Source organism: Streptomyces sp. ISL-96 (genome assembly GCF_018614035.1).
Lineage (GTDB): Bacteria > Actinomycetota > Actinomycetes > Streptomycetales > Streptomycetaceae > Streptomyces.
The window spans coordinates 7,261-57,627 of record NZ_JAGGPA010000024.1 but is presented as its reverse complement, the minus strand read 5'-3'; the positions used below and the strand labels follow the sequence as shown (position 1 = coordinate 57,627).

Annotated in this window: 51 protein-coding genes and 2 pseudogenes; 26 read left to right on the top strand and 27 right to left on the bottom strand. The window is 69.9% G+C overall.

Annotation, left to right across the window (positions count from 1 at the left end; genetic code table 11):
* Positions 1–294: 294 nt before the first annotated feature.
* On the bottom strand, positions 295–936 hold the full coding sequence (locus tag J7E96_RS16540; RefSeq protein ID WP_215132176.1) for a DNA-3-methyladenine glycosylase: 642 nt from the start codon (positions 934–936) through the stop codon (positions 295–297).
* A gap of 154 nt (positions 937–1,090) precedes the next feature.
* Here J7E96_RS16540 and J7E96_RS16535 point away from each other — a divergent pair, with 154 nt between their 5' ends.
* The 3 genes from J7E96_RS16535 (at position 1,091) to J7E96_RS16525 (ending at position 3,108) form a co-directional block, all read left to right on the top strand.
* On the top strand, positions 1,091–1,873 hold the full coding sequence (locus tag J7E96_RS16535; RefSeq protein WP_215132174.1) for a sporulation protein: 783 nt from the start codon (positions 1,091–1,093) through the stop codon (positions 1,871–1,873).
* Positions 1,874–1,922: 49 nt separating this feature from the next.
* Positions 1,923–2,459: a YbhB/YbcL family Raf kinase inhibitor-like protein gene (locus tag J7E96_RS16530; RefSeq protein ID WP_215132172.1), complete on the top strand. Its 537-nt coding sequence runs from the start codon at positions 1,923–1,925 to the stop codon at positions 2,457–2,459.
* Positions 2,460–2,604: 145 nt separating this feature from the next.
* Positions 2,605–3,108: an HNH endonuclease gene (locus J7E96_RS16525; RefSeq protein ID WP_215132170.1), complete on the top strand. Its 504-nt coding sequence runs from the start codon at positions 2,605–2,607 to the stop codon at positions 3,106–3,108.
* Positions 3,109–3,156: 48 nt separating this feature from the next.
* Here the strand turns inward: J7E96_RS16525 and J7E96_RS16520 are convergent, their stop codons facing one another.
* From J7E96_RS16520 to J7E96_RS16505, 4 genes are all read right to left on the bottom strand, one after another.
* Positions 3,157–3,924 (bottom strand): sulfite exporter TauE/SafE family protein, encoded by a 768-nt coding sequence (locus J7E96_RS16520; RefSeq protein ID WP_215132168.1) that lies wholly within the window; start codon positions 3,922–3,924, stop codon positions 3,157–3,159.
* A gap of 67 nt (positions 3,925–3,991) precedes the next feature.
* On the bottom strand, positions 3,992–4,921 hold the full coding sequence (locus tag J7E96_RS16515) for an SPFH domain-containing protein (RefSeq protein WP_215132166.1): 930 nt from the start codon (positions 4,919–4,921) through the stop codon (positions 3,992–3,994).
* A gap of 120 nt (positions 4,922–5,041) precedes the next feature.
* Positions 5,042–5,470 carry an NfeD family protein gene (locus J7E96_RS16510; protein ID WP_215132164.1) on the bottom strand — a complete coding sequence of 143 codons (429 nt, stop codon included), beginning with the start codon at positions 5,468–5,470 and terminating at the stop codon, positions 5,042–5,044.
* Between the two features lie 70 nt (positions 5,471–5,540).
* Positions 5,541–6,338 (bottom strand): ABC transporter ATP-binding protein, encoded by a 798-nt coding sequence (locus J7E96_RS16505; RefSeq protein WP_215132162.1) that lies wholly within the window; start codon positions 6,336–6,338, stop codon positions 5,541–5,543.
* Between the two features lie 124 nt (positions 6,339–6,462).
* Here J7E96_RS16505 and J7E96_RS16500 point away from each other — a divergent pair, with 124 nt between their 5' ends.
* Entirely contained in the window at positions 6,463–7,248 is a 786-nt protein-coding gene (locus J7E96_RS16500; RefSeq protein WP_215132159.1) for a hypothetical protein, read from the top strand.
* A gap of 84 nt (positions 7,249–7,332) precedes the next feature.
* Here J7E96_RS16500 and J7E96_RS16495 read toward each other — a convergent pair whose 3' ends face one another.
* From J7E96_RS16495 to J7E96_RS16485, 3 genes are all read right to left on the bottom strand, one after another.
* Complete coding sequence (locus J7E96_RS16495) at positions 7,333–7,581, bottom strand: chaplin (RefSeq protein WP_215132157.1); 249 nt, start codon at positions 7,579–7,581, stop codon at positions 7,333–7,335.
* A 137-nt stretch (positions 7,582–7,718) separates the two neighbouring features.
* On the bottom strand, positions 7,719–8,384 hold the full coding sequence (locus J7E96_RS16490) for a response regulator transcription factor (RefSeq protein ID WP_308295991.1): 666 nt from the start codon (positions 8,382–8,384) through the stop codon (positions 7,719–7,721).
* Positions 8,377–9,561 (bottom strand): GAF domain-containing sensor histidine kinase, encoded by a 1,185-nt coding sequence (locus J7E96_RS16485; protein ID WP_215132154.1) that lies wholly within the window; start codon positions 9,559–9,561, stop codon positions 8,377–8,379. Before J7E96_RS16485 ends, J7E96_RS16490 begins: the two co-directional genes overlap by 8 nt.
* A 189-nt stretch (positions 9,562–9,750) precedes the next feature.
* On the opposite strand from J7E96_RS16485, the gene J7E96_RS16480 reads away from it, so the two are divergent.
* The 3 genes from J7E96_RS16480 to J7E96_RS16470 all read left to right on the top strand — a co-directional run bounded on the left by J7E96_RS16480 (position 9,751) and on the right by J7E96_RS16470 (position 12,710).
* Positions 9,751–10,491, top strand: a complete 741-nt coding sequence (locus J7E96_RS16480) for an SDR family oxidoreductase (RefSeq protein WP_215132152.1) — start codon at positions 9,751–9,753, stop codon at positions 10,489–10,491.
* Complete coding sequence (locus J7E96_RS16475) at positions 10,488–11,681, top strand: S-adenosylmethionine:tRNA ribosyltransferase-isomerase (protein WP_215132150.1); 1,194 nt, start codon at positions 10,488–10,490, stop codon at positions 11,679–11,681. Before J7E96_RS16480 ends, J7E96_RS16475 begins: the two co-directional genes overlap by 4 nt.
* 282 nt (positions 11,682–11,963) lie before the next feature.
* A complete protein-coding gene (locus J7E96_RS16470) occupies positions 11,964–12,710 on the top strand; it encodes a transglycosylase SLT domain-containing protein (protein ID WP_215132148.1) in 747 nt (248 codons plus the stop codon).
* A gap of 70 nt (positions 12,711–12,780) precedes the next feature.
* Here the strand turns inward: J7E96_RS16470 and J7E96_RS16465 are convergent, their stop codons facing one another.
* Entirely contained in the window at positions 12,781–15,336 is a 2,556-nt protein-coding gene (locus tag J7E96_RS16465; protein WP_215132147.1) for an FHA domain-containing protein, read from the bottom strand.
* Between the two features lie 382 nt (positions 15,337–15,718).
* Here J7E96_RS16465 and J7E96_RS38830 point away from each other — a divergent pair.
* The 4 genes and pseudogenes from J7E96_RS38830 to serB form a co-directional block, all read left to right on the top strand.
* Positions 15,719–15,847, top strand: a pseudogene (locus J7E96_RS38830) (hypothetical protein); the annotation flags it as partial.
* A 92-nt stretch (positions 15,848–15,939) separates the two neighbouring features.
* Complete coding sequence (locus J7E96_RS38825) at positions 15,940–16,353, top strand: streptophobe family protein (RefSeq protein ID WP_374196688.1); 414 nt, start codon at positions 15,940–15,942, stop codon at positions 16,351–16,353.
* 37 nt (positions 16,354–16,390) lie between these two features.
* Positions 16,391–16,525 (top strand): annotated as a pseudogene (locus tag J7E96_RS38820) (hypothetical protein); the annotation flags it as partial.
* Between the two features lie 486 nt (positions 16,526–17,011).
* On the top strand, positions 17,012–18,238 hold the full coding sequence (serB, locus tag J7E96_RS16455) for a phosphoserine phosphatase SerB (RefSeq protein WP_215132146.1): 1,227 nt from the start codon (positions 17,012–17,014) through the stop codon (positions 18,236–18,238).
* Positions 18,239–18,286: 48 nt separating this feature from the next.
* Here the strand turns inward: serB and J7E96_RS16450 are convergent, their stop codons facing one another.
* From J7E96_RS16450 to J7E96_RS16440, 4 genes are all read right to left on the bottom strand, one after another.
* Positions 18,287–18,805, bottom strand: a complete 519-nt coding sequence (locus tag J7E96_RS16450) for a histidine phosphatase family protein (protein ID WP_215132144.1) — start codon at positions 18,803–18,805, stop codon at positions 18,287–18,289.
* A gap of 93 nt (positions 18,806–18,898) precedes the next feature.
* Complete coding sequence (locus J7E96_RS16445) at positions 18,899–19,111, bottom strand: hypothetical protein (RefSeq protein ID WP_215132142.1); 213 nt, start codon at positions 19,109–19,111, stop codon at positions 18,899–18,901.
* A 164-nt stretch (positions 19,112–19,275) separates the two neighbouring features.
* Positions 19,276–19,392: an SGM_5486 family transporter-associated protein gene (locus J7E96_RS37435; protein WP_251060054.1), complete on the bottom strand. Its 117-nt coding sequence runs from the start codon at positions 19,390–19,392 to the stop codon at positions 19,276–19,278.
* 42 nt (positions 19,393–19,434) lie between these two features.
* Complete coding sequence (locus J7E96_RS16440; protein WP_215132140.1) at positions 19,435–20,718, bottom strand: CynX/NimT family MFS transporter; 1,284 nt, start codon at positions 20,716–20,718, stop codon at positions 19,435–19,437.
* A 75-nt stretch (positions 20,719–20,793) separates the two neighbouring features.
* On the opposite strand from J7E96_RS16440, the gene J7E96_RS16435 reads away from it, so the two are divergent.
* Positions 20,794–21,468 (top strand): FadR/GntR family transcriptional regulator, encoded by a 675-nt coding sequence (locus tag J7E96_RS16435; protein ID WP_215132137.1) that lies wholly within the window; start codon positions 20,794–20,796, stop codon positions 21,466–21,468.
* A gap of 34 nt (positions 21,469–21,502) precedes the next feature.
* Here the strand turns inward: J7E96_RS16435 and J7E96_RS16430 are convergent, their stop codons facing one another.
* Positions 21,503–21,871 (bottom strand): hypothetical protein, encoded by a 369-nt coding sequence (locus tag J7E96_RS16430; protein ID WP_215132135.1) that lies wholly within the window; start codon positions 21,869–21,871, stop codon positions 21,503–21,505.
* Positions 21,872–21,986: 115 nt separating this feature from the next.
* Here J7E96_RS16430 and J7E96_RS16425 point away from each other — a divergent pair, with 115 nt between their 5' ends.
* Entirely contained in the window at positions 21,987–22,322 is a 336-nt protein-coding gene (locus tag J7E96_RS16425) for a hypothetical protein (protein WP_215132133.1), read from the top strand.
* A gap of 17 nt (positions 22,323–22,339) precedes the next feature.
* On the opposite strand, the gene fabI is transcribed toward J7E96_RS16425, so the two are convergent.
* Both fabI and fabG read right to left on the bottom strand, forming a co-directional pair.
* Positions 22,340–23,107: an enoyl-ACP reductase FabI gene (gene fabI, locus J7E96_RS16420; protein WP_215132131.1), complete on the bottom strand. Its 768-nt coding sequence runs from the start codon at positions 23,105–23,107 to the stop codon at positions 22,340–22,342.
* Positions 23,108–23,111: 4 nt separating this feature from the next.
* A complete protein-coding gene (fabG, locus tag J7E96_RS16415; RefSeq protein ID WP_215132129.1) occupies positions 23,112–23,831 on the bottom strand; it encodes a 3-oxoacyl-[acyl-carrier-protein] reductase in 720 nt (239 codons plus the stop codon).
* A gap of 183 nt (positions 23,832–24,014) precedes the next feature.
* On the opposite strand from fabG, the gene J7E96_RS16410 reads away from it, so the two are divergent.
* From J7E96_RS16410 to tyrS, 3 genes are read left to right on the top strand one after another with little or no spacing between them, the layout of a single operon-like run.
* Positions 24,015–25,538, top strand: a complete 1,524-nt coding sequence (locus tag J7E96_RS16410) for a TldD/PmbA family protein (protein ID WP_215132127.1) — start codon at positions 24,015–24,017, stop codon at positions 25,536–25,538.
* Positions 25,535–26,926, top strand: a complete 1,392-nt coding sequence (locus J7E96_RS16405; RefSeq protein ID WP_215132125.1) for a metallopeptidase TldD-related protein — start codon at positions 25,535–25,537, stop codon at positions 26,924–26,926. Before J7E96_RS16410 ends, J7E96_RS16405 begins: the two co-directional genes overlap by 4 nt.
* 52 nt (positions 26,927–26,978) lie before the next feature.
* Positions 26,979–28,247, top strand: a complete 1,269-nt coding sequence (gene tyrS, locus J7E96_RS16400; RefSeq protein WP_215132123.1) for a tyrosine--tRNA ligase — start codon at positions 26,979–26,981, stop codon at positions 28,245–28,247.
* A 107-nt stretch (positions 28,248–28,354) separates the two neighbouring features.
* On the opposite strand, the gene J7E96_RS16395 is transcribed toward tyrS, so the two are convergent.
* Positions 28,355–28,633 (bottom strand): GlsB/YeaQ/YmgE family stress response membrane protein, encoded by a 279-nt coding sequence (locus J7E96_RS16395; RefSeq protein WP_215132121.1) that lies wholly within the window; start codon positions 28,631–28,633, stop codon positions 28,355–28,357.
* Positions 28,634–28,845: 212 nt separating this feature from the next.
* Between J7E96_RS16395 and J7E96_RS16390 the strand changes: the two genes are divergently transcribed.
* Together J7E96_RS16390 and J7E96_RS16385 are read left to right on the top strand one after the other, a co-directional pair.
* On the top strand, positions 28,846–29,220 hold the full coding sequence (locus tag J7E96_RS16390) for a DUF3099 domain-containing protein (RefSeq protein WP_215132119.1): 375 nt from the start codon (positions 28,846–28,848) through the stop codon (positions 29,218–29,220).
* 184 nt (positions 29,221–29,404) lie between these two features.
* Positions 29,405–29,665: a hypothetical protein gene (locus tag J7E96_RS16385; protein WP_215132116.1), complete on the top strand. Its 261-nt coding sequence runs from the start codon at positions 29,405–29,407 to the stop codon at positions 29,663–29,665.
* An 8-nt stretch (positions 29,666–29,673) separates the two neighbouring features.
* On the opposite strand, the gene moaA is transcribed toward J7E96_RS16385, so the two are convergent.
* The 3 genes from moaA to J7E96_RS16370 all read right to left on the bottom strand — a co-directional run bounded on the left by moaA (position 29,674) and on the right by J7E96_RS16370 (position 32,854).
* Positions 29,674–30,663 (bottom strand): GTP 3',8-cyclase MoaA, encoded by a 990-nt coding sequence (gene moaA / locus J7E96_RS16380; RefSeq protein WP_215132114.1) that lies wholly within the window; start codon positions 30,661–30,663, stop codon positions 29,674–29,676.
* Positions 30,664–30,845: 182 nt separating this feature from the next.
* On the bottom strand, positions 30,846–32,489 hold the full coding sequence (locus J7E96_RS16375) for a cation acetate symporter (RefSeq protein WP_215132112.1): 1,644 nt from the start codon (positions 32,487–32,489) through the stop codon (positions 30,846–30,848).
* Positions 32,486–32,854, bottom strand: coding sequence for a DUF485 domain-containing protein (locus J7E96_RS16370; protein ID WP_215132110.1), 369 nt, complete (start codon positions 32,852–32,854; stop codon positions 32,486–32,488). The genes J7E96_RS16375 and J7E96_RS16370 overlap by 4 nt, the downstream gene beginning before the upstream one ends.
* Positions 32,855–33,105: 251 nt before the next feature.
* On the opposite strand from J7E96_RS16370, the gene J7E96_RS16365 reads away from it, so the two are divergent.
* Positions 33,106–34,638: a S8 family serine peptidase gene (locus J7E96_RS16365; RefSeq protein ID WP_215132108.1), complete on the top strand. Its 1,533-nt coding sequence runs from the start codon at positions 33,106–33,108 to the stop codon at positions 34,636–34,638.
* A 234-nt stretch (positions 34,639–34,872) separates the two neighbouring features.
* Here J7E96_RS16365 and J7E96_RS16360 read toward each other — a convergent pair whose 3' ends face one another.
* Both J7E96_RS16360 and J7E96_RS16355 read right to left on the bottom strand, forming a co-directional pair.
* Entirely contained in the window at positions 34,873–35,565 is a 693-nt protein-coding gene (locus tag J7E96_RS16360; protein WP_215132106.1) for a lysoplasmalogenase, read from the bottom strand.
* Positions 35,562–36,452 (bottom strand): sterol desaturase family protein, encoded by an 891-nt coding sequence (locus J7E96_RS16355; protein ID WP_215132104.1) that lies wholly within the window; start codon positions 36,450–36,452, stop codon positions 35,562–35,564. Before J7E96_RS16355 ends, J7E96_RS16360 begins: the two co-directional genes overlap by 4 nt.
* A gap of 141 nt (positions 36,453–36,593) precedes the next feature.
* Here J7E96_RS16355 and J7E96_RS16350 point away from each other — a divergent pair, with 141 nt between their 5' ends.
* A complete protein-coding gene (locus J7E96_RS16350) occupies positions 36,594–39,683 on the top strand; it encodes an NACHT domain-containing NTPase (protein ID WP_215132103.1) in 3,090 nt (1,029 codons plus the stop codon).
* Here J7E96_RS16350 and J7E96_RS16345 read toward each other — a convergent pair.
* From J7E96_RS16345 to J7E96_RS16325, 5 genes are read right to left on the bottom strand one after another with little or no spacing between them, the layout of a single operon-like run.
* The gene (locus tag J7E96_RS16345) at positions 39,680–40,399 is read right to left on the bottom strand and encodes a VIT family protein (protein ID WP_215132100.1); all 720 of its coding nucleotides are present in this window, start codon (positions 40,397–40,399) and stop codon (positions 39,680–39,682) included. The genes J7E96_RS16350 and J7E96_RS16345 overlap by 4 nt on opposite strands.
* A gap of 25 nt (positions 40,400–40,424) precedes the next feature.
* The gene (locus J7E96_RS16340) at positions 40,425–41,654 is read right to left on the bottom strand and encodes an amidohydrolase family protein (protein ID WP_215132098.1); all 1,230 of its coding nucleotides are present in this window, start codon (positions 41,652–41,654) and stop codon (positions 40,425–40,427) included.
* Positions 41,651–42,934, bottom strand: a complete 1,284-nt coding sequence (locus tag J7E96_RS16335; RefSeq protein ID WP_215132096.1) for an amidohydrolase family protein — start codon at positions 42,932–42,934, stop codon at positions 41,651–41,653. Before J7E96_RS16335 ends, J7E96_RS16340 begins: the two co-directional genes overlap by 4 nt.
* Positions 42,935–42,953: 19 nt before the next feature.
* A complete protein-coding gene (locus J7E96_RS16330; protein ID WP_215132094.1) occupies positions 42,954–43,838 on the bottom strand; it encodes an SDR family NAD(P)-dependent oxidoreductase in 885 nt (294 codons plus the stop codon).
* Positions 43,838–44,638 (bottom strand): acetoacetate decarboxylase family protein, encoded by an 801-nt coding sequence (locus tag J7E96_RS16325; protein WP_215132092.1) that lies wholly within the window; start codon positions 44,636–44,638, stop codon positions 43,838–43,840. Before J7E96_RS16325 ends, J7E96_RS16330 begins: the two co-directional genes overlap by 1 nt.
* A 119-nt stretch (positions 44,639–44,757) precedes the next feature.
* Between J7E96_RS16325 and J7E96_RS16320 the strand changes: the two genes are divergently transcribed.
* The 6 genes from J7E96_RS16320 (at position 44,758) to J7E96_RS16295 (ending at position 50,208) form a co-directional block, all read left to right on the top strand.
* Positions 44,758–45,399, top strand: a complete 642-nt coding sequence (locus J7E96_RS16320; RefSeq protein ID WP_215132090.1) for a TetR/AcrR family transcriptional regulator — start codon at positions 44,758–44,760, stop codon at positions 45,397–45,399.
* Between the two features lie 2 nt (positions 45,400–45,401).
* Positions 45,402–46,397, top strand: coding sequence for a DEDDh family exonuclease (locus J7E96_RS16315; protein WP_251069993.1), 996 nt, complete (start codon positions 45,402–45,404; stop codon positions 46,395–46,397).
* Positions 46,398–46,459: 62 nt separating this feature from the next.
* Positions 46,460–46,693 carry a hypothetical protein gene (locus J7E96_RS16310; protein ID WP_215132086.1) on the top strand — a complete coding sequence of 78 codons (234 nt, stop codon included), beginning with the start codon at positions 46,460–46,462 and terminating at the stop codon, positions 46,691–46,693.
* A gap of 87 nt (positions 46,694–46,780) precedes the next feature.
* Complete coding sequence (locus J7E96_RS16305; RefSeq protein ID WP_215132084.1) at positions 46,781–47,578, top strand: SURF1 family protein; 798 nt, start codon at positions 46,781–46,783, stop codon at positions 47,576–47,578.
* A 79-nt stretch (positions 47,579–47,657) separates the two neighbouring features.
* Positions 47,658–49,463: a glycoside hydrolase family 15 protein gene (locus J7E96_RS16300; protein WP_215132082.1), complete on the top strand. Its 1,806-nt coding sequence runs from the start codon at positions 47,658–47,660 to the stop codon at positions 49,461–49,463.
* Entirely contained in the window at positions 49,453–50,208 is a 756-nt protein-coding gene (locus J7E96_RS16295; RefSeq protein ID WP_215132080.1) for an SDR family oxidoreductase, read from the top strand. The genes J7E96_RS16300 and J7E96_RS16295 overlap by 11 nt, the downstream gene beginning before the upstream one ends.
* The last annotated feature ends 159 nt before the right edge of the window (positions 50,209–50,367 follow it).

Genomic DNA, 50,367 nt, shown 5'->3' with positions numbered 1-50,367 from the left:
TTTCCGACTCTATCAGACTCTCTCGTGTCCGATTCCCCGTCGGCGGGGCCGCTTTCAGGTTTCCGCTTTCGCGTTTCCCTTTCGGCGTGGTCACTACTTTAGCGGATTCCCCTTGCGGCTCATAATCGGGCCGGTGAGTCGGAATTCGGGCATGCCGAAATCGAACCCGTCAGGGAAGTCGTAGGTAGTGGTTTGGCCGCTTCGGGGTCCGCCTCGGTCGGCTCGAAAGCCCGTACCGACAGCAGTGCCCGTCTCAAGCGGCTCGGGCCACATTAGGCGTCCGCCTGGGCCACGTCAAGTTCGTCGGCGGCGTGGCGTGTGGGCCCTGAAAGGGCTCACTGTCGGATCTCCTTCGATCCAGAATCGCCAGGGGTGGTCCGCGCCTTTGCCGCCCACCCCGGTGCGTGGACCGTTCCGAACCAGGTCAGCAGGGGCTGGGGTGCCGTGCAGTACGGAGAGAGGGGACTCGGGGCCGGCGCAGAGGTCGGTGCCGTCCAGGGTGCGGTCGATGGCGAGTCCGGTGGCGAGACGGGCCGGGCCTTTGGCCAGTTCCTTGTCGCTCCGGGCCGAGAGTCGTCGCTTGCGCACCAGATCCTGGCCGCGCGTCACCTCTCCTCCTCGCAGGAGGACGCCGCTCGCGGTGTGCTCCTGGCCGCAGACCAGGTTGAGGCTGAACCACATGCCATAGATGAAGTAGACGTACGCATGACCGGGTGGGCCGAACATTGACGCGTTGCGCTGGGTCTTTCCGCGGTAGGCGTGCGATCCCGGGTCGCCCGGTCCGTCGTAGGCCTCGACCTCGGTGATGCGGAGCTCGATCGGGCCGTCGTCGGTCAGTCGTACGAGGGTGCGCCCCAGTAGGTCGGGGGCGACCTCCAGTACGGGGCGGTCGAAGAACGTCCTGGGGAGCGGCGTACGGTCGGGGTCCGTGATCATGCCCTCCGAGCGTAGTGGAAGTCGCACGTTCGGTTAGGTGGCCTTGAGGCGCACGCTTTGCCAGGGTGAGGGCCACGGAACCGGTCGTGGCGCTTCCGCGTTTGTACTGGTCAGAGTCAGAGTCAGAGTCAGAACCAAAGATCTGGGAGAAGTCATGGGCTTCAAGAAGTTGCTTGCGAGCTTGGGTGCCGGTGGCGCGTCGGTGGAGACGGTGCTGACCGAGGCGAACGTCGTGCCTGGTGGTGTGGTGCAGGGCGAGGTGCGTATCCAGGGCGGTTCGGTCGATCAGCAGATCGAGGGGCTCTCCGTCGGTCTGCAGGCGCGCGTGGAGGTCGAGGGCGGCGACCAGGAGGTCAAGCAGGACATCGAGTTCACGAAGCAGCGGCTCGGTGGCGCCTTCGAGGTCAAGGCCGGCGCCGTGCATGTCGTGCCCTTCGGGCTGGAGATTCCCTGGGAGACCCCGGTCACCAGCATCGCCGGTCAGCAGCTGCACGGGATGAACATCGGGGTGACGACCGAGCTGGAGATCGCCCGGGCCGTCGACTCGGGTGATCTGGACCCGATCAACGTGCACCCGCTGCCGGCGCAGCAGGCGATCCTGGACGCCTTCGCGCAGCTGGGCTTCCGCTTCAAGAGCGCGGACATGGAGCGCGGTCACATCCGGGGGACGCGTCAGCGGCTGCCCTTCTACCAGGAGATCGAGTTCCAGCCGCCGCAGCAGTACCGCGGGCTGAACCAGGTCGAGCTGACCTTCGTCGCGGACGACCGCGAGATGGATGTCGTCCTGGAGATGGACAAGAAGCCGGGGCTGTTCAGTGAGAGCAGCGACTCCTACCGGGCCTTCAAGGTCGGGCTGAACGACTTCCAGGGAACCGACTGGGTCGCCTACCTCAACCAGTGGCTTGCGCAGGTCGGCGGTCAGCGCAACTGGCTCTAGGCTCGGGGGCCGTCAGGTAGCAGCAACAGTTCACATCGGAGGTCCAGACGTGTCCGAGGCAAAGAGCCCGCCGCTTCCCCATGACTTCCATCCGCCCGTGCCCTCGTTCACCGTGGTGAGTGAGGATGTCGCGGATGGGGCGGTGTTGAAGGACGCCCAGGTGTACGCGGCCGGCAATACGTCGCCCCACTTGCGGTGGGAGGGGTTTCCCGCCGGGACGAAGAGCTTTGCCGTGACGTGTTTCGATCCCGACGCGCCTACCGGCAGCGGGTTCTGGCACTGGACCGTGTTCGACATTCCGGCGTCGGTGACGGAGCTGCCGGCCGGAGCGGGCAGCGGGAAGTTCGAGGGGCTGCCGCCGGGCGCCGTTCAGGTCCGTAACGACTACGGGTCGAAGGACTTCGGCGGGGCGGCGCCGCCGGCCGGCGAGCGGCACCGCTATGTGTTCACCGTCTACGCGGTGGACACGGAGAAGCTCGGTCCTGACGCCGACGCCTCCCCCGCCGCTGTGGGATTCAACCTCCGGTTCCACACGCTCGGGCGTGCGCAGCTGGTCGCCGAATACGAGGCTCCCGCGGTGAGTTGAGCGTTCACTTTCTGTTTGCCCGTCCCTGGTCTTGGAAGAGATCAGGGACGGGCATCTTTTTTATTGCGTTGTCCATCTCGGTGTGCCCGGTCAGAGTTGATCCAAGTCCGCCATGAGGTGGGCCGGCGCAGGGAGGGTGGGCGGGATGCGGGACACGCTGGTACTGAACGCGAGCTTCGAGCCGCTGTCTACGGTGACACTGAACCGGGCGGTGGTGCTTGTCCTGACGGACAAGGCCGTCGTCGAACAGGCCCACCCCGGTCTGCGGATGCGTGCGGCCGCCGTGGAGCTTCCGGTGCCGCAGGTGATCAGGCTGTGCCGTTATGTCCGGGTGCCCTTCCGAAGACAGGCACCGTGGTCGCGGCGCGGTGTGCTGATACGGGACCAGCACCGGTGCGCGTACTGCGGGCGGCGGGCCACCACCGTCGACCACGTGGTGCCGAGGGCTCAGGGCGGCGGGGACGGCTGGCTGAATACGGTGGCGTCCTGCGCGGAGGACAACCACCGTAAAGCGGACCGTACGCCGGACGAGGCGGGGATGCCGCTGCTGCGCACGCCGTTCGTACCCTCGCCCGCCGACGCGATGCTGCTGGCGCTGGGGGCGGATGAGCGGTCGGCGCTGCCGGAGTGGCTGGCGCAGTCCGCGTAGCGATCAGTAAAGGCCCGCCTTCGTTGTTCGGGGGCGGGCTTCTGTGGGTCAGCGCAGCAGGAGCTGGACGATCGCTACCGTGCCTACGGCCACGATCAGTGCGCGCAGGGCGGGCGCGGGCAGGCGGCGGCCGATCTTGGCGCCGAGCTGGCCGCCGAGGGTGGAGCCGACCGCGATGAGGGCCACGGCGGTCCAGTCGAATTCCGCGGCGAAGAGGAAGAAGGTCGCGGCGATGGTGTTGACGACGGCGGCGAGGACGTTCTTGGTGGCGTTCAGGCGTTGCAGGGTGTCGGTGAGCAGCATGCCCATCAGGGCGACGTAGATGATTCCCTGGGCCGCGGTGAAGTAGCCGCCGTACACGCTGGCGAGGAGGAGGCCGGTGATGAGGAGCGGGCCGCCGTCGGCGTCGGTGCGGGTGCCGTTGCGTTCACGGCGGCGCTGCACGGCCTTGGTGATACGGGGTTGCAGGATCACCAGGACAAGGGCGAGGCCGACCAGGACCGGCACGATCGTTTCGAAGGCGGTCGGTGGGAGTGCGAGGAGCAGTACGGCCCCGCAGAGGCCTCCGACGGCGCCGGCCGCGCTCAGGCGCAGGATGCGGCGGCGCTGGCCGGTGAGTTCCTTGCGGTAGCCGATGGCGCCGCTGATGGAGCCGGGGATCAGGCCGAGGGCGTTGGAGACGGTCGCGGTGACCGGCGGCAGGCCGGTGGCGAGCAGGACCGGGAAGGTGATGAGGGTTCCGGAACCGACGATGGTGTTGATGGTCCCGGCGCCCACGCCCGCGGCGAAAACGGCGAGCATCTCCCAGATGGTCACGGTGTGTCCCTGCTCCTGTGCATGATCGGTGCTTGGTGCACCGATCATGCACGACCGCAGGCCCGCGTCAGTCGATGGGGGGGTCCTGGCGGCGTTCCTGGCCGGTGCTGAAGCCGGGGGCCCCGCCGGGGAAGTTGCCGAAGGCGCCGCTGAGGCCCTTGAGTGCGTCGCCGATCTCGCTCGGCACGATCCAGAGCTTGTTGGCGTCGCCCTCGGCGATCTTCGGGAGCATCTGGAGGTACTGGTACGCGAGGAGCTTCTGGTCGGCGTCGCCGGCGTGGATGGACTCGAAGACCGTACGGATGGCCTGGGCCTCGCCCTCGGCGCGCAGTGCGGATGCCTTGGCCTCACCCTCGGCGCGCAGGATCGCGGACTGCTTCTCACCTTCCGCGGTGAGGATCGCGGACTGCCTGATGCCCTCGGCGGTGAGGATCGCGGCGCGCTTGTCGCGGTCGGCGCGCATCTGCTTCTCCATCGAGTCCTGGATGGAGGTGGGCGGCTCGATCGCCTTGAGCTCGACGCGGTTGACGCGGATGCCCCACTTGCCGGTGGCCTCGTCGAGGACACCGCGCAGCGCCGCGTTGATCTCCTCGCGGGAGGTCAGGGTCCGCTCCAGGTCCATGCCACCGATGATGTTGCGCAGCGTGGTGACGGTGAGCTGCTCGATCGCCTGGATGTAACTGGCGACTTCGTACGTCGCGGCGCGGGCGTCGGTGACCTGGTAGTAGATGACGGTGTCGATGTTGACGACCAGGTTGTCCTGGGTGATCACCGGCTGGGGCGGGAAGGGCACGACCTGTTCGCGGAGGTCGATCCGGTTGCGGATCGAGTCGATGAACGGGACGACGATGTTCAAACCGGCGTTGAGGGTGCGCGTGTAGCGGCCGAAGCGTTCAACGATGGCGGCGCTGGCCTGCGGGATGACCTGGATCGTCTTGATCAGGGCGATGAATACCAGCACCACCAGAATGATCAGGACGATGATGACGGATGACATCGCGTTTCCCGTGCCCTTCGTGTTGTGCTTCTCGGGAGAGACTGAGATCTGATGATCAATCTTCCCAGAACGCCGGTCGGTGTGCGGGGTGTTCGGCTTACCTGGCCGGGTTGCGTCGGGCTACATCACTACCGCTGTCGCTCCGTCGATCTCGACTACGTCGACCTGCTGGCCGGGTTCGAAGCTCTGGCTCGCGTCGAGGGACCGCGCGGACCACACCTCGCCCGCGAGTTTGATCCGGCCGCCGCTGCCGTCGACCCGTTCCAGTACCACCGCCTGACGGCCCCTTAGCGCGTCTATGCCGGTGCGGTGTTCGGGCCGGTCGGAGCGGTGGCGGGCCGCTATCGGGCGTACAACCGCGATGAGCGCGACCGAGACCGCGGCGAAGACCAGTACCTGGGCGACGATTCCGCCGCCCAGGCCCGCTGTTACGGCGCCGGCGACCGCGCCCGCCGACAGCATTCCCAACTCGGGCATCGCGGTCACCACGAGCGGAATTCCCAGCCCGACAGCGCCGATCAGCCACCACACCCATGCGTCGATGTCCACATGGTCATGGTAGGTGCGGGGAGTCTTCGCGGACAGGGCGCGGACGTGGTGCGGGCGTTGCCGCGGGATGTCAGGCGAGTGGCAGGCCCTGCGCCGTCCAGCGGTCGGACCTGCGCTCGACGACGAGCGGGAGGCCGAAGCACAGGGAGAGGTTGCGGGAGGTCAGTTCCGTCTCGACGGGACCCGCGGCGAGGACCTTGCCCTGCCGGATCATGAGGACGTGGGTGAAGCCGGGGGCGATCTCCTCGACATGGTGCGTAACCATGATCATCGAGGGTGCGTACGGGTCACGGGCGAGGCGGCCGAGGCGGCGGACGAGGTCTTCGCGCCCACCGAGGTCGAGACCGGCGGCGGGCTCGTCGAGGAGCAGCAGCTCGGGGTCGGTCATCATCGCGCGGGCGATCATCGTGCGCTTGCGCTCGCCCTCGGAGAGCGTGCCGAACTTCCGGTGGAGGAAGTCGGTCATGCCGAGGCGGTCGAGGAAGGCGCGGGCGCGCTGCTCGTCGACCTCGTCGTAGTTCTCGTGCCAGGTGGCGGTCATGCCGTACGCGGCGGTGAGCACCGTCTGGAGGACGGTCTGGCGCTTGGGCAGCTTGTCGGCCATCGCGATGCCGGCCATGCCGATGCGCGGGCGGAGCTCGAATACGTCGGTGCCGGGGCTGCCGAGCGTCTCGCCGAGGACCTTGGCGCTGCCGGTGGACGGGAAGAGGTAGCTGGAGGCGACGTTCAGCAGGGTGGTCTTGCCGGCGCCGTTCGGGCCGAGGATGACCCAGCGCTCGCCCTCCTTGACCGACCAGGAGACGTCTTCCACCAGAGCGCGTCCGTCGCGGACCACGGATACGTCCACCAGCTCCAGTACATCGCTCATGAGCGCGTTGTCTCCCCATGCAGTCTCGAGAATGTCGGGCGTGCCTGGAGGCACAGCTCCAGGGGAAAACCTACGCCACCGGTCGAGTGATCCGGTTGGTAGGTCCGTTGCCTAGGCTGGGGGCATGCTTTCCGAACCTCGCTCAGGACGACTGGCCGCATGGGGAAATGCCCTTTTGGCCGGACTTGCTTCGCCGGATCATGTCGCGCTCGCCATTGTCGGGGAGGACGCGGTGCACCGGGTGGAAGGTGTCCCCGGGGAGGCGGGGCCGGTCGGGCTCACGCTGGCCCTGGGGCGGCTTCGTGCGCTGGGTGTGACCGGCTTCCGGGTCGCGCTGCCCGCGCCCGGGCATCCGCTGGGGCTCAGCGGGCCGCCGGAGTTCAACGCTCGGGCGCTGGAGGCGGAGGAGGCCGTGGTCTGCTCGGGGGCGGCGGTGGGGCTGGTGCCGGAGGTGTACGAGGTGGGGCCGGCCGGGGATGTGCGGGTTGAGGTGACCTGGCACTGCCTGGCCGTACGGGAGGCGCCGCCCGCCGACGTGCCCTCGCTCGGGGAGGCGGAGCGGGAGCTCGCGGAGGGGCTTCGGGACGCGACGGCGGTGCTGTCGCGGCTGGACGTGGCCGGGTCGGGGCCGGTGGCGGAGGCGGCGCTGGACGCGTACCGGGCGCGGGCCGAGGCGGGCCGCGAGGTGCTGGCGCCCGGGTATCCGCCGCGTGCGGTACGGGTGTTGGAGCTGGCGCAGCGGGTGGGGCTGCTGATCTCGCTGGCGTACGAGAACGGGCACGGGGGTGCGGTGAGTGCGTCCGAGATGGCGGGCCGGGGGGAGGCGCTGCGGCCGGTGGAGCGGGTGGCGCGGCGGGCTCAGGTGGCGGCGTACAACGCGTGGGTGGAGGAGCGGGAGCGGGGGCGGTGAGGGGCCCCGCTTGAAAGCAGTACGCGACCGGCCCCCAGGCGCTGTGCGCCTGGGGGCCGGTGGTCACCGCTCGACCGAGGCCGGTCAGTGGTTGATGGCGTGGTTCCCGAAGGCCGGGTTGAGGGCGCCGATGACGTTGACGGTGTTGCCGGAGGCGTTCACCGGGACGTGGACCGGGACCTGGACCAGGTTGCCGGAGCCGACGCCCGGCGAGTGGACGGCCTTGCCCTGGGCCTGCGCACCGCTGTCGGTGGCGGAGGCAACACCGGCTCCGGCGGCGATGAGGCCGCCCGCGACCATGGTGACGGCAGCGGCCTTCTTCAGGTTCTTCACTTCAGGATCCTCCTAGACGTCGCTGCGGCCAGCCGCCGCAGCACGCCATGAAGAACGTCCCGGAGTCGATCAGGATGCGCCATGTGGGGGACATACACCCGACGGTATGAATCTCGGACCGGACGTAGACCGTCCGATTAACCCGTAATCCCATGTCGGACGGCCCACAGGGCCGCCTGGGTGCGGTCGGAGAGATCCAGCTTCATCAGGATGTTCGAAACATGCGTCTTGACGGTCTTCTCGGAGAGGACCAGGGTGCGGGCGATCTCCCGGTTGGAGCGGCCGTCGGCGATCAGCGTCAGCACCTCCCGCTCCCGTTCGGTGAGCGTGCTCCCCCGGCCCGTGCCGCTGTTCGTTTCGTCCTGGGACAGCAGGGCCTCCGCCACCTCCGGCTGGAGGAGGACGTGGCCCGCGTGTACGGAGCGGATGGCGCCGGCCAGGGCGTCCGGGTCCACGTCCTTGTAGACGTAACCCGAGGCACCGGCGCGCAGGGCGGGGACGACGGTGCGCTGCTCGGTGAAGCTGGTGACGATCAAGACCTTGGCGGGGTTGGCCAGCTCGCGGAGTTTGCGGAGTGCGTCGATGCCGTCTGTGCCCGGCATCTTGATGTCCATGAGTACGACGTCGGGGCGGAGCTCCTCGGCCCGGTCCACGCCCTCGGCGCCGTCGCCGGCCTCGCCGACGACCTCGATGTCGTCCTGGATCTCCAGGAAGGTGCGCAGGCCCCGGCGTACGACCTGGTGATCGTCGACGAGTAGTACGCGGATGCCGTTCTTCGCCGGTCGTGCGGCCGCCTCAGCCACCGGGGACCTCCATCTCGATCGTGGTGCCCTTGCCGGGCGCCGATTCCACGGTGAGTGTGCCGCCCGCGCCGCCGGCGCGGTCGCGCATCGAGACCAGGCCGAGGTGGCGGCCCGCTCTTCGTACGGTCTTCGGGTCGAAGCCGCTGCCGTCGTCCCTGACCTTCAGGCGGGCGCCCTGGCCGCTCTTTTCCAGTACGACGTCGACGTGGGCCGCGCCGGAGTGGCGCAGCGCGTTGTGCAGTGCCTCCTGGGCGACCCGCAGGAGGGCTTCCTCCTGGGCGGCGGGCAGTGCCCGTACGCCCAGGCTGTGGAAGGTGACCCTGGCCGTGTGGGCGCGGTCCATGACCTGGATCTGGGTGCGCAGGGTCGCGATGAGGCCGTCCTCGTCGAGGGCGGCGGGGCGGAGCTCGACGACCGCGGCGCGCAGTTCGTCGGCCGCCTCGGCGGCGAGTGCGGCCACCTGCTGGAGTTCGCCCTTGGCGCGGGCCGGGTCGCGGTCGACGAGGGCGGCGGCGGCCTGGGCGGTGAGGCGCAGGGAGAAGAGCTTCTGGCTCACGGCGTCGTGGAGCTCGTGCGCCAGGCGGGAGCGTTCCTCGGCGATGGTGAGCTCGCGGCTGCGCTCGTACAGACGGGCGTTGGTTAGGGCGATCGCGGCGTGCTGGGCGAGCATGCCGAGCAGTTCCTCGTCCTCCTCGGTGAAACCGCAGACGCCGTCGGGCTTGGGGCAGCGCTTGTTGGCGAGGAAGAGCGCGCCGATGACTTCGTCGCCGTCGCGGATGGGCAGGCCCAGGAAGTCGGACATCTCGGGGTGCGCGGAGGGCCAGCCCTCGAAGCGCGGGTCCTTGCGTACGTCGGCGAGGCGCTCGGTGGCGGCGCCGTGCAGCATCGCGGCGAGGATGCCGTGCTGGCGGGGCAACGGGCCGATGGCCTTCCACTGCTCGTCGCTGACGCCGTCGACCACGAACTGGGCGAAGCCGCCGTGGTCGTCGGGGACGCCCAGGGCGGCGTACTCGGCGTCGAGCAGCTCGCGGGCTGAGGCGACGATCGTCTTGAGGACGTCGCGCACCTCCAGGTGCCGGCTCATGGCGAGCAGCGCGGTGCTGACGGCCGTCAGGCCGGCGCGGGGGGACGGTGTCTCCCCTGCTCGAACGCGGTTGAGAGCGTCGGGATGGCTCATGTGGTCACCGTACCGGCGGGGTCTGACAGTCGTATCCGACCTGGGGAGGCCTGCGCTCAGGACGCAGGGCGTAGGTCGAAATGCCCTGGTGCGGGCGACGCGCGACTGAGGTGCGGGGCGGGGGCGGGTTCCTACGTTGGGGGCACCGATGCGGTGTGGTGCGACGTAGATGTAAAGGGGACGGTTGTCATGCCGGTTGCGATCATCACGGGGGCTTCGAAGGGGTTGGGGCGGGCGCTGGCGACGGCGCTCGCGGAGCGGGGCTGGGATCTGGTGCTGGATGCCAGGACCGGTCCCGTACTGGAGGACGCGGCGCGGGAGGCGCGTAAGTACGGGACGCGTGTGGTGGCCGTGGCCGGTGATGTCACCGACGCCGCGCACCGGGCGGAGCTGGTGGCTGCCGCGCGGGGGCTGGGCGGACTGGATCTGCTGGTGAACAACGCGAGCGCGCTGGGTGCGGAGCCGCTCGTACGGCTGGAGGACCTGCCGGTGGAGGGGCTGCGGGCCGCGCTGGAGACGAACGTGGTGGCGGCGCTCGGTCTCGTACGGGAAGCACTGCCGCTGCTGCGGGCGGCCGGGGGCGGCGTGCACGGGGAGGGGGGCGGCCCTGGTGGCGCGGTCGTCTCGGTGAGTTCGGACGCGGCGGTGGAGGCGTATGAGACGTGGGGCGGGAACGGGGCTTCGAAGGCGGCCCTCGACCACCTGTCGGCGGTGCTGGCGGCGGAGGAGCCGGGGCTGCGCGTGTGGGCGGTCGACCCGGGCGACATGCGGACGGATCTGTACGCGGCGGCAGTACCGGACGACGCCGCGCGGCGGCCGGAGCCGGCGTCTGTGGTCCCGGCGTTTCTGCGGCTGCTCGACGTACGGCCACGGCCCGCGAGCGGGCGTTATACGGCGTCGGCGCTGCTGGAGCTGGAGGCCGGCCGATGAGGGACGCGAGCGCCGCGTCGGGGCGGCCGGCGGTGGGCGTGGGCGCTGGGGCGGCGGAAGCCGGTGCAGGGGGGACAGGGCTCGGGCTGCGTCCGCGCAGGGCCCCGGAGGTGGGCGGGGCGGTGGTGGAGGGGTTCGCGGTGCCGGGGGAGCTGGCGGCGCGGGTGCCCGCTGAGGAGCGTGGTGCGGGGCGGGACGATGTGCGGCTGCTCGTTTCGCGGGGTACCGAGGTCTCGCACCACGCCTTCCGCGAGCTGCCGGGGCTGCTGCGGGCCGGAGACGTGCTCGTGGTGAATACGTCGGCCACGCTGCCGGCAGCGGTGGACGGACGGGTGGAGGCGGCCGCCGGCCGTGGGGCCGGCGAGCGGCTCGTAGTGCATTTCTCCACCCTTGGGGACGATCGGCGCTGGGCCGTCGAGCTGCGCACTCCTGAGGAGACGGGGGCCACGCTGCCCCATCCCGGCGGGCCCGCCGGGACCGTGGTGCGGCTGCCCGGGGATGGGCGGCTGGTGCTGGAGGAGCCTGTCGGGGCGGACGGGGAGCGGTTGTGGTGGGCGCGGGTGTCTGCAAGGGATGTGCCGGGGCTGCTGCGGCGGTACGGGCGCCCCATCCGGTACGGGTATACGGAGCGGGACCAGCCGCTGGCGGCGTACCAGACGGTCTTCGCCCTGCCGTCCCCCGACGGCGGGGGCTCGGCGGAGATGCCGAGTGCGGGGCGGCCCTTCACGGCGGCGTTGGTGGCGGAGCTGGTGAGCCGGGGGGTGCAGTTCGCGCCGCTCACCCTCCATACGGGGGTCGCCTCGGCCGAGGCGCACGAGCCGCCGTACCCGGAGCGCTTCGAGGTGACCCCCGCCACGGCGGGGGTCGTCAATGCGGCGCGCGCCGGCGGTGGGCGCATCGTCGCGGTCGGGACGACGGCGGTGCGGGCGCTGGAGTCGGCGGCCGGGGCCGACGGGGTAGTGCGGGAGGCGGCGGGGTGGACCGGGCTCGTGGTCACACCGGAGCGCGGCGTCCATGTCGTGGACGGACTGCTGACCGGGCTGCACGAGCCGCAGGCGTCACATCTGCTGATGCTGGAGGCGGTCGCCGGGCGGGCCGCTCTGCGCCGCGGATACGCCGAGGCGCTGAGGCATCGCTACCTCTGGCACGAGTTCGGCGACGTACACCTCCTCCTCCCGGAGCAGACGTAAAAAGGGCGCTCACGCTGAGCATCGCAGGAGCAACTATTGGTGAGTTCGTTACGTGCCCGATGTGAGCCCGCGCATAGGACACACATCACTTACGAAGGGCCGTAGTTGATGAATAAGGGGCGTATGGGCTGGGTATCACCCCGCGCCAGGCACTTGTGCGAGGGCATACGTCCACTACCGGGGATCGTACGTCACACCTTTGCCACAGGATTTTGCGGACGCTAACAATGGCTGCCGTCGCACCGACTCTGCGGCTTCCGCTACTTGAAGAGGTACGTCTGCATGTCCGCGTCTCGCACCCCTGGCTATAGCCGCCTGAACAAGAACCACAAGTTCTCGATCGCTGGTGTCGCCGCTCTCGGCGCCGCCGCCCTCACGTTCTCGCTTGTCCCCAGCAACGCGTCGGCCGAGGCCGACACGCACGCTGTCGACGCCGTCGCCCCGGTGGCGTGGGCCGCGGCCGCCGACAGCGCGCAGGCCAAGACAGTGCACACGAGCATCACGCAGCAGCAGGTCGGCGCCGACAAGGTGGCCAAGGCTGTGGCCGAGGCGCGGGCGAAGGCCGACGCGAAGGCCAAGGCCGACGCCCAGGCGAAGGCCGCGGCCGCCGCGAAGGCCAAGGCTGACGCCCAGGCCAAGGCGGACGCGAAGAAGCGCGCCGACGAGCGCGCGGCCGCGAGCCGCGCCGCCGCGCGCAAGCCGGTTTACGCCAACAACCTCGACGGCTGGATCCGTGAGGCGATGGCCATCATGAAGAAGCACAACATCCCCGGCTCCTACGAGGGCATCCACCGCAACATCATCCGCGAGTCCTCCGGAGACCCGCGCGCGATCAACAACTGGGACATCAACGCCATCAACGGCATCCCGTCAAAGGGCCTGCTCCAGGTCATCAAGCCGACCTTCGACGCTTACCACGTCCCGGGCACGAAGCACGACCAGTACGACCCGGTCGCCAACATCGTCGCCGCCTGCAACTACGCGGCCGACCGCTACGGCTCCATGGACAACGTCAACAGCGCCTACTGAGCCTGACGTCCGAGAGCGTGCGAAAGGGCGGCACCCCCGTGGGTGCCGCCCTTCAGCGTGTCCGGTGCCGTTACTTGCGCATGACCTCCGGCTCGTGGCGGCGCAGCAGGCGCACCACGACGAAGCCGCAGAAGATGCCGATCCCGAGCAGTACGCCCATGTCGAGCACCCACTGGCCGGCGCTGTGCTCCCACAGCCCGTCGAGATTGAGCGGGTCCCACGGCATGGTGACGTTGAGCTGCGCCGTGGTGCCGAGGGCCGCGACGGCCCAGCGTGACGGCATCAGCCAGGCGACCTGCTCGATGCCGGGGCTGTCGTGGAGCTGGAAGAGGACACCGGTGAAGACGACCTGGATGATCGCGAACATGACCAGCAGCGGCATGGTCTTCTCGGCGGTCTTCACCAGGGCGGAGATGATCAGGCCGAACATCATCGACGTGAATCCGAGCGCGCTGATGACGATCGTCATCTCGACGACCGGATACTCCTCGAAGATCACGCCCTCGGTCGGCAGCTTCGAGCGGGCGCCGAAACCGATCGCCGCGATGATCATGCCCTGCAGGGCGGTGATCAGTCCGAGGACGATGACCTTGGACATGAGGTACGCGGAGCGGGACAGGCCGGTGGCCCTTTCCCGCTCGTAGATGACCCGTTCCTTGATCAGCTCACGCACGGAGTTGGCGGCGCCCGAGAAGCACGCGCCGACCGCGAGGATCAGCAGGATCGTACCGACGTCCTTGTTGACCAGCCTGTTCTTCTCCGGTCCGAAGCCGAGGCCGCTGTCCGCCGGGATCACCGTGCTGACGATTCCCAGCACCGCCGGGAGGATCAGCATGAGACCGATGAAGCCCTTGTCGGACACGATGACCGACACATAGCGGCGTATCAGGGTCCACAGCTGGGAGCCCCAGCTCTGCGGCTTGGGCGGGCGCATCTGCTGGGCGGGCGGCATGTGTACGGGCTGCGCGGCGACGGCGTCGATGTCCGCGGCGTACATCTGGTAGTGCTGGGAGCCGCGCCAGCGGCCCGCCCAGTCGTAGTCGCGGTAGTTCTCGAAGGCGGAGAACACGTCGGCCCAGGTGCTGTAGCCGAAGAAGTTCAGGGCCTCCTCGGGCGGGCCGAAGTAGGCGACGCTGCCGCCGGGCGCCATGACGAGGAGCTTGTCGCAGATCGCGAGCTCGGCCACGGAGTGGGTGACGACGAGGACCGTACGGCCGTCGTCGGCGAGGCCGCGCAGCAGCTGCATGACGTCGCGGTCCATGCCCGGGTCGAGGCCGGAGGTCGGCTCGTCGAGGAAGATCAGCGACGGCTTGGTCAGCAGCTCCAGGGCCACGGAGACGCGCTTGCGCTGGCCACCGGAGAGGGAGGTGACCTTCTTCTCCTTGTGGATGTCCAGCTTGAGCTCGCCGAGGACCTCGTTGATGCGCTGCTCGCGCTCGGCCTCCGTGGTGTCCGCGGGGAAGCGGAGCTTGGCGGCGTACTTGAGGGCCTTCTTGACGGTCAGTTCCTTGTGCAGGATGTCGTCCTGCGGGACCAGACCGATGCGCTGGCGAAGCTCGGCGAACTGCTTGTAGAGATTGCGGTTGTCGTAGAGGACGTCGCCCTGGTTGGCGGGCCGGTAGCCGGTGAGCGCCTTGAGCAGGGTGGACTTGCCGGAGCCGGAGGGGCCGATGACGGCGATGAGCGACTTCTCCGGTACGCCGAAGGAGACGTCCTTGAGGATCTGCTTGCCGCCGTCGACCGTGACCGTGAGGTGGCGGGCGGAGAAGGAGACCTCACCGGTGTCGACGAACTCTTCGAGACGGTCGCCCACCAGGCGGAAGGCGGAGTGGCCGACGCCGACAATGTCGGCCGGGCCGAGCAGCGCGGTGCCGGACTTGGGGATCGGCTGGCCGTTGACGTACGTACCGTTGTGGCTGCCGAGGTCGCGGATCTGGAACCGGCCGTCGGGTGTGGCGGTGAACTCGGCGTGGAGGCGGGAGACCTGGAGGTCGGAGACGACCAGCTCGTTCTCCAGCGCACGGCCGATCCGCATCACGCGGCCCATGGCCACGTGGTGGAACGTCGTCGGGCTGCGGTCGCCGTACACCGGCGGAGCCCCCGCGACACCGCCGGCCGGGGCGCCGCCCTGGCCTCCTTGCTGGTGGGGCACTTGCGGCTGGTGGGGTGCCGGCTGCCATGCCTGTTGGGGCTGGTTCGGCTGAGGCTGGTGCGGCTGGTGCGGTGCCTTGGCCGCCCAGTCGGGTGCGCCCTGCTGCTGCGGTGCCGGCTGGTGCGGTGCCTGCCGCTGGGCAGCCATGGCGCCCTGCCCGCTGGGCACCCCCGCGCCGGACAGGCTCAGCCGCGGACCGTCGGTGGCGTTGCCCAGGTGCACGGCGGAGCCGGGGCCGATCTCCATCTGGTGGATCCGCTGGCCCTGCACGTACGTGCCGTTGGTGCTGCCGTGGTCCTCGATGACCCAACTGCGGCCGCCCCAGCTGACGGTGGCATGCCGCCACGAGACCCTGGCGTCGTCGATCACCAGGTCACCCTGCGGATCACGCCCGAGGGTGTACGACCGGGACGGATCGAGCGTCCAGGTCCTTCCATTCAATTCCAGTACGAGTTCCGGCACTCCGCGCCCCACTAGTTGTCCCCCGAGCTACCCCCGTCGCAGGGAGTCTAGGGATGCTGAACATCGGGAGGAACTATTTCAGGCCCAGTCCCGAATTAGAAAGTCGAGCCCCGTGACCACCGCACAGGGACTGCCCGTTGACGCGGGAGAAATACCTCCGGAGGGTGGTAAGCACGCATGAGTACGTACGGATCATGCGCGAATAGAACAACTTAGGACAATTCCGCACGGATCGGGGGGGCCTGATAAGTGCGAGCGGCAATAGCGGCGTGCGGTGGGGCGATGTACTGCTCGCCTCTATTGCCGCGGTGAGCTGGGCGTTGACGGGCATGGCCGGCGTGGCCTCCCTCGGGCTTCTCTGCTGGGCGCGGATTCGGCGGGGTCGCTCGGGCCGATGACCGCGGCTGTTGTGGTCCTGGGGGCGGGTGGTTCGGTCAGTCCGTCCGGCGACGTCCCGGCGTTCGGCCTCGAAGGCGCGGAGGCGACGACCTCCGTCGATATCACGCCACTTGGAGTGGGGCTGGCCGGTGCGCTCCTTCTCTCTTTCTTCTTCCTGCGGTCCCTGCGCGGTGCGGGAAAGGAGATGCGCTGGGGCCCGGTCTCGGGCTCGACCAGGTGCCGGGCGGCGACGCTCCGGGTGGGATCGGAGGGCTGCTGCCCGACGGGCTGGCCGACCTCGCGGACGCCAAGGCGTCGGTCGGCTTCAGCGTCAACGCCGGAGAGTCGCTGGTGGGCGCGGCGTGCTGGGTGCTCGGGGTGCTGGTCGTCGCGCTGCCGGCGTCGCGTCGTACGCCGCTGCCGCGCGGGTGGGAAGCGGCGCACCGGGTCGTACGGCCGGCCGCGTCCGCTCTGGTCACGGTGCTCGTGGTCGCGGTCTCGCGGGGCTCGCCGCGGCGGCGTACGCGGCGCTCGGGGACCCCGGGGGCGACCATCCGAAGCGGATCGCGGGTGCGGCGCTGCTCGGCGCGCCCAACGGGGTGTGGCTGGGGATCCCGCTCGGGCTGCTCGTGCCGTGGGACGGCCGGGTGACGGGCGGGTGTGGCTGCTGGGCGTCGCGGTCGCGGTGATGATGCTGTACGCCGGGGTGCTCACGGCGGCGCGCACGCCTCGGGGGCGCGGCGCGCGCCTTTCGGTGGCGAGGTTCGCGAGGCGGTGCGCGGCGCGGCTGGGGGTGGCGACTGGGGTCGCGCTGCCGCTGCTGGTGTGGCTGACCGGCGTATCGGCGGATGCGTCCCTGTCGGTGCTGGGGTCGACGCGTTCGGCGCGGGGATCGAGCTGCACGGGAGCGTGCCGATGGCCGTACTGCTGGGTGCGGTCTGGGGGGCGGGTGCGGGGGGCTCGGGGGCGCTGCTGGCGTGTGCGACGGGGGCGGCGGGGGTCAGGTGGCCGCGCCGCGTATCGGCCGTCGCACCGGGATACGAATCCGCCACCGGGGCCGGGACGCGGCCGGTGCCTCCGCCCGCTCCTCCGGAGGAGGGCCCGCCGCCGGGATGGCGGCGGTGACCGGTCCCTGCGGGGCTTTCCCCTACCCGCCCCTTCCCGAACCGGGGCGCTGCCCCAGACCCCGGTCCTCAAGCGCCGGACGGGCTGGATGGGGCGTCCGGCGATTGAGGACACACCTGGAGGGTGTCCGGTCCTCGGGACAGGAGGTGAGCGGGGGAAGGGGGCCGGATACGGTAGAGGCATCATGAGCGCTTCCCAGCCCAGTCAGCCCAGCCCGTCCCCTGACGCTGCCCCCACCCTTCTCGTCAAGATCTTCGGGAAGGACCGTCCCGGGATCACCGCCGGGCTCTTCGACACGCTTGCCGCCTACTCCGTCGACGTCGTCGACATCGAGCAGGTCGTCACCCGTGGCCGCATCGTCCTGTGCGCCCTCGTCACCGAGCCGACCGTGAGCACCGCAGGTGACCTGCGTGCCACCGTGCACAGCTGGGCCGACTCCCTCAGGCTCCAGGCCGAGATCATCTCGGGTACGGGCGACAACCGGCCGCGCGGCAGCGGGCGTTCGCATGTCACCGTGCTCGGGCACCCCCTCACCGCCGAGTCGACCGCCGCCATAGCGGCCACTATCACCTCGACCGGCGGCAACATCGACCGCATCTTCCGACTGGCCAAGTACCCGGTCACCGCGGTGGAGTTCGCCGTCTCCGGTACGGAGACCGAGCCCCTGCGCACCGCGCTCGCGCTGGAGGCCGCCGAGCTCGGTATCGACGTGGCCGTGGTGTCGGCAGGGCTGCACCGACGCGCCCAGCGGCTCGTCGTGATGGACGTGGATTCCACGCTCATCCAGGACGAGGTCATCGAGCTGTTCGCGGCGCACGCCGGCTGCGAGGACAAGGTCGCCGAGGTGACCGACCGGGCGATGCGCGGCGAGCTGGACTTCGAGCAGTCGCTGCACGCGCGCGTCGCGCTGCTCGCCGGGCTCGACGCCGACGTCGTCGACAAGGTGCGGCAGGAGGTGCGGCTCACTCCCGGCGCCCGCACCCTGATCCGTACACTCAAGCGGCTCGGCTACCAAGTGGGCGTCGTCTCCGGCGGGTTCACGCAGGTCACGGACGACCTGAAGGAGCGGCTCGGGCTGGACTTCGCGTCCGCCAATACGCTGGAGATCGTCGACGGAAAGCTCACCGGCCGCGTCATCGGCGAGGTCGTGGACCGTGCGGGCAAGGCCCGGCTGCTGCGCCGCTTCGCCGCCGAGGCGGGCGTACCGCTCTCCCAGACCGTCGCGATCGGTGACGGTGCGAACGATCTCGACATGCTGAACGCGGCCGGCCTCGGTGTCGCTTTCAATGCCAAGCCCGTCGTGCGCAGGGCCGCCGACACCGCCGTGAATGTGCCGTTCCTGGACACCGTGCTGTATCTGCTCGGCATTACCCGTGAAGAGGTCGAGGCTGCCGACGGCCTCACTGAGTGAGTGCGTGAGTCTGGGCCCCGGCGCGGCATTCGCGCCGGGGCCTCGTGCTCAGTCGTGCGGGGCCCAGTAGTCGAGCAGCTTGCCGACGCCGTGCTCCACGGACTTCCAGGAGCCGTTGAAGCCGACGATCGCGAACGACGCGGTCGGGAAGCCGCTCTTGGTCATCCGGGCCATCGCATCACCCTCGCTGCTGCCCGAGAGCGCGTCCGCGGCCGCGTGCATGCTGGGGTTGTGCCCGATGACGAGGAGGTCGTTCACTTCGTCCGGGGTCTCGTTCAGGAGCGCGAGGAGATCACCGAGAGTGGCTTCGTACAGCCTCTCCTCGTAGACGGTCTTGGGACGCTGCGGCAGTTCGTGCACGGCCAGCTTCCAGGTCTCGCGGGTCCTGGCCGCGGTCGAGCAAAGAGCCAGGTCGAAGGTGATGCCCGTGTCAGCCAGCCGGTGGCCGGCAACCGGGGCGTCCTTGCGGCCGCGGTCGGCGAGCGGCCGATCGTGGTCGGACACCTGCGGCCAGTCGGCCTTCGCATGCCGGAGTAGGACGATCCTGCGGGGTGTATCGACGCTCATGCATCCCAGCTTCGCACGAATCGCGCCACGGGGCGCAGGGTGTTGACGGGCTCCCCCAGCACGGGTGAACGGTGTTCCGGCGACCGGCGGGACCTAGTGGGACAGTGCCTGCTGGATGCGTTCCAGGAGGTCGGCGACCGTCGGATCGCCGGTCGCCGCGTGCGCCTCGCCCGGCCCCGCGATGAGGAGCAGCAGGACGGCGAAAGCGAGGGCGGGGAGAGCGACGGCCCACCACCGGAGGCGGATGTCGACGGCGGAGTGCCCGGCAACCGGGGTGTGGGGCCGGGTGTGCGCGCGGGCCGCCATGACCGCCTCCGTCTTCGCTGTTCGGCTGATGTACGTCGAACCTACGGAGTGCGCGCGCGGGAACCCATCCGGTGACCCACCCACTTCACCCTGACCCTGGCCCCCTAGGGGTTGGTGGGGAAAACCCCACCACCGGACGCCGGAGGTCAGAGGTCTCTCAGAGGTTACGGAGAGGCCAGCGTCGCGATGATCGAGATGATTACCGTGATGGCCATCATCGAGCCGAGCACGAGCAGCAGCTTCTTCTGGCCGTTCTGGGGATTGGGGTCGAGTACAGGCATACGGCCAGTCTCGCACCCTTTGTGCGCCCGCCCCCGGCCGGGTCAGCGCAGCTCGTCCTCGATCGTGCGGTTACGCCCGGCCAGCACGCCGACCAGAATCTGCGGCACCATCAGGCCCGCCATGAGGCCGATCGGCAGGCCCCAGCTGCCGCTGTGCTGGTAGAGCACGCCGACCAGCAGCGGCCCCGGGATCGAGAACAGGTAGCCGGTGCTCTGCGCGAACGCGGAGAGGCGGACGACGCCCGCGCCGCTCCTGGTCCGCATTCCGATCATGGTCAGGGCCAGCGGGAAGGCGCAGTTGGAGACGCCGAGCAGCAGGGCCCACGCCCAGGCGCCGGAGGCGGGGGCGACGTAGAGGCCGGCGTAACCCATGAGGCCGCAGAGGCCGAGGACGACGACGATCGGGCCCTGGGTGCGCATGCGGGAGGCGACGCGCGGGATGACGAACGCCAGCGGTATGCCCATCGCCATGGTCACGGCGAGCAGCACACCGGCCGTGCCGGCGGAGACTCCCGCGTCGCGGAAGATCTGCGGCATCCAGCCCATGGTGATGTACGCCGCGGTGGCCTGGAGGCCGAAGAAGCAGGCGAGCGCCCAGGCCGTACGGCTGCGGGTGATGCTCAGCGTGGGGGCCGGGGCGCTGTTCCCCTGCTCCTGGGCGGCGGCCGTGTGCCCCTTGGGCGACCGGGTACTGGGGTGGCGGGTCAGGACGAGCCACGGCAGTACGGCGACGGCGGCCAGGGTGCCCCACACCGCGAGGCCGGTCTGCCAACTGCCGCCCAGCGCGTGCGTCATGGGGACGGTGGCGGCCGCTGCGAGCGCGGTGCCGAGCGCGAGGGCCATCGAGTAGAGGCCGGTCAGCTGGCCGACGCGGTCGGGGAACCAGCGCTTGACGATGACGGGCATCAGGATGTTGCTGAGTGCTATGCCCATGAGGGCCAGTGCGCTGGCCGCGAGGAATCCGGGCGTACCACCCAGGAAGGGGCGGATGAGCAGGCCGAGCGCGATGGCCGCCATGCCCGCGCAGACGATCGCGCCGGGGCCGAAGCGGCGGGCGAGCCGGGGTGCGGTGAGACCGAAGACGGCGAAGCAGAGCGGCGGTACGGAGGTCAGGAGGCCGGCGACGCTGCCGCTCATGCCCAGGCCGGCGCGTACCTCTTCGAGGAGCGGGCCGAGGCTGGTGATGGCCGGGCGGAGATTGAGCGCCGCGAGGACGAGTCCGAGGATCACGAGCCGGGTGACCCAGACCGACCGCGGGCGTGGCTGCTCCTGCTGTACGGGGGCTGCGGGGGCGGGGTTCAGGGTTCGGGTCTCGTCGTGGGACATGAAAGCCATCATAGAATCATGGGATGATTGGTTGTCCAGTCGGTTGTCCAATCCTGAACTAGGAGCACGAACACCATGGCGCTGACCTCTCCCCGGCGTTCGGCTCTCGCCGACCAGGTGATCACCGAGCTGCGCAACCAGATCACCTCGGGCGAGTGGCCCGTCGGCTCGCGCATCCCGACCGAGCCCGAGCTGGTCGAGCAGCTGGGCGTGGCCCGCAACACCGTCCGGGAGGCGGTGCGGGCGCTGGCGCACAACGGGCTGCTGGACATCCGGCAGGGATCCGGTACGTACGTCATCGCCACCAGCGAGCTCGCCGGTGTCATGCACCGCCGGTTCGCGGGCGCCGACCCGCGCCATATCGCGGAGCTGCGCTCGACCCTGGAGTCGTCGGCGGCCCGGCTCGCGGCTCAGCGGCGTACCGAGCGGGATGTGCGGCAGCTGGACGCGGTGCTCGCGCGGCGGGAGGAGGCGTGGGCCTCGGGCGACGCGGAGCTGTTCGTCCGCGCGGACGCGACACTGCACCTGGCCGTGGTCGCCGCCTCGCACAACGACGTGCTCATCGGGCTCTACGCCGACCTCGGCGACCTGCTGCGCGACTGGCTGCGGGAGGACGTGGGCCAGGAGCTGCGCCCGGAGGACCACATGGATCACGGGCAGCTGATCGAGGCGATCCGGGCACGGGACGCGGAGACGGCGGCCACCGAGGCGGCGGGGTACTCGCTCAAGTGCCTCGGGGACCGGGTGTAGGCGCGTACGGCCCGCGTACGGCGCGTACGCGTCGCTACATCCGGTGGTGGCTGACCCAGGCCGCCCGGACTTCCTTCCAGCAGCGGTCGGTCAGCCGCACGGTCTGCGCGGGACCGACCTCGACGGGTGAGCCGTCCGCGTCGATGTCCCACCAGCGGTCGCACTCGGTGTGCAGCTGGACCAGGTCGGACTCGGGGTACGGGTTGTGGCAGTACGCGACGACACGCGAGCCCTCGATGGCCGTCCGGCAGGTGGAACCGAAAAGCGTGACCTTCTCGGCGACCTTCTTCGTGGGCTTGTGCTCGGGACCCGCTGCTCGCTGGGCAACGACTGGGGCAGCGATTCCGGCCAGTGCGACCGAGGCCAGCACGAATGCTGCCGCTCGACGGTTCGACGGGCGCACATGCGCCACCTCCTCCCCACAGAGCGCCGGGTATGTCCCGGTTCCCTCAGTCTGAGGGCAGCTGCCCGTCTTTTCGACTTGAGGCGACGGATCACGCACAGAGGGTTGACAGGCGATGGCCCAGAAGCTGACGAACCGCTTCCCCGAGGTCACCGCGCTGCACTACCCCACCTCGGGCCCACACTTCCACGCGTACGTCGCCATGCGCGCGAGCCGGCCGGGGCACGTGCTCTGGGCGATGGCCACCCACCTCCAGCCGCACCGCGACGTGTTCATGATCGACGGCCTGCCCGGCAGCCCGCTGGACCCGTCGTCGACGGCGGACGGTACGACGTCCCGGATGGCGCTCGACGCGACCCGGGGTCCGGACTTCGACGGCGTACGCATCCGGATCGACCCGGAGCGCACAGAAGCCGCGCGCCGTCTGCTGGACGGTCGCGCGGCTTCATGAGAGCTACAGCCGGGTACTTACGCGCCGACTGCGTGCAGGCCGCCGTCGACGTGGACGATCTCGCCCGTCGTCATCGGGAACCAGTCGGAGAGCAGCGCGACGACGCCGCGACCGGCCGGCTCCGGGTCGGACATGTCCCACTTCAGCGGGGAGCGGTTGTCCCAGACGCTCGCGAGCTCCGCGAAGCCGGGGATGGACTTGGCGGCCATGGAGCCGATCGGTCCGGCGGAGATCAGGTTGCACCGGATGTTGTCCGGACCCAGGTCACGGGCGAGGTAGCGGGAGGTGGCCTCCAGCGCGGCCTTGGCGGGGCCCATCCAGTCGTACTGCGGCCAGGCGAACTGGGCGTCGAAGGTGAGGCCGACGACCGAGCTGCCGCTGCCCATCAGCGGGCGGCACGCCATGGTGAGCGACTTCAGCGAGAACGCCGAGACGTGCATCGCGGTGGCGACGGACTCGAAGGGCGTGTTGAGGAAGTTGCCGCCGAGCGCGTCCTGCGGCGCGAAGCCGATGGAGTGGACGACGCCGTCGAGGCCGCCGAGCTCCGCGCGGACCAGGCCTTCCAGCCGGTCCAGGTGCTCGGTGTTCGTGACGTCCAGCTCGATGACCTTGGCCGGCTTCGGCAGCTTCCGCGCGATGCGCTCGGTCAGCGTGGGGCGGGGAAAGGCGGTCAGGATGACTTCGGCACCCTGCTCCTGGGCCATCTTGGCGGTGTGGAAGGCGATGGAGGACTCCATCAGCACACCCGTGATGAGGATGCGCTTGCCGTCGAGAATTCCACTCATGTGATCAGTGACCCATGCCCAATCCGCCGTCAACCGGGATGACGGCTCCAGTGATGTACGACGCGTCGTCGGAGGAGAGGAAGCGCACGGCGGCGGCGATCTCCTCCGGCTGCGCGTAACGGCCGAGCGGCACCTGGGCGACGATGCCCTTACGCTGCTCGTCCGTGAGCACCCCGGTCATGTCGGTGTCGACAAACCCGGGCGCGACGACGTTGAAGGTGATGTTGCGCGAGCCCAGCTCACGGGCGAGGGAACGCGCGAAGCCGACCAGACCGGCCTTGGAGGCGGCGTAGTTCGCCTGCCCGGCCGAGCCGAGGAGCCCGACGACGGAGGAGATCAGTACGACCCTCCCCTTCTTGGCGCGCAGCATGCCGCGGTTGGCGCGCTTGACGACCCGGAAGGTGCCGGTGAGGTTGGTGTCGAGGACGGACGTGAAGTCCTCCTCGGACATGCGCATGAGGAGCTGGTCCTTGGTGACGCCGGCGTTGGCCACCAGCACCTCCACGGGACCGTGCTTCTCCTCGATCTCCTTGTAGGCCTGCTCCACCTGCTCCGTGTCGGTGATGTCGCACCTGACGGCGAGGCAACCGAGTTCGGTGAGGGCGGCCGGCGGTTCGCCGGAACGGTACGTGAACGCGACCTTGTCGCCGGCGTCGGCGAAAGCGCGGGCGATGGCGAGGCCGATGCCCCGGTTTCCTCCGGTGACGAGAACCGAGCGGCTCAACGGATCACCCTTTCGATAGCGGTCTGGTACTGACCGAAACTATCGGTACCGGACCACGTACGGAGAATCGACCCCTGACAGCGCCACGGAGAAGTCACTGTCGGGTCTCTACAGAAAGCGGTGGGCAACGGGCCGCCGGGCGCGACATGATCTGAGGGACCGGTCCCGACGACAGGAGTCTCTGTGCCTCATTCCATCGACGAAGCGTTCACGGCGCTGCCGCTGCGCGCGCTCGCCGACGCGGCGCTCGCGCGTGCCCGGGCGCTGGGCGCCGACCATGCCGATTTCCGCTTCGAGCGGGTGCGCAGCGCGGCGTGGCGGCTGCGCGATGCCAAGCCGTCGGGTTCCTCCGACACCACTGACCTCGGGTACGCGGTACGGGTGGTGCACGGCGGCAGCTGGGGTTTCGCGTCCGGGGTGGACCTCAGCATGGACGCCGCCGCGCGGGTCGCGGGGCAGGCCGTGGCGATGGCCAAGTTGTCGGCGAAGGTGATCAAGGCGGCTGGCTCCGACGAGCGCGTGGAGCTGGCCGACGAGCCGGTGCACGCCGACCGGACGTGGGTTTCGGCGTACGACATCAATCCCTTCGATGTGCCGGACGAGGAGAAGTCGGGGCTGCTCGCGGAGTGGAGCGCGCGGCTGCTGGCCGCCGACGGCGTCGCGCATGTGGACGCCTCGCTGCTGACCGTGCAGGAGAACAAGTTCTACGCGGACACCGCCGGCACCGTCACCACCCAGCAGCGGGTGCGGCTGCATCCGCAGCTCACCGCGGTCGCGGTGGACGCGACGAGTGGTGAGTTCGACTCCATGCGGACCATCGCGCCGCCGGTCGGGCGGGGGTGGGAGTACCTGCTGGGGACCGGATGGGACTGGGACGCCGAGCTGGAGCGGATCCCGTCGCTGCTCGCCGAGAAGATGCGGGCGCCGGGTGTGGAGCCCGGGACGTACGACCTGGTGGTGGATCCGTCCAATCTGTGGCTGACCATCCATGAGTCGATCGGGCACGCGACCGAGCTGGACCGTGCGCTGGGCTACGAGGCGGCGTACGCCGGGACCTCCTTCGCGACCTTCGACCAGCTCGGGAAGCTGGCGTACGGGTCGCCGATCATGAACGTGACGGGTGACAGGACCGCCGAGCACGGGCTCGCGACGGTCGGGTACGACGACGAGGGCGTCGAGGCGCAGTCCTGGGACCTGATCAAGGACGGCACGCTCACCGGCTACCAGCTGGACCGGCGTATCGCGAAGCTGACGGGGCTCGGGCGGTCGAACGGGTGCGCGTACGCCGACTCGCCCGCGCATGTGCCGGTGCAGCGGATGGCCAATGTGTCGCTGAAACCTGATCCGGGCGGGCTTTCGACGGAGGATCTGATCGGGGGCGTCGAGCGCGGTATCTATGTGATCGGTGACCGGTCCTGGTCCATCGATATGCAGCGATACAATTTTCAATTCACCGGCCAGCGCTTCTTCCGGATCGAGAACGGCCGGCTCGCGGGTCAGCTGCGCGATGTCGCCTACCAGGCGACGACCACCGACTTCTGGGGCTCGATGGAGAAGGTCGGCGGCCCCCAGACGTACGTCCTCGGCGGCGCCTTCAACTGCGGCAAGGCGCAACCCGGCCAGGTCGCGGCCGTTTCGCACGGCTGCCCCTCAGCCCTCTTCCGCGGCGTCAACATCCTCAATACAGCGCAGGAGGCCGGTCGATGAGCCGCACAGCCAAGCCGTACGAGATCGTCGAGCGGGCGCTGGAGCTGTCCACGGCCGACGGCTGCGTCGTCATCGCCGACGAGGATTCCTCCGCCAATCTGCGCTGGGCGGGAAACGCGCTGACGACCAACGGCGTCACTCGCGGGCGTACCCTCACCGTCATCGCGACCGTCGACGGTAAGGAAGGCACCGCGTCCGGGGTGGTGTCGCGGTCTGCCGTGACCGCTGATGATCTTGAGCCGCTGGTACGGGCCGCCGAGGCCGCGGCGCGTGGCGCCGGGCCGGCGGAGGACGCCCAGCCGCTGGTGTCCGGGGTGCCGGACTCCCCGGACTTCAGGGACGCGCCCGCCGAAACCTCCTCCAGCGTCTTCACCGACTTCGCGCCCGCGCTCGGCGAGGCCTTCGCCCGCGCCAGGGCCGGGGGCCGCGAGCTGTACGGCTTCGCGAACCACGAGATGACGTCGACCTATCTCGGTACGTCGACGGGTCTGCGCCTGCGTCACGACCAGCCCAACGGCACGCTGGAGATCAACGCCAAGTCGCCGGACCGTACGCGCTCCGCCTGGGCCGGGTACTCCACGCGGGACTTCAAGGACGTGGACCCGGCCGCCGTCGACGCCGATCTGGCCCGGCGGCTCGGCTGGGCCGAGCGTCTGATCGAACTCCCGGCGGGGCGGTACGAGACGCTGCTGCCGCCCACCGCCGTCGCCGACCTGCTCGTTTATCAGATGTGGTCGTCGGCGGCCCGGGACGCCGCGGAGGGGCGGACGGTGTTCAGCAAGCCCGGCGGAGGGACTCGGGTGGGTGAGACGTTGTCCGAGCTGCCGCTGACGCTGCGCAGCGACCCGAACGAGCCCGGCCTGGAGTCGGCGCCCTTCGTCGTCGCGCACTCCTCGGGGGACGACTCGTCCGTCTTCGACAACGGGCTGCCGCTGACTCCGACGGACTGGATGCGGGACGGCAGGCTGGAGCGTCTGATCTCGACGCGGCACAGCGCGGGGCTGACCGGGCTGCCGGTGGCCCCGGCGATCGGCAATCTCATCCTCGACGGCGGGGGTGAGCGGTCGCTGGAGGAGATGGTGGCCGGTACGGAGCGCGGGCTGCTGCTGACCTGCCTCTGGTACATCCGCGAGGTCGACCCGGCGACGCTGCTGCTGACCGGACTGACCCGGGACGGTGTCTATCTCGTCGAGAACGGCGAGGTCGTCGGCCAGGTGAACAACTTCCGGTTCAACGAGTCGCCGGTCGACCTGCTGTCGCGGGCCGCCGAGGCCGGGCGCAGTGAGAAGACGCTGCCGCGCGAGTGGGGCGACTGGTTCACCCGGGCCTCAATGCCCGCGCTGCGCATCCCGGACTTCAACATGAGCTCGGTCAGCAAGGGCGTATGACCCCCATAGACTGGCCGAGAGTAATCCTCAACGTTCAAGGAGAGTCAAGACCGTGACGGACATCGTCGACGAGCTGAAGTGGCGCGGGCTGTTCGCCCAGTCCACTGACGAGGACGCACTGCGCAAGGCGCTCGCGGACGGTCCGGTCACGTTCTATTGCGGCTTCGACCCGACGGCGGCCAGTCTGCACGTGGGGCACCTGGTGCAGGTCCTCACCGTGCGCAGGCTCCAGCAGGCCGGGCACCGGCCGATCGCCCTGGTGGGCGGGGCCACCGGCCAGATCGGTGACCCGCGGCCGACCGCGGAGCGCACTTTGAACGACCCGGAGACGATCGCGAACTGGGTGACGCGGCTGCGCGGCCAGATCGAGCCCTTCCTGTCCTTCGAGGGCCCGAACGCGGCCGTCATGGTCAACAATCTGGACTGGACCGCGGGCATGTCCGCGATCGAGTTCCTGCGGGACATCGGCAAGCACTTCCGGGTCAGCAAGATGCTCGCGAAGGACTCGGTCGCCCGGCGGCTGGAGTCCGACCAGGGCATCAGCTACACGGAGTTCAGCTACCAGCTGCTCCAGGGCATGGACTTCCTGGAGCTGTACCGGCGCTACGGCTGCACGCTCCAGCAGGGCGGCAGTGACCAGTGGGGCAACCTCACGGCGGGTCTCGACCTGATCCACCGCCTGGAGCCGCACGCGAACGTGCACGCGCTGGCGACGCCGCTGATGGTCAAGGCGGACGGCACCAAGTTCGGCAAGTCCGAGAGCGGCGCCGTGTGGCTCGACCCGGAGATGACCACGCCGTACGCGTTCTACCAGTTCTGGCTGAACGTGGACGACCGGGATATCTCGCCGTACCTGCGCATCCTCAGTTTCAAGAGCCGCACCGAGCTCGAAGAGCTGGAGAAGCTCACCGAGGAGCGGCCCCAGGCCCGCGCCGCCCAGCGTGCGCTGGCCGAGGAGCTGACGACGCTGGTGCACGGCGCCGAGCAGTGCGCGGCGGTCGTCGCGGCGTCGAAGGCGCTGTTCGGGCAGGGCGAGCTCGCCGGTCTGGACGAGGCGACGCTGGCCGCTTCGCTGTCCGAGCTGCCGCACGCCAAGGTCGCGGAGCTCGGGTCCGTCGTGGACCTCTTCGTGGAGGTCGGGCTGGCCCCGAGCAAGTCGGCCGCCCGCCGCACGGTCAAGGAGGGCGGGGCCTACGTGAACAACGTCAAGGTCGCCGACGAGGACGCCGTACCGGCGCCCGATGACCTGCTCCACGGCCGCTGGCTCGTGCTGCGGCGCGGAAAGAAGAACCTGGCGGCGATCGAGGTCGCGGCCGGCTGAGTCACTCGCGCGAAGAGAAGCGGCCGGAGCGTGGGATTCCACGCCCGGCCGCTTCTCTTTGTCTGTATGGCTGTACGTACGGCGTACGGCGTACAGATGCAGATCGCTCAGGTCGTCCGGTGTTTCTTGCCCTTCATCGATGCCCAGAGCATGTCGCCCACTCCGACGATCACGATGGCGCCGATCAACTGGAGCAGATGCCGGATCCAGTCGATCCCCTTGGTGTCGTCGACGCCGATGCCCGCGGCGACAGAGTTGCCGACGATGCTGCCGAGAATGCCGAACACCACCGTCAGCCACAGCGGGATCTGCTGTTTGCCGGGGATGATCGCCTTGGCGAGCAGACCGAGGACCAGACCCACGATGATTGCCCACAACCAACTCATGTCGCCTCCTCATGCGGCGCGGTGTGCGCATGTGGTGCCCAGTCTCGGACGGCCGCCCGTACAGCGCATGCCGGACGCCGCCATACGTGATCCGGCGGTGGGCGTACGCGCAGGTAAGGGACGCCCCGAGCTCGAACGCGGCGGACCGTCGGCGTACCGTGGGAAGCGTCCGGTCAGGGAACGTCCGGCGCGGAATCGGGTGGTGGAACGTGATGCGGAAGCACAGCGGAACCGAGGTCTTCCGGATCACCGGAGCCCGGCCGGGGCTGGCCGACGACGTGCGCCGCCGCCAGCGCCGCTATGTGATCTCCATGTCGGTACGGACGGTCGCCGTGATCCTGGCCGCGGTCCTGTGGGACGTGGAGCGGTACGTCGCGATCGTGGCCCTGGCTCTGGGCCTCGTCCTCCCGTACATCGCCGTGGTCATCGCCAACGGCGGCCGGGAGAATGCCTCTTCGCTCCCCTCCACCTACATCCCGACGCCCGTCCGGCCGGCCCTGGAACGCCCCGCCGAACCGGCCGCCGAGGAACCGGCCCCGGAGGCCCCGGAACCGGGCCGTGAGCAAGAGCCGCACGAACAGAGTTGATCGCGCCCGGTCTGCAAAGCTCAATAAAAGCTCAGATCAATCATGAAGTTCCGGTGCACCACACCCCATGTCGCGTGACATACTTCGTAGGCGCTCCGCATCCCCCGTCGGAGCGACGGACCGACGCCGGGCAGCTCCCCCCGTGGCTGCTCGGCGTCGCCCTTTTTGACCTAGGGTTGAGTGCGTGAACTCCCCTGATTCCCTTCTTTTCCCCGGTTCGGCCGATGCCGGCGCCACCGTCTGCTCCGCCAAGGGCTGCCGCTCCGCCGCCGTCTGGGTTCTCGCCTGGAACAACCCGAAGCTGCACACTCCGGAGCGCCGCAAGACGTGGCTCGCGTGCGACGAGCACCGGGAGCACCTGTCCCAATTCCTCGGCGTACGCGGCTTCCTGAAGGACGTCGTGACGCTGGAGGAGTGGGAGGCCTCCGTCGCCGGAGGCGACTAATGGGCGCTTTAGCCTCCGATGGCTGACATGGGGCGGTCGGGCTGCAGGAAGGACGGATCGTCGAGACCGGAGCCCGCCTTCTTGCCCCACATCGCCAGCTTCCACAGCCTGGCGATCTCCTCGTCCGGGGCACCGGAGCGCAGGGCGCCGCGCAGGTCCGACTCCTCGCGGGCGAACAGGCACGTGCGTACCTGACCGTCGGCGGTGAGCCGGGTCCGGTCGCACGCCCGGCAGAACGGCCTGGTGACGGAGGCGATGACGCCGACGCGGTGCGGGCCGCCGTCGACGACCCAGCGCTCGGCGGGCGCCGAGCCGCGCTCGTCCTCGCCCTCGGCGGTGAGCGTGAAGCGGGTACGCAGAGACTCCAGGATGTCACCGGCGGTGATCATGCCGTCGCGCTTCCAGCCGTGCTGGGCGTCGAGCGGCATCTGCTCGATGAAGCGCATCTCGTACGCGTTCTCGACGGCCCAGGCGAGCAGGTCGGGGGCCTCGTCGTCGTTGAGCCCGGGCATCAGTACGGCATTGACCTTGACCGGGGTCAGGCCCGCGTCGCGGGCGGCCGCCATGCCGTCGATGACGTCGTGGTGGCGGTCGCGGCGGGTGAGGGTCTTGAAGACGTCGGGGCGCAGGGTGTCGAGAGAGACGTTGACCCGGTCCAGGCCGGCCGCCTTGAGGGCGACGGCGGTGCGCTTGAGGCCGATCCCGTTGGTGGTGAGGGACATCTTGGGGCGCGGCGCGAGCGCGGCGCAGCGCTCGACTATCCCGACCAGACCGGGGCGCAGCAGCGGCTCGCCGCCGGTGAAGCGCACCTCGGTCACGCCGAGGTCGGTCACCGCGATGCCGATCAGCCGCACGATCTCGTCGTCCGTGAGCAGGTCCGGCTTCGCCAGCCACTGCAGACCCTCCTCGGGCATGCAGTACGTACAGCGCAGGTTGCAGCGGTCGGTGAGCGAAACGCGCAGGTCAGTGGCTACTCGGCCATAAGTGTCGATAAGCACCCTCGACCCACTCCCCGATCCGGAATTCGTCTTTCTCGAACGTTGTCGAGCCTACGCGACACCTCTGACAACGACAGGGCTCCGATACCACGGGAGCGGTGTGGCCGCGTCGTATGACTCTACGACGCGGCCACAAGGCCCCCGCTGTGGGAAAGGAGGTGCGGTCAGTGCGGTCGGTACGCTCAGTGCGCGCCGATGCCGGTGAGTGACTTGACCTCCAGCTCCGCGTACTTCCCCTTGTCCGGCTCGTCCTTCGACAGTACGGACCCGAGCCACCCGAGCACGAAGCCGAGCGGGATCGAGATCAGGCCCGGGTTCTCCAGCGGGAACCACGCGAAGTCCGCACTCGGGAACATCGACGACGGCTTGCCGGACACGACGGGCGAGAACAGCACGAGGCCCACGGAGGTGACCAGGCCGCCGTAGATGGACCACAGGGCGCCCTGCGTCGTGAACTTCTTCCAGAAGAGGCTGTAGAGGATCGTCGGCAGGTTGGCGGACGCGGCGACCGCGAAGGCGAGGGCGACCAGACCGGCCACGTTCAGGTCGCGGGCGAGGGCGCCGAGCGCGATGGAGACGACGCCGATGGCGACCGTCGCCCAGCGTGCGGCCCGTACCTCTTCCTTCTCGGTGGCCTTGCCGCGCCGGATGACGTTGGCGTAGATGTCGTGCGCGAACGACGACGAGGAGGCCAGGGTGAGACCCGCTACCACCGCGAGGATGGTGGCGAACGCGACGGCGGAGATCACGGCGAGCAGGATCGCGCCGCCCGTGGAGCCGGCGCCGCCGCCGATCTCCAGCGCGGCGAGCGGGGCCGCCGTGTTGCCGGCCTTGTTGGACGCGATGATTTCGCCGGGCTTGAGGATCGCGGCGGCGCCGAAGCCGAGCACGATCGTCATCAGGTAGAAGGCGCCGATGATGCCGATCGCCCAGTTCACCGACTTACGGGCGGCCTTGGCCGTGGGGACCGTGTAGAAGCGGATCAGGATGTGCGGCAGGCCGGCGGTGCCGAGGACCAGGGCGATGCCGAGCGAGATGAAGTCGAGCTTCGAGGTGGCGGTGAGGCCGTACTTGAGACCCGGCTCCAGGAACGCGGAGCCCTTGCCGCTGTTGGAGGCCGCCGTACCGAGCAGGTCGGAGAGGTTGAAGTTGAACTTCAGCAGGATCAGGAAAGTGATCAGCAAGGTGCCCGCGATGAGGAGGACGGCCTTCACCATCTGGACCCAGGTGGTGCCCTTCATGCCGCCGATGGTGACGTACACGATCATCAGCACGCCGACGAGGGCGACGATAAGGATCTTGCCGGCGTCGCTGGTGATGCCGAGGAGCAGCGAGACCAGTACGCCCGCGCCCGCCATCTGCGCGAGCAGGTAGAAGATCGACACGACGATGGTGGAGGTGCCCGCGGCGGTGCGCACGGGGCGCTGGCGCATGCGGTACGCGAGGACGTCGCCCATCGTGTAGCGGCCGGAGTTGCGCAGCGGCTCGGCGACGAGGAGCAGCGCGACCAGCCAGGCGACCAGGAAGCCGATGGAGTAGAGAAAGCCGTCGTAACCGAAGAGGGCGATGGCGCCGGCGATGCCGAGGAAGGACGCGGCGGACATGTAGTCGCCGGAGATGGCGAGGCCGTTCTGGAATCCGGTGAACTGGCGGCCGCCGGCGTAGAAGTCGGAGGCGCTCTTGGTCTGACGGCCCGCCCAGACCGTGATGAAGAGGGTGGCGACGACGAAAAGACCGAAGAGGGTGATGATAAGCGGCCGGTGCTCGCTGGCGTCGCCGGCGGCGGCGAGCTGCACAGTGGTCGCCGTGGTCAGCGCGGGGCTCATGCGTCGCTCTCCAGACGGGACTTGATCGCCTCGGACTTCGGGTCGAGCTGCGTGGCGGCGTGCCGCGAGTAGAACCAGGCGATGAGGAAGGTGGTCGCGAACTGGGCGAGGCCGAGGACGAGGGCCACGTTGATGTTGCCGAAGAGCTTGGTTCCCATGAAGCCGCCCGCGTAATTGGACAGCAGGACGTACAGCAGGTACCAGGCGATGAAGGCGATCGTCAGGGGGAAGGCGAAGGAACGGTGGGCACGGCGCAGTTCACCGAATTCGGTGCTCTCCTGCACCTCGACGAATTCCTCCGTCGTGTGCCCTGTCCGGATCAGGCCCGGGCCGCCCTGGGGCGGTGGTGGTGCATCGGTTGCCACGGAATCTCCTCGCGACGCGGGTGCGGTGGGTGGGTTCGGTGGGGTGGGCAATGTGACCTCACTGGTGGGGGGGCTTGTGGTGCTCGTCCCCCTGACAACGGCACGGATGGCATCACGACTCGGTTCGGCATCCGCCATTTCTTTTCCCAACACGTTGATACGAACGCATGATCGGCGCTAGCTTCACTCGTCATGTACCCGCTCATGTGCACCCGCGCATGGGCGGCTCTTACGGATGATGTGGAGAACCCATGGCTCATCTGGGATCCAGGCGGCAGCGCACACTGGCCCTGCCCGTCGGACTGGCTCTCACGGCTACGCTCGGCTTCCTGCCCGGAGCGGCCGCCTCGGCCGCACCGCTGGACGGCCCCGCCGTGACGGCGGCCTCGACCGCCACAGGTCCGAAGCTGTCGTACGTGGTCAACACCAAGGGTGGGCACGGCGCGTCGGTGAAGCGGGCGATCGCCGCGGCCGGTGGCACCGTGGTGCACGCCTACGACCAGATAGGTGTCATCGTCGTCCACTCGCAGAACCCGGACTTCGGCAAGCAGATACGTGCCGCCAGGGGCGTGGCTTCCGCGGGCGCGACCCGCACCGCCCCGCTCACGCCGGTCGGTATCACCGAGGAAGGAACCACCCAGAAGCTGTCCGCGGCCGAGGCGGCAAAGGCCGAGGCCGCCGCGGCGCCCGGTCAGGAGCCGCTGGAGGCCAACCAGTGGGACATCCGCGCGATCGGTGCGGACAAGGCCGCCAAGGTCAACGACGGCAGCAGCAAGGTCACCGTCGGCGTGATCGACACGGGTGTCGACGACACGCACCCGGACCTCGCGCCGAACTTCTCCAAGTCCCAGTCGGCCAACTGTGTCGGCGGCGTCGCGGACTCCTCGGAGGGCGCCTGGCGTCCGTACACCGACGGCAGTGACCACGGCACGCACGTCGCCGGTACGATCGCCGCTCCGCGCAACGGACTCGGCGTCGCCGGTGTCGCGCCGGGCGTGAAGCTCGCGGGCATCAAGGTCAGTGAGCCGGGCACCAGCCTCTTCTTCACCGAGGCGGTCGTCTGCGGCTTCGTGTGGGCGGCAGAGAACGACATCGACGTAACGAACAACAGCTATTACGTCGACCCGTGGATGTTCAACTGCGAGGACGACCCGGACCAGAAGGCGCTGCTTGACGCCCTCACCCGCGCCACGAAGTACGCGGAGCGCAAGGGTGCCCTGAATGTCGCGGCGGCGGGCAACTCGAACTTCGACCTGTCGGCCGACGAGATCGTCGACGAGTCGAGCCCCAATGACACGACACCGGTCAAGCGCGTCATCGACCCGTCCGAGTGCTTGGACGTACCGACCCAGCTGCCGGGCGTCATGACGGTCACCGCGACGGGCGACAAGAACGTCAAGTCGTACTACTCCAGTTACGGGTACGGCGTCGCCGACGTCGCGGCCCCCGGCGGCGACAAGTGGCAGATCCCGGCCACGCCGGACGCCAACGGCCGGGTCCTGTCGACCGTCCTGAACGGCGGCTACGGCTACAAGCAGGGCACCTCGATGGCCACCCCGCACGTCGCGGGCGTAGCCGCGCTGCTGAAGAGCGCGCACCCGAAGGCGACCCCGGCGCAGCTCCAGGCGCTGCTCAAGGCGCAGGCCGACAACCCGGGCTGCCCGACGCACATCTACGACTCGGCCGGCAAGTGGGTCGAGGCCACCACCTGTGAGGGCGGCGAGAACTACAACGGCTACTACGGCTCCGGTGTCGTCGACGCTCTCGACGCCGTCAAGAAGTGACCGAGCCAGGCGGACGCGGCGCCGTGCACCGACCCGTACGACATCAACGGCGACGGGAAGATCGACGCGGTGTGCGAGGGCGGTAAGAACTACAACGGCTTCTACGGGGTCGGCATCGCCGACGCGCTGGACGCCGTGACGAAGAAGTAGGCGGTACGTGTGCGTCGCGGGCCGCCCGGTCTCCATCCGGGCGGCCCGTTCGCATGTGTCGTGCGGCGCCTGAACGCCTGGTGCTCAGACGGTGGTTGTACCGGTTGTGCGGCCTTCACGGTACGCCGACGAGGCGGCCGGGGCCTCCGGCCGCCGCCCCAGCACCCCTCTGACCAGCAGATACTGCGCGGCCGCGTAGGTGATCATGATCCAGAAGTCGGGCGCGGGCAGCTGGGGCCACTCGGCGACGCCGGTGGCGATGAGGGTGTCGGAGAGCAGAAAGAGTGCGCCGCCGAGTCCGGCGTACAGACCGAGGCCGCTCGCTCGCCAGGCCATGGCGGTGAGCAGCAGGCTGTATCCGGCGACCGGGATGCGCAGTTCGGCGGGGAGGTCGGGCCACAGGAGGACGACGGTGGCCAGGAGTGCGACGGCGTACCCGGCGCCGAGGACTTTGGACGTACGACTGCTGCGTCCGCTACGTCCGAACAGCGCGAGGTAGCAGACGTGTCCGGCGGCGAAGCACCCCATGCCGACCAGGAACGCCCAGTCCGCGTCGGCGAGCAGGAACACATCGCCGCCCCAGCCGAAGAGCAGCGCGACGACAATCAGGCGCGGTGCGCCGCGCACGGCCGCGTACGCAGCGAGCAGCGGCATCAGCAGTGGCTTGGCGATCACGTGGCCGAGATCGGCTCCGGCGATGAGCGAGCCGAGGTCGGCGAGGACCGCGACGGCGAAGGCGACGAGGAGCCCTCTTGCCCATCCGGTTGCGGCGCTCACGCAGCGTTTCCCGTGGCGGCTTCCCGCGTCTGCCCGGTCACTCCCGGCTCCGCCGGGCGGCGCGGCTGCCAGCCCGGGCCGCGGAAGATCCGGCCCGCGCGCTCGCGCCAGGTGGTGGCCGCGCGTACGTCGCGGGCGATGGCGGCGTACTCGTGGGTGGCGACGCGCAGCGGGTTGTAGGTGCTGATGTTCTTCGTCAGGCCGAAGACGGGCCGCTCGGTCTCGGCCGCGAAGGAGCCGAAGAGGCGGTCCCAGAGGATCAGGATGCCGCCGAAGTTGCGGTCCAGGTAGCCGCCCTGGGAGGCGTGGTGGACGCGGTGGTGGGACGGCGTGTTCAGGACGTACTCGAAGGGGCGCGGCAGCTTGTCGACCCGCTCGGTGTGCACCCAGAACTGGTAGACGAGGTTCACGGACGAGCAGAAGGCGAGCGCGGCCGGGTGCACGCCGCACGCGATCAGCGGCAGGTAGAACGGCCAGACGGTGAGTGTCGTCCAGGGCTGGCGCAGGGCGGTGGTGAGGTTGAACTTGCGGCTGGAGTGGTGGACGACGTGGCAGGCCCAGAGGATGCGGATGACGTGGTGGCCGCGGTGGGACCAGTAGTAGAAGAAGTCCTGCGCGAGCAGCATCAGCGGGATCGTCCACCAGAGGAGGGGGACGCGGGCGGGTGTCAGCTCGTACACCGCCATGTAGATCGCGACAATCGGGATCTTCCATAGCAGATCGAACGCGATACTGCCGAGCCCCATGCTGACGCTGGTGACGACGTCCTTGGTCTCGTACCCGGCGGCGTCCTCGTCGGGATGGAGGCGGTAGCTCACGATTTCGAGCACGGTGAGCAGTATGAAGGCGGGTATCGACCACAGCACGACATCGGGCAGGTTCGGCATGCCCGCACGATAGAGGTGCAGGTGAGCGCTCGGCTAGGGGTTGTTACCCACAAGTACGTAAGACGATCTGCCAGCCGCCCCGGTCAGGCCATTCGGCATACGATGTGATGTCCGCCGAGACGTACGCCGGGAGGAACACCGTTGCAGGGTCTCGAATTAGTCCTCGCCCGGCTCGCGGGAACGGTCGTCGGCGCGGCGGCCAAATCCCTCCTGATCCCGCGCCCCGGAGCGGGCCTGGTCATCGCCCCGGTCCGCGCGCTGCCGCGCCCGGCGAGCCCGGAGAGGCTGGCGAAGGTGTTGGGGCGGCGGCTGTCGGAGTCGTCGTACGCCGGACTGCCGGAGGCGGAGCGGCTGGCGGCGGCGGACGCGGTACGGGACGCGTTCGAGGCGGCGGGCGAAATCGGCCCCGAGCGGCTGTTCGCGCTGGACCTGGACCCGGTGCGGCTGGCGGCCGAACTGCGACGGCCGGTGGCCGGGTTGGGCTCGCGGGCCGAGGACCTGTACGGCGAGCTGCTCGGCCTGTGCTGCGCGCATCTGGTCGAGCAACTGACGGCACACCCGCACTTCCCGGCGCGGGCGGCCGTGGAACAGACGCGGGCGGCCGGACGTACGCGGGAGCTGGTGGACGACGTACGGGCGAGGATGGGGCCGCGTCCGGACGCAGAAGCACTGGCCTTCGAGCACCGGTACGCGGACTTCGTGGCGGGGACGCACGGGCGGCTGGAGCTGTTCGGGCTGACGCTGGGCCGGTCGAGTAGTGAGTGGCCGCTGGACACGGCGTACATCAGTCTCGCGGTGAGTGGGGACGGCGGTCCCCGGGCCGATGCCATGGGGCCATGGGCGGCGCAGGGCACGGTCAAGGCCGAGCAGGCGCTGGACAGTACGGACCGGCTGTTGCTGCGGGGACCCGCCGGGGCAGGCAAGAGCACGCTGGTGCAGTGGCTGGCGCTGAACGCGGCGCGGCGCAGCTTCGGTCGGGAGCTCGACGACTGGAACAGGTGCGTGCCATTCGTGTTGCGGCTGCGGGCCTTCACCTCGTCCGAAGCCCTACCTCTGCCGGGTGACTTCTTGCGGGCGACCGGGGTTCCGCTGGACGCACCCGCCGGGTGGGCGGAGTCGCTGCTGACGGAGGGACGGGCGCTGGTTCTCGTCGACGGCGTGGACGAGGTGCCGATGCGGTTGCGGAGCCGTACGGAGGCTTGGCTCAAAGCCCTGATCGCGGCGTTCCCGCAGGCGCGGTACGTCGTGACGACGCGACCGTCTGCGGTGCCGGAAGACTGGCTGGCGGGCCAGGGGTTCGTCGCGCATTCGCTGCTGCCGATGGACCGGGAGGACATCCGGGCGTTCGTCGCGCACTGGCACGACTCGGCGCGGCGTGAGTGCCTGTCCGACGCGGAACGGGAACTCCTCGACACGTACGAGAAGTCGCTCGTCAAGGCGGTCACTACGCGCCGTGACCTGGGGCGGCTGGCGACCAACCCGCTGATGTGCGCGGTGCTGTGCGCCCTGAACCGGGACCGCCGGATGCAGCTCCCGCGCGCGCGGAAGGAGCTGTACGACGCGGCGCTGGACATGCTGCTCGTACGACGGGACACCGAGCGGGAGATCGTGGGTGTCGAGGGCGTCGATCTCACCCGCGAGGAGCAGACGGCGCTGCTCCAGCGGCTCGCGTACTGGCTCATCCGCAACGGCCAGGTCGAGGCGGAGATCCCCGATGCCGTGGAGATGGTCGCGGAGTGGCTGGCCGCGATGCCGCAGGTGCGGGGCACGCCGCAGCAGGTTTTCTCGCATCTGCTGATCCGGAGCGGTCTGCTGCGCGAACCGTCGCTGGGCGCCGTGAACTTCGTACACCGCACCTTCCAGGACTACCTGGGCGCGAAGGCGGCGGTGGAGGCGCGGGACTTCGGGGTGCTCGTACAGAACGCGCACGACGACCAGTGGGACGACGTCGTGCAGATGGCGGTCGGGCACGCGCGCGCGGAGGAACGAGCGAGACTGCTACGGCAGTTGCTGCGCCGCGCGGACAAGGCCAAGCGGTGGCGGCACCGGCTGGTGCTGCTGGCGGCTGCGTGTCTGGAGCATGCGCCGGAGCTGGATCCGGCGGTACGGGGGGATGTGCAGGCGCGGACGGAGGAGTTGCTGCCGCCGAAGAATCTCGATGAGGCGGAGGAGCTCGCCAAGGTGGGTGAGCTGGTGCTGGAGCTGCTGTCGGGGCCGGAGGGGTTGGACGAGTGGTGCGCCCAGGCAGTCGTACGGACAGCGGGGCTGATCGGGGGTGATGCGGCGCTGGAGGTCATCACCCGATTCCGCGCGGACACACGCTTCCGCGTGGCCTTCGAAGTGTCCAAGCACTGGGACGCGTTCGACACGAGGGAGTACGCGGAGAGGGTGCTTTCGGGCGCCGCGCTGCCGCGAACCTATCTGAAGGTCCGCACACGGGAGCAAGTGGCTGAGCTTCCTGGTCTGCATCACCTCACCTGGGTCCGCCTCGAAGGTCCGCACGGGATCCCCTCCGAAATCACTGACCACACGTCGTTGGAGAGCTTGTTCTTCCACCAGGATCCCGGACTGTGCGATCTGTCTCCGCTGTCCGCACTGCGTCAGCTGAAGTCGCTGGGCTTCGACACCTGTCCGTCGGTCAGAGCGCTCGGGCCGCTGCCCGGCCTGCCACTCCGTCAGCTGTATCTCTACCGGCTCGCCGAAGGCCTGTCCTTGGCACCCCTCGCCGAACTGCCCGAATTGCGCGTCCTGGGGCTTGACTTCCCTCCGCAGGAGGCGAGGGTCGGTGACATCCCGGCCGGTGCCGGACTCACACACCTCTACTTGCTCGGTGAGTCTCGGGTTCTGCGCCTCGACGGGCTGGAACGCTGGCCCGCCCTGAGGGACCTGACGATCGTGGGGGACGAGCAGGCCGGCCAACTGGCCCGGCAGCGTCACTCCTCACAACTGACCGGTCTGTCACTCAGAGAACAATCGGCCCTCGACCTCTCCACCGTTGTCCGCCATCAAGAACTTAGAGAACTGCTCCTCGGCACGTGCGAGCTCGTCTCTGGCCTCGAGCCTCTGCGAGACCTGCCCCATCTGACCCGCTTGCGACTCAGCGACTGCGGCGGTCCCCTCGATCTGACTCCGCTCGCAGATTTGGAGCAGCTGACAGTCCACACGTACCTCGGTACGACAGTGCGCGGAACCACGCTCTTCCCACGGGGGCGGCTCTTGCACAACCGCTAGACCCCCGCCGCCCCCAACAGCGACCCCGCCCCGTACGTCACAGCCATCGCCAGCGCCCCGCCCGCCATGTTCCGCAGCACAGCCGGCTTCGGCGGCGCAGCGCCCAGCCTGGCGCTGCTCCAGCCCGTCAGGGCCAGGGCGATCAGGACCGAGACGACCGTGACCAGGAGTCGCCAGGACGGGGGTGGGAGGACGATCGCCAGGAGTGGGAGCAGGGCACCCACCGTGAAGGCGACGAAGCTGGCGGCCGCCGCGTGCCAGGGGTTGGTCAGGTCCTCGGGGTCGATGCCGAGCTCCACGCGCGCGTGCGCGCGCAGCGCGTCGCGTTCGGTGAGCTGCTGGGCCGCCTCGCGGGCCACCTCCTCGGACAGGCCACGCGCGGCCAGCAGTTCGGTCAGCTCCGCCAGTTCCTCCTCCGGCTGCTCCCGCAGCTCCCGCTTCTCCTCCGCCAGCGCCGCCTCCTCCGAGTCGCGCTGCGTCGAGACCGATACGTACTCCCCCGCCGCCATCGACATCGACCCGGCCAGCAGTCCGGCGAGTCCCGCCGTCAGGAGCGCGGACCGCTCGTCCGTCGCGCCGGCGACGCCGACGACGATGCCGGCGGTCGAGACGATGCCGTCGTTCGCTCCGAGCACCCCGGCGCGCAGCCAGTTCAGGCGCGCGCCGAGGGCTCCGCCGTGGGCTTCGTCATGAGTTTCGTCGGGCTGGTCGGTCACACCGGGGAGGGTCTCACCCGTGCCGTCACCAGACACGCACCGACCCGCCCGGCGCGAAGGCCGGACTCGTCGCGTCGGGCGGGATCTCGGTGAGGGGCTCGTGGATCTCCCCCACCGTGGGGCCGACTTTCGCCGCGATGGAGTCCAGCAGGCCGAGGTCGAAGCCGTACACACGGGCCGCGTTGCCGCCCACCATGGCCGCGATCTCCTCCCTCGGCAGACCGGCGTACGCGATCCGCAGGCCCTCGCGGGAGTACGGCGCCGTCCCTTCGTCGTGCGGATAGTCGCTGCCCCACATGATCTTGTCGAGGCCGATCCGGTCGCGCAGCGGTACCTCGTGCGGGCGCATGAAGCTCGCGCCGACGTAGCAGTTGTCGCGCCAGACGTCGCTGGGGCTGTTGCCCATCGAAGCGGCCAGTCCCGCGCCGAACTTCGACTCGGCGGTGGACGCGCGGGTCGCCGCCGCCACCAGACGGGCGTGGTAGTAGTCCAGCATCTCGATCACGCCGGGGATCCAGCCCGAGCCCTGTTCCGTGAGAACCAGCCTCAGGCCGGGGTGGCGGCGGAAAGCGCCGCCGAACATCAGGTGCCACAGGGCCCGGTGCGAGAACCATGTCGTCTCCACCATGAAGACGGCGCGGGCGGCCGGCTCGTCGCCGAGCGGCGGGGACGCGGACCCGCCGTGGTGATTGACCGGTACGTCCAGCTCCTCGCACACGGCCCAGATCGGGTCGTACGTCTGCGAGTAGAGCTCGGGTATGCCGGAACCCGGCGGGGCGCCGGGCAGCAGGATGCCCCCGGTGAGACCTGCCGCCTTGGTGCGGCGGATCTCGCGCACCGCCTCTTCGACGTCGTTGAGGAGGATCTGCGCGACGCCCGCCCGCCGCCCGGGAGCGGCCTCGCAGAAGTCCGCCAGCCAGCGGTTGTGCGCGCGCAGACCCGCCCAGCGTTGCTCGTACTCCTCGCGGGTGGGCGCGGGGGCCATCAACGATGCACTGGGGAAGAAGGGCGGGATCGTGTTCGGGAAGACGACCTCGGCGACGATTCCGTCCGCCTCCAGCTCGGCCAGGCGGCGCGCGGAGTTCCAGTTGCGGTCGGCGGTGTCGGCGAGGAGGTCCTCGTACGGATTGACGTACGTCGCCGCCCACGCGTCGAAGTCGTCGTGGTGCCGCTTCTCCAAGTACGGCTTGTAGTCGAGGAGATCGGCTCCCGCGTGGCAGTCGGCGGAGATGACGGTGTAGCGGTCGTCGGTCATGGCGAGACTCCAAGCTGCGGGAAGTCGTGGTCGGTCAGCCAGTGGCGGCCCACCTCGCGCGACCTCGCCCAGGACGCCTCGACGGGCCCCTGGTCGTCCGGCTGGCCCAGTTCCTGCGGCGTAGGGCCGATGCGCCGGGCGAGCGGGGCGAGCTTCGCCGTGTCGAAGCCGAAGACCTCGGCTGCCGCCAGGCCCAGGATGCGGCGGGTCTCGGCGACGGGGATGTCGTGGAAGGTGCGCTTCAGCCACGCGCGCGTGTCGGGCCAGGTGCCCTCGGGGTGCGGGAAGTCGCTGCCCCACAGGATGTTGTCGACGCCGATCTCGTAGCGCTGGGCGAGTTCGCGGCGCTTGGTGTTGGTGGCGCAGATGAAGACCTGCCGGTCCAGGTACTCGCTCGGCGGCCGCTTCAGTTCCGCGAAGGGCGACAGCTTCTTGCCTCCGTGCGCGCCCAGGTACAGACGGTCCATGAACCACAGCTGGTTCGGCAGCCACCAGCAGCCGGACTCCGCGACCCCGAACCGCAGCCCGGGGTGACGCTCGAAGACGCCCGACCAGAGCAGGAACCACAGCGGCCTGGCGGGCCACCACGTGACCTCGGAGACGTAGATGCCCAGGTGGTCGCCGTATTCGTGGCGCGGCGCCGCGCCGGAGTGCGTCACGATCGGCATGCGTGTCTCAGCCGCCGCCGCCCATACCGGGTCGTAACGGCGGTCGTGGTACGGCGGCCTGTCGACCCACATCGAGGGGATCATCAGCGCGCCGAGCCCGGACTCCTTGGCCCGGTGGATCTCTGCGACGACCTGCTCCACCTCGCCCGTGATGGGCAGGAGCGCTACGCCGCAGTGCCGTTCGGGGTTCTGGGAGACGAATTCGGCGAGCCACCGGTTGTGCGCCCGCGCGCCCGCCATGCCCAGGGCCGGGTCCTGGTCGCCGGAGAGGCCGAGGCCGACGCCGAAGGGCGCGGCGGTCTGGCTGTCGACGGCGTCGGCGTCGGCGTCGGGGAATACGACCTCGGCGGCCACCCCGTCGCCGTCGAGCTCCTTGAGGCGCTGGGCCGTGTCCCAGCCGCCACGCAGCCCCTCCTCGTTGTCGTGGAACCACTTGGCGGCGAAGGCTTCGTTGCGTACGCCGAGACGCGTCATCTCCTCGCGGCGGGCGTCGCGCTGCCCGAGGAATTCGTCGAAGTCGCGGTGGAAGGCGCTGTCCAGGTAGGGCCGGTACTGCTCGGTCGGCAGACCGGCGTGGCAGTCGGAGGAGATGATCAGGTACGGGTCTGTCATCAGATGTCCTCAGATGTCCTCAGTCGAGAATGAAGCTCTCCAGATACGACGGATTGGCACGGTCGAGCATCGACCGCGCCCTCGCGCGGATCTGCCGGTCGCTGTGCTCGCTCGCCGGCAGCATCCAGAAACGGTCTGCGGTGATCCCCTCCACGACGGTCTCGGCGACGTCCTCGACCGGCGTGAACTCGATCTCGTGCCCCGCCGCCTTCATCGCCGTCTCCCATTGCCCGAGGCTGCGGTACGGCGTCCTGCGCGGCCGTTCCTTCGCGTAGCGCGACGGCCGGTTCCGGTGCGACTCCCACAGCCCCGTGCGGAGCATGTGCGGTCCGGGGAACAGCACCGAAGTGCTCACGGGAACGCTCTCCGCCCGCAAATGTGCGTACAGCGACTCGGTCATCGTCACGACGGCCGCCTTGGTGACGGCGTACACGGACGCGGTCGGCAGCGGGGCTATTCCGCCGTCGCCCGAGGACGTGTTGACGACGTGCCCGGGTTCGCCGCCCGCGAGCATCCGGGGAACGAACGCCTGGATGCCGTGGAACACGCCCCACACGTTCACCGCGAACGCCCATTTCCAGTCGTTCACCTCGTGCTCCCACATGCGGCCCTCCGCGCCCGAGCCGACCCCCGCGTTGTTGCACAGCACGTGCACCGCGCCGAAGGTGTCGTACGCCGCGTCCGCGAGCGCGGTGACGTCATCGCGCTCGCTGACGTCGGTGACACGCGCGAGCACCTGCACGCCCTGCGCCCGGAGTTCGGCGGCGGCCTTCTCCAGCGCGCCCTCCTCCACGTCGGCGAGTACGACCTTGAGCCCCTCCGCCGCGAACCGCCGGACCATCGCCAGCCCGATACCGCTCGCCGCGCCCGTGACCACGGCGACCTGCCCTTCCCGCAACCGCATCAAGCGGCGCTCCCTTCCGGCGGACCGTCGAGGATCTGCTGCGGGTCGTCGTAGCGCTGGTGGATGTACGGGAGCAGGGCCTGTGCGCTCACCCGCTCCACCACCCTGCCCTTCTGGTCGGTGGTCTTCTCGCCGATGGTGATCTCCACGACGCGGCGTACGGGCAGATCCGCGACCGGGTCGTACACCGACTCGCGCAGCACCACGTCGCCCGTGATCCGCTCCAGCTTGCGCACCTTCTCGTTGCGGACGCAGTGCACGAGGACCGGGTCGGCGTCGAAGCCACGGCCGTCCACCGCCGGCAGGAACTTGAAGTAGAAGTCGACCTTCTCCGCCGGTTCAGGCAGCGGCAGCGGGCCTTCCACCGCGCCCCGCACCTCGACGAAGGCGATGCCGTGCCGGGCGAGTGCCGCCCGTACGACCAGGCCGTCGCGGTCGACGGTCACCTCGCCCAGCTTCTTCGGCTCTCCGAAGACCTCGCGTCCGCCGATCAGGGCCCGTTCGTGGGTCATCGGCATGACGAGGGGGTACCAGCCGGTGACCCCGTCGTGGACGGCCCCGACCGCCACCGAACCGGCGCCCAGCGGGTAGCCGGGCAGGTCGACCTTGCTGATGTTGGCCCGTACGAGCGGCCGCTCGGCGGGCTTGAGCGGCGGCGGCAGTACGGCCGCCACCGCGTCCGGGTCGCTCTCCCACAGGGCCACCACACCGGTGGACCAGATGTCGGGGAGCCTGGAGACCGATTCGCGCGCCGCCGTGATCTCGGCCTCGGTCCGCGCGCCGTACCGTACGCGTGCCATGTCGTACCGCCTTTCGCTTCCGCTCTCGTCGGCAGCCTGCAGCCCGGTAGTCTGTAACACAGTTACACCGAGGGCGATGAAGGGTAAATAGGCTTGCACGCACGAGAATTGGGGGCTCCATGCCACGCACCGCCCTGACCCGCGACGAGGTCCTGGAGGCCGCCACGGCTCTCGTCAAACAGCACGGCCCCGCCTCCCTCACCATGCGCAAGCTCGCCGCCGAGCTCGGTACGGCGGTCACCTCGATCTACTGGCACGTCGGCAACCGCGAGTCGCTCCTCGACGCCCTCGTCGAGCGGACCATCGAGGAGATGGGCGCCATCCGCCCCAGCGGCCGCACCCCGGCCGCCCGCATCGTCTCCGTGGCCCGGGGCCTGCGCCGGGAGTTGCGCGGGCGCCCCCACCTGATCGCGATGGTCCACGAACGCGGCCTCACCGAGCGGATGTTCCTGCCGGCCCAGCAGACCCTCGTCCACGAGGTGCACGCGGCGGGGCTGCGCGGCGCGCGGGCGGCGGAGGCCGTACGCGCCGTCCAGTTCCAGGTCGTCGGGTACGTCCTCGTCGAGCGCAACCGCGAACGCGCCCCCGTACAGCACCCGGGCGAGGAGGACCTGTGGGACGCCGAGAGCGCGGAACACGACCCGGCCCTCGCCCGGCCCGCCGATCCCGAACGCCTCTTCGTCAATTCCGTGAGAGCTCTCGTGGACGGTCTGCTCACCCGGGCGGACAGGGCTGTCAGTGGGGGCCCGTATCCTCAGTGACCATGCTCGAAGACCAGCCGACAGCACCGACAGCGGCGACAGCAGCGCCGTGGCCGACCGCCTACCCGAAGGGGTACGCGGTCGTCGACGTGGAGACCACCGGACTCGCGCGGGACGACCGGATAATCTCCGCCGCCGTCTACCGGCTGGACTACCGGGGAGACGTCGAGGACCACTGGTACACGCTGGTCAACCCCGAGCGCGATCCCGGCCCCGTCTGGATCCACGGCCTCACCGGCGATGTGCTCGTGGACGCCCCGCTGTTCCCGGACATCGCGGCCGAGTTTTCCGAGCGGCTCGACGGCCGGGTGCTCGTCGCGCACAACGCCATGTTCGACTGGTCGATGATCGCCCGGGAGTACGCACGCGCCCAGCGCACCGCGCCCGTCCAGCAGCGGCTGTGCACCATCGCGCTCTCCAAGGAGCTTCGACTGCCCCTGCCCAACCACAAGCTGGAGTCGCTGGCCGCGCACTTCGGCGTCGTACAGCAGCGTGCGCACCACGCGCTCGACGACGCGCGTGTGCTGGCCGAGGCGTTCCGCCCGAGCCTGCACGCGGCCGCACAGGGCGGCGTACGACTGCCGCTGCTCGAATGCCTGCCGCTCACCGAGTGGTCGGACTCGCCCGCGACGCCGCGGGTGGGCCACCAGGCGTCGTACCGGGGCGGGGGCGGCGGGAGCTGGCGACCGTCGCGCAAGCGGCCGGCGTGCCCGTACCCGAACCCGGGGCGGTACGAACCGGGCAAACTACTCAAGCAGGGCATGCGTGTGGCGTTTTCAGGTGATACGTCCGTGGACCGGGAACTGCTGGAGGACCGGGCGGTCGAAGCGGGACTGCACATCGCGACGAGCGTGTCGCGGCTCACGAGTCTGCTCGTGACCAACGACCCCGACTCGGCCACGTCCAAAACCGTCAAGGCCAAGTCCTTCGGCACCCCCGTCGTCGACGAGGCCGCCTTCACCCAGCTGGTGCGGGACGTGTCTCCGGCAGACGGGTGATTGGCGGCGACTCGCCCGCCGACCGCTCGCCCTGCGCCGCCCGCGGTCCCACCCTGTGGCGCATGGCACGTTGTGAGGTTTGCGGAAATGATTACGGCATGTCGTTCGAAGTGCACGCGCAGGGCGCGGTGCACATCTTCGACTGCTTCGCCTGCGCCATCCACCGGATGGCACCCATCTGCGAGCACTGCAGGGTCCAGATCCTCGGCCAGGGCGTGGAGGTCGAGGGCCGCTGGTTCTGCGGCGCTCACTGCGCACGCGCGGAAGGGAAGGTAGGCATCGTCGACAAGGTCTGATCCGCGGGATTCGAGGCACAGCCCCCGGCGGGCCGCCACTCGGACCCACCCGCCGGGGATCACCGCGCGCCAGGTAACGTCAGGGACGTGTACCGCTTCCTGTTGTCCCGGCAGTGGGTGATCCTCACCCTCCTGATGCTCGTCCTCATTCCCACCATGGTCGAGCTGGGCTTCTGGCAGCTGCATCGCCACGAGCACCGGGTCGCGCAGAACAAGCTGATCTCCGGAAACCTCAGGGCGAAGCCCCTCCCCGTCGGCGACATCACCTCCCCCGGACACACCGTCCCGCGCGCCGACTACTGGCGCCGGGTGACCGCCACCGGCACGTACGACACCGCGCGCGAAGTCGTCGTACGCCGCAGGACCAACGCCGACGACAAGGTCGGCCACCACGTCCTCACCCCGCTGGTCATGAACGACGGCCGCGCCGTTCTCGTCAACCGGGGCTGGATCCCCTTCGACGCCGACCAGCAGGCGTTCCCCGAGATCCCGGCCGCCCCCAAGGGCGAAGTCACCGTCACCGGACGCCTCAAGGCCGACGAGACGACGGCGGGCAGCGGCATCAAGGACCTGAGCGGTCTGCCGCCCCGGCAGGTCATGCTGATCAACAGCGAGCAGCAGGCGAAGACGCTCGCGCGGCCCGTCCTCGGCGGCTACATCGAGCAGATCGAGCCCGTCCCCGCGGGCCCGAAGCCGGAGCTCGTGCCCGATCCCGACGCCGACTCCATCGGCCCGCACATGGCATACGCCGTGCAGTGGTGGCTGTTCGCCGGCGCGGTTCCGTTCGGCTGGGTCGTTCTCGTACGCCGCGAACTGCGCGACCGCGCGGAGGCCGCCGGGACCCTCGACGCGGCGTCGGCGGAACCTGCCACGGCAGACGCCTGACCCGTCGCGCCACCGGCCGCCGGCACCGCCACCGCCCATGGCGGCTTAATGCCACGCCAGTGCGGGAACACGAGTCTGCGTGACCCAACGCATCGAGGACTACGCGCTCATCGGGGACCTCCAGACCGCGGCCCTGGTCGGCAAAGACGGTTCCATCGACTGGCTCTGCCTGCCCCGCTTCGACTCGGCCGCGTGCTTCGCCGCGCTGCTCGGTGACGAGGAGAACGGCCACTGGCGCATGGCCCCCGCGGGCGCGGGCGCCTGCTCGCGGCGCTCGTACCGCGGCAACAGCCTCATCCTGGACTCGGTCTGGGAGACCCGCTCCGGCAAGGTCAAGGTCACCGACTTCATGCCGCAGCGCGACAAGGCCCCCGATGTCGTACGGATCGTGGATGGTCTCTCCGGCGAGGTGACGATGCGCTCCACGCTCCGGCTGCGCTTCGACTACGGCAACATCGTGCCGTGGATGCGGCGTACGACCGGCCACCGGGTCGCCGTCGCGGGCCCCGACGCCGCCTGGCTGCGCTGTGATCCCGTGGACCGGGTGAAGAGCTGGGGCCAGCAGTACACCACCTTCTCGTCCTTCACCGTAGCCAAGGGCGAAAAGGTGGCATTCGTCCTGACTTGGCATCCGTCGCACGAGCCGCAGCCGACCTTCACCGACCCGTACGAGGGACTGGAACACAGCCTCCAGGACTGGGAGGACTGGGCAGCCCTGTGCTGCTACGAAGGCCCCTACCGCGAGGCCGTGGTGCGCTCGCTGATCACCCTCAAGGCACTCACGTACGCCCCGACCGGCGGCATCGTCGCCTCCCCCACCACCTCACTCCCGGAGGAGATCGGCGGCGTACGCAACTGGGACTACCGCTACTGCTGGCTGCGCGACGCCACCCTCACCCTCGGCGCCCTCGTCGCCGCCGGCTACATCGACGAGGCGGCGGCCTGGCGCGACTGGCTGCTGCGGGCGGTCGCGGGCGACCCGGCCGACCTCCAGATCATGTACGGCCTCGCCGGCGAGCGGCGGCTGCCCGAGACGGAACTGCCGTGGCTGAGCGGGTACGAGGGGTCCAAGCCGGTCCGTACCGGCAACGCGGCCGTCAAACAGCTCCAGCTCGACGTGTACGGAGAGGTCATCGACACCCTCCATCTGGCCAGGGCCTGGGGTCTGCGCCCGAAACCGCACGCCTGGAACCTTCAGCTCAGCCTGCTCGGCTTCCTGGAGTCCAACTGGCGCGAGCCGGACGAGGGCCTGTGGGAGGTACGGGGGCCGCGCCGGCACTTCGTGCACTCCAAGGTGATGGCGTGGGTCGCGGCCGACCGCGCCGTACACGCCCTGGAGGACGACCCGACGCTGCACGGCGACGCGGACCGGTGGCGGGCAATGCGCGACGAGGTGCACCGGGAGGTCTGCGAGAAGGGGTACGACCCCGAGCGCAACACCTTCACGCAGTACTACGGTTCGAGGGAGCTCGACGCCGCCACGCTCCTCATCCCCCGCGTCGGCTTCCTACCGCCGGACGATCCGCGGGTCGTGGGGACGGTCGACGCGGTGCAGACCGAGCTGAGCCGTGGCGGCTTCATCCGCCGCTACAGCGCGGACGGCCTCACGGTGGACGGTCTGCCCGGCGACGAGGGAACGTTTCTGGCCTGCTCGTTCTGGCTCGTCGACGCGCTGCGGCTGACGGGGCGCGCGAAGGAGGCCCGGGAGCTCTTCGAGCGGCTGCTGACGCTGCGCAACGACGTGGGGCTGCTCGCCGAGGAGTACGACCCGGCCACCGGGCGGCAGCTCGGCAACTTCCCCCAGGCATTCAGTCATATCGGACTTGTGGGGTCCGCGCTCGCTCTCGGCGGGGAAGAGGCGGCAGGGTGGCCCCATGGATCTTGAACTGAAGGACCGGGTGTACGTCGTCACCGGAGCCAGTCGCGGGCTCGGCTTCGCCTCGGCGCGGCAGTTGACGGCAGACGGCGCGAAGGTCGTCGTGAGCGGCCGGGACGAGAAGGCGGTGGCCGACGCCGCGGCGGAGCTCGGGCCGAACGCGGTCGGTGTCGCCGCCGACAATGCGGACCCGGCGTCGGCGGAGCGCCTGATCGGCGCCGCCCGGGCGCACTTCGGGCGCTTCGACGGCATCCTCATCAGCGTCGGCGGCCCGGCGCCGGGCGTCGCCGCCGAGAACACGGACGAGCAGTGGCAGGCGGCTTTCGAATCCGTCTTCCTCGGGGCGGTACGGCTGGCCCGTGCGGCGGCGGCGGAGCTCTCCGAGGGCGGCGTCATCGGCTTCGTGCTCTCCGGCTCGGTCCACGAACCGATCCACGGCCTCACCATCTCCAACGGCCTGCGGCCGGGCCTGGCGGGCTTCGCGAAGTCGCTCGCCGACGACTTGGGCCCGCGGGGCATCCGGGTGGTGGGCCTCCTGCCGGCCCGGATCGACACGGACCGGGTGCGGCAGCTGGACGCGCTGTCCGGCGACGCGGAGGCTGCGCGTGCGGGCAACGAGTCGCGCATTCCGCTGCGGCGCTACGGGAGGCCGGAGGAGTTCGGCAGGGCGGCGGCGTTCCTGCTGTCGCCGGCGGCGTCGTACTTGACGGGCATCATGCTGCCGATCGACGGCGGCGCGCGTCACGGCTTCTGATTCCTTCGGGCGCCCCGCAGGCCGTCCGAAGGGCCGGGCCCCGGGCCAGCGGCGCGGGTACGCCGCGCGGAGCGAGATTTTCCCCACCCCGCCCCTTCCCGGAACTGGGGGCAAGCCCCCAGACCCCCGTGACGCCCTGCGGGCCGCTCCTCAATCGCC

Coding starts and splice junctions, on each gene's coding strand:
- J7E96_RS16540 (WP_215132176.1), bottom strand. CDS start 936: ATGATCACGGACCCCGACCGTACGCCGCTCCCCAGGACGTTCTTCGAC.
- J7E96_RS16535 (WP_215132174.1), top strand. CDS start 1,091: ATGGGCTTCAAGAAGTTGCTTGCGAGCTTGGGTGCCGGTGGCGCGTCG.
- J7E96_RS16525 (WP_215132170.1), top strand. CDS start 2,605: ATGCGGGACACGCTGGTACTGAACGCGAGCTTCGAGCCGCTGTCTACG.
- J7E96_RS16515 (WP_215132166.1), bottom strand. CDS start 4,921: ATGTCATCCGTCATCATCGTCCTGATCATTCTGGTGGTGCTGGTATTC.
- J7E96_RS16505 (WP_215132162.1), bottom strand. CDS start 6,338: ATGAGCGATGTACTGGAGCTGGTGGACGTATCCGTGGTCCGCGACGGA.
- J7E96_RS16500 (WP_215132159.1), top strand. CDS start 6,463: ATGCTTTCCGAACCTCGCTCAGGACGACTGGCCGCATGGGGAAATGCC.
- J7E96_RS16485 (WP_215132154.1), bottom strand. CDS start 9,561: ATGAGCCATCCCGACGCTCTCAACCGCGTTCGAGCAGGGGAGACACCG.
- J7E96_RS16480 (WP_215132152.1), top strand. CDS start 9,751: ATGCCGGTTGCGATCATCACGGGGGCTTCGAAGGGGTTGGGGCGGGCG.
- J7E96_RS16475 (WP_215132150.1), top strand. CDS start 10,488: ATGAGGGACGCGAGCGCCGCGTCGGGGCGGCCGGCGGTGGGCGTGGGC.
- J7E96_RS16470 (WP_215132148.1), top strand. CDS start 11,964: ATGTCCGCGTCTCGCACCCCTGGCTATAGCCGCCTGAACAAGAACCAC.
- serB (WP_215132146.1), top strand. CDS start 17,012: ATGAGCGCTTCCCAGCCCAGTCAGCCCAGCCCGTCCCCTGACGCTGCC.
- J7E96_RS16450 (WP_215132144.1), bottom strand. CDS start 18,805: ATGAGCGTCGATACACCCCGCAGGATCGTCCTACTCCGGCATGCGAAG.
- J7E96_RS16445 (WP_215132142.1), bottom strand. CDS start 19,111: ATGGCGGCCCGCGCGCACACCCGGCCCCACACCCCGGTTGCCGGGCAC.
- J7E96_RS37435 (WP_251060054.1), bottom strand. CDS start 19,392: ATGCCTGTACTCGACCCCAATCCCCAGAACGGCCAGAAGAAGCTGCTG.
- J7E96_RS16440 (WP_215132140.1), bottom strand. CDS start 20,718: ATGTCCCACGACGAGACCCGAACCCTGAACCCCGCCCCCGCAGCCCCC.
- J7E96_RS16435 (WP_215132137.1), top strand. CDS start 20,794: ATGGCGCTGACCTCTCCCCGGCGTTCGGCTCTCGCCGACCAGGTGATC.
- J7E96_RS16425 (WP_215132133.1), top strand. CDS start 21,987: ATGGCCCAGAAGCTGACGAACCGCTTCCCCGAGGTCACCGCGCTGCAC.
- fabI (WP_215132131.1), bottom strand. CDS start 23,107: ATGAGTGGAATTCTCGACGGCAAGCGCATCCTCATCACGGGTGTGCTG.
- J7E96_RS16405 (WP_215132125.1), top strand. CDS start 25,535: ATGAGCCGCACAGCCAAGCCGTACGAGATCGTCGAGCGGGCGCTGGAG.
- J7E96_RS16395 (WP_215132121.1), bottom strand. CDS start 28,633: ATGAGTTGGTTGTGGGCAATCATCGTGGGTCTGGTCCTCGGTCTGCTC.
- J7E96_RS16390 (WP_215132119.1), top strand. CDS start 28,846: ATGCGGAAGCACAGCGGAACCGAGGTCTTCCGGATCACCGGAGCCCGG.
- J7E96_RS16375 (WP_215132112.1), bottom strand. CDS start 32,489: ATGAGCCCCGCGCTGACCACGGCGACCACTGTGCAGCTCGCCGCCGCC.
- J7E96_RS16365 (WP_215132108.1), top strand. CDS start 33,106: ATGGCTCATCTGGGATCCAGGCGGCAGCGCACACTGGCCCTGCCCGTC.
- J7E96_RS16355 (WP_215132104.1), bottom strand. CDS start 36,452: ATGCCGAACCTGCCCGATGTCGTGCTGTGGTCGATACCCGCCTTCATA.
- J7E96_RS16340 (WP_215132098.1), bottom strand. CDS start 41,654: ATGACCGACGACCGCTACACCGTCATCTCCGCCGACTGCCACGCGGGA.
- J7E96_RS16335 (WP_215132096.1), bottom strand. CDS start 42,934: ATGACAGACCCGTACCTGATCATCTCCTCCGACTGCCACGCCGGTCTG.
- J7E96_RS16330 (WP_215132094.1), bottom strand. CDS start 43,838: ATGCGGTTGCGGGAAGGGCAGGTCGCCGTGGTCACGGGCGCGGCGAGC.
- J7E96_RS16325 (WP_215132092.1), bottom strand. CDS start 44,638: ATGGCACGCGTACGGTACGGCGCGCGGACCGAGGCCGAGATCACGGCG.
- J7E96_RS16320 (WP_215132090.1), top strand. CDS start 44,758: ATGCCACGCACCGCCCTGACCCGCGACGAGGTCCTGGAGGCCGCCACG.
- J7E96_RS16315 (WP_251069993.1), top strand. CDS start 45,402: ATGCTCGAAGACCAGCCGACAGCACCGACAGCGGCGACAGCAGCGCCG.
- J7E96_RS16310 (WP_215132086.1), top strand. CDS start 46,460: ATGGCACGTTGTGAGGTTTGCGGAAATGATTACGGCATGTCGTTCGAA.
- J7E96_RS16295 (WP_215132080.1), top strand. CDS start 49,453: ATGGATCTTGAACTGAAGGACCGGGTGTACGTCGTCACCGGAGCCAGT.